The sequence below is a fragment of the Streptomyces sp. ISL-11 genome (assembly GCF_018614525.1).
Lineage (GTDB): Bacteria > Actinomycetota > Actinomycetes > Streptomycetales > Streptomycetaceae > Streptomyces.
The window spans coordinates 1-47,539 of the sequence record NZ_JAGGOL010000023.1 but is presented as its reverse complement, the minus strand read 5'-3'; the positions used below and the strand labels follow the sequence as shown (position 1 = coordinate 47,539).

At 71.7% G+C, this 47,539-nt stretch carries 40 protein-coding genes and 1 pseudogene; 36 read left to right on the top strand and 5 right to left on the bottom strand.

What is annotated here, in order from left to right; genetic code table 11:
• Positions 1–23: 23 nt before the first annotated feature.
• From J7E86_RS06460 to J7E86_RS06425, 8 genes are all read left to right on the top strand, one after another.
• Positions 24–7,547 (top strand): type I polyketide synthase, encoded by a 7,524-nt coding sequence (locus tag J7E86_RS06460; RefSeq protein WP_251018747.1) that lies wholly within the window; start codon positions 24–26, stop codon positions 7,545–7,547.
• Between the two features lie 36 nt (positions 7,548–7,583).
• On the top strand, positions 7,584–8,780 hold the full coding sequence (locus J7E86_RS06455) for a macrolide family glycosyltransferase (protein WP_215080537.1): 1,197 nt from the start codon (positions 7,584–7,586) through the stop codon (positions 8,778–8,780).
• A 48-nt stretch (positions 8,781–8,828) separates the two neighbouring features.
• The gene (locus tag J7E86_RS06450; RefSeq protein ID WP_308312491.1) at positions 8,829–9,803 is read left to right on the top strand and encodes an SDR family NAD(P)-dependent oxidoreductase; all 975 of its coding nucleotides are present in this window, start codon (positions 8,829–8,831) and stop codon (positions 9,801–9,803) included.
• On the top strand, positions 9,800–11,038 hold the full coding sequence (locus J7E86_RS06445) for a glycosyltransferase (protein WP_215080535.1): 1,239 nt from the start codon (positions 9,800–9,802) through the stop codon (positions 11,036–11,038). The genes J7E86_RS06450 and J7E86_RS06445 overlap by 4 nt, the downstream gene beginning before the upstream one ends.
• A gap of 80 nt (positions 11,039–11,118) precedes the next feature.
• Positions 11,119–12,240 carry a DegT/DnrJ/EryC1/StrS aminotransferase family protein gene (locus J7E86_RS06440; protein WP_215080534.1) on the top strand — a complete coding sequence of 374 codons (1,122 nt, stop codon included), beginning with the start codon at positions 11,119–11,121 and terminating at the stop codon, positions 12,238–12,240.
• Between the two features lie 35 nt (positions 12,241–12,275).
• A complete protein-coding gene (locus J7E86_RS06435; protein ID WP_215080533.1) occupies positions 12,276–13,343 on the top strand; it encodes a glucose-1-phosphate thymidylyltransferase in 1,068 nt (355 codons plus the stop codon).
• Positions 13,340–14,320 (top strand): dTDP-glucose 4,6-dehydratase, encoded by a 981-nt coding sequence (gene rfbB / locus J7E86_RS06430; protein ID WP_215080532.1) that lies wholly within the window; start codon positions 13,340–13,342, stop codon positions 14,318–14,320. The genes J7E86_RS06435 and rfbB overlap by 4 nt, the downstream gene beginning before the upstream one ends.
• Positions 14,317–15,738, top strand: coding sequence for an NDP-hexose 2,3-dehydratase family protein (locus J7E86_RS06425; RefSeq protein ID WP_215080531.1), 1,422 nt, complete (start codon positions 14,317–14,319; stop codon positions 15,736–15,738). The genes rfbB and J7E86_RS06425 overlap by 4 nt, the downstream gene beginning before the upstream one ends.
• Positions 15,739–15,766: 28 nt before the next feature.
• Here J7E86_RS06425 and J7E86_RS06420 read toward each other — a convergent pair whose 3' ends face one another.
• Positions 15,767–16,372, bottom strand: a complete 606-nt coding sequence (locus tag J7E86_RS06420; protein ID WP_215080530.1) for an acyltransferase — start codon at positions 16,370–16,372, stop codon at positions 15,767–15,769.
• A 305-nt stretch (positions 16,373–16,677) separates the two neighbouring features.
• Here J7E86_RS06420 and J7E86_RS06415 point away from each other — a divergent pair, with 305 nt between their 5' ends.
• From J7E86_RS06415 to J7E86_RS06300, 24 genes are all read left to right on the top strand, one after another.
• Positions 16,678–17,721, top strand: a complete 1,044-nt coding sequence (locus tag J7E86_RS06415; RefSeq protein WP_215080529.1) for a ketoacyl-ACP synthase III family protein — start codon at positions 16,678–16,680, stop codon at positions 17,719–17,721.
• A complete protein-coding gene (locus J7E86_RS06410) occupies positions 17,718–17,984 on the top strand; it encodes an acyl carrier protein (protein ID WP_215080528.1) in 267 nt (88 codons plus the stop codon). Before J7E86_RS06415 ends, J7E86_RS06410 begins: the two co-directional genes overlap by 4 nt.
• Positions 17,981–19,153: an acyl carrier protein gene (locus J7E86_RS31775; protein ID WP_215080527.1), complete on the top strand. Its 1,173-nt coding sequence runs from the start codon at positions 17,981–17,983 to the stop codon at positions 19,151–19,153. The genes J7E86_RS06410 and J7E86_RS31775 overlap by 4 nt, the downstream gene beginning before the upstream one ends.
• 44 nt (positions 19,154–19,197) lie before the next feature.
• On the top strand, positions 19,198–19,440 hold the full coding sequence (locus tag J7E86_RS30835) for a phosphopantetheine-binding protein (protein ID WP_215080526.1): 243 nt from the start codon (positions 19,198–19,200) through the stop codon (positions 19,438–19,440).
• Entirely contained in the window at positions 19,437–20,618 is a 1,182-nt protein-coding gene (locus J7E86_RS06395; protein ID WP_215080525.1) for an acyl-CoA dehydrogenase family protein, read from the top strand. Before J7E86_RS30835 ends, J7E86_RS06395 begins: the two co-directional genes overlap by 4 nt.
• The gene (locus J7E86_RS06390) at positions 20,611–21,696 is read left to right on the top strand and encodes an acyl-CoA dehydrogenase family protein (RefSeq protein ID WP_215080524.1); all 1,086 of its coding nucleotides are present in this window, start codon (positions 20,611–20,613) and stop codon (positions 21,694–21,696) included. The genes J7E86_RS06395 and J7E86_RS06390 overlap by 8 nt, the downstream gene beginning before the upstream one ends.
• Positions 21,693–22,334 (top strand): 4'-phosphopantetheinyl transferase superfamily protein, encoded by a 642-nt coding sequence (locus J7E86_RS06385; RefSeq protein WP_215080523.1) that lies wholly within the window; start codon positions 21,693–21,695, stop codon positions 22,332–22,334. The genes J7E86_RS06390 and J7E86_RS06385 overlap by 4 nt, the downstream gene beginning before the upstream one ends.
• On the top strand, positions 22,331–23,257 hold the full coding sequence (locus J7E86_RS06380; RefSeq protein ID WP_215080522.1) for a hypothetical protein: 927 nt from the start codon (positions 22,331–22,333) through the stop codon (positions 23,255–23,257). Before J7E86_RS06385 ends, J7E86_RS06380 begins: the two co-directional genes overlap by 4 nt.
• A complete protein-coding gene (locus J7E86_RS06375; protein ID WP_215080521.1) occupies positions 23,247–24,827 on the top strand; it encodes an amino acid adenylation domain-containing protein in 1,581 nt (526 codons plus the stop codon). Before J7E86_RS06380 ends, J7E86_RS06375 begins: the two co-directional genes overlap by 11 nt.
• A 153-nt stretch (positions 24,828–24,980) precedes the next feature.
• A complete protein-coding gene (locus tag J7E86_RS06370) occupies positions 24,981–26,465 on the top strand; it encodes an AMP-binding protein (protein WP_215080540.1) in 1,485 nt (494 codons plus the stop codon).
• Complete coding sequence (locus J7E86_RS06365; RefSeq protein WP_215080520.1) at positions 26,462–27,754, top strand: type III PLP-dependent enzyme; 1,293 nt, start codon at positions 26,462–26,464, stop codon at positions 27,752–27,754. Before J7E86_RS06370 ends, J7E86_RS06365 begins: the two co-directional genes overlap by 4 nt.
• On the top strand, positions 27,747–28,235 hold the full coding sequence (locus tag J7E86_RS06360) for a cobalamin B12-binding domain-containing protein (protein WP_215080519.1): 489 nt from the start codon (positions 27,747–27,749) through the stop codon (positions 28,233–28,235). The genes J7E86_RS06365 and J7E86_RS06360 overlap by 8 nt, the downstream gene beginning before the upstream one ends.
• On the top strand, positions 28,232–29,545 hold the full coding sequence (locus J7E86_RS06355) for a methylaspartate mutase (protein WP_215080518.1): 1,314 nt from the start codon (positions 28,232–28,234) through the stop codon (positions 29,543–29,545). The genes J7E86_RS06360 and J7E86_RS06355 overlap by 4 nt, the downstream gene beginning before the upstream one ends.
• A 40-nt stretch (positions 29,546–29,585) precedes the next feature.
• Complete coding sequence (locus tag J7E86_RS06350; protein WP_215080517.1) at positions 29,586–30,941, top strand: MraY family glycosyltransferase; 1,356 nt, start codon at positions 29,586–29,588, stop codon at positions 30,939–30,941.
• 252 nt (positions 30,942–31,193) lie between these two features.
• Positions 31,194–31,631, top strand: a complete 438-nt coding sequence (locus tag J7E86_RS06345; protein WP_215080516.1) for a hypothetical protein — start codon at positions 31,194–31,196, stop codon at positions 31,629–31,631.
• 279 nt (positions 31,632–31,910) lie between these two features.
• Positions 31,911–32,705: a F0F1 ATP synthase subunit A gene (gene atpB, locus J7E86_RS06340; protein ID WP_215080539.1), complete on the top strand. Its 795-nt coding sequence runs from the start codon at positions 31,911–31,913 to the stop codon at positions 32,703–32,705.
• 77 nt (positions 32,706–32,782) lie between these two features.
• Entirely contained in the window at positions 32,783–33,031 is a 249-nt protein-coding gene (locus tag J7E86_RS06335) for a F0F1 ATP synthase subunit C (protein ID WP_215080515.1), read from the top strand.
• A 40-nt stretch (positions 33,032–33,071) separates the two neighbouring features.
• Positions 33,072–33,638: a F0F1 ATP synthase subunit B gene (locus J7E86_RS06330; RefSeq protein WP_215080514.1), complete on the top strand. Its 567-nt coding sequence runs from the start codon at positions 33,072–33,074 to the stop codon at positions 33,636–33,638.
• Positions 33,635–34,450 (top strand): F0F1 ATP synthase subunit delta, encoded by an 816-nt coding sequence (locus J7E86_RS06325; protein WP_215080513.1) that lies wholly within the window; start codon positions 33,635–33,637, stop codon positions 34,448–34,450. The genes J7E86_RS06330 and J7E86_RS06325 overlap by 4 nt, the downstream gene beginning before the upstream one ends.
• A gap of 140 nt (positions 34,451–34,590) precedes the next feature.
• Positions 34,591–36,183, top strand: coding sequence for a F0F1 ATP synthase subunit alpha (gene atpA, locus J7E86_RS06320; RefSeq protein ID WP_215080512.1), 1,593 nt, complete (start codon positions 34,591–34,593; stop codon positions 36,181–36,183).
• Positions 36,184–36,206: 23 nt separating this feature from the next.
• Complete coding sequence (locus J7E86_RS06315; RefSeq protein ID WP_215080511.1) at positions 36,207–37,121, top strand: F0F1 ATP synthase subunit gamma; 915 nt, start codon at positions 36,207–36,209, stop codon at positions 37,119–37,121.
• A gap of 5 nt (positions 37,122–37,126) precedes the next feature.
• Complete coding sequence (gene atpD / locus J7E86_RS06310) at positions 37,127–38,569, top strand: F0F1 ATP synthase subunit beta (RefSeq protein WP_215080510.1); 1,443 nt, start codon at positions 37,127–37,129, stop codon at positions 38,567–38,569.
• Positions 38,570–38,680: 111 nt separating this feature from the next.
• On the top strand, positions 38,681–39,055 hold the full coding sequence (locus tag J7E86_RS06305) for a F0F1 ATP synthase subunit epsilon (RefSeq protein WP_215080509.1): 375 nt from the start codon (positions 38,681–38,683) through the stop codon (positions 39,053–39,055).
• 119 nt (positions 39,056–39,174) lie between these two features.
• Positions 39,175–39,627, top strand: a complete 453-nt coding sequence (locus J7E86_RS06300; protein WP_215080508.1) for a DUF2550 domain-containing protein — start codon at positions 39,175–39,177, stop codon at positions 39,625–39,627.
• 66 nt (positions 39,628–39,693) lie between these two features.
• Here J7E86_RS06300 and J7E86_RS06295 read toward each other — a convergent pair whose 3' ends face one another.
• From J7E86_RS06295 to J7E86_RS06285, 3 genes are all read right to left on the bottom strand, one after another.
• Positions 39,694–41,967, bottom strand: a complete 2,274-nt coding sequence (locus J7E86_RS06295; RefSeq protein ID WP_308312490.1) for a glycosyl hydrolase family 18 protein — start codon at positions 41,965–41,967, stop codon at positions 39,694–39,696.
• Between the two features lie 148 nt (positions 41,968–42,115).
• Positions 42,116–42,811, bottom strand: coding sequence for a response regulator transcription factor (locus tag J7E86_RS06290; protein ID WP_308312489.1), 696 nt, complete (start codon positions 42,809–42,811; stop codon positions 42,116–42,118).
• Positions 42,808–44,010: a sensor histidine kinase gene (locus tag J7E86_RS06285; protein WP_215080505.1), complete on the bottom strand. Its 1,203-nt coding sequence runs from the start codon at positions 44,008–44,010 to the stop codon at positions 42,808–42,810. Before J7E86_RS06285 ends, J7E86_RS06290 begins: the two co-directional genes overlap by 4 nt.
• A gap of 158 nt (positions 44,011–44,168) precedes the next feature.
• On the opposite strand from J7E86_RS06285, the gene J7E86_RS06280 reads away from it, so the two are divergent.
• Positions 44,169–44,750: a hypothetical protein gene (locus tag J7E86_RS06280; RefSeq protein ID WP_215080504.1), complete on the top strand. Its 582-nt coding sequence runs from the start codon at positions 44,169–44,171 to the stop codon at positions 44,748–44,750.
• Positions 44,751–44,877: 127 nt separating this feature from the next.
• Here the strand turns inward: J7E86_RS06280 and J7E86_RS06275 are convergent, their stop codons facing one another.
• Positions 44,878–45,450: a cob(I)yrinic acid a,c-diamide adenosyltransferase gene (locus tag J7E86_RS06275; RefSeq protein WP_215080503.1), complete on the bottom strand. Its 573-nt coding sequence runs from the start codon at positions 45,448–45,450 to the stop codon at positions 44,878–44,880.
• Positions 45,451–45,648: 198 nt separating this feature from the next.
• Between J7E86_RS06275 and J7E86_RS06270 the strand changes: the two genes are divergently transcribed.
• The 3 genes and pseudogenes from J7E86_RS06270 to J7E86_RS06260 all read left to right on the top strand — a co-directional run.
• On the top strand, positions 45,649–46,497 hold the full coding sequence (locus J7E86_RS06270) for a 3-hydroxyacyl-CoA dehydrogenase family protein (RefSeq protein WP_215080502.1): 849 nt from the start codon (positions 45,649–45,651) through the stop codon (positions 46,495–46,497).
• Between the two features lie 136 nt (positions 46,498–46,633).
• Positions 46,634–46,957: an STAS domain-containing protein gene (locus J7E86_RS06265; RefSeq protein ID WP_215080501.1), complete on the top strand. Its 324-nt coding sequence runs from the start codon at positions 46,634–46,636 to the stop codon at positions 46,955–46,957.
• 309 nt (positions 46,958–47,266) lie between these two features.
• Positions 47,267–47,539: pseudogene (locus tag J7E86_RS06260) on the top strand (ATP-binding protein); the annotation flags it as partial.

Sequence of the window (47,539 nt, the reverse complement as noted above, 5' to 3'; positions counted from 1 at the left end):
GCCCTGACGGTGTCCTCAGCGGTATGGGTGCGGAAACGTTCCCGGACGGTGTTTTCACGCCCGTCCTGCGCTCCGGCCGCCCCGAGGCCCAAGCCTTCCTCGCCGGTCTGGCGAAGGCGTGGACCCATGGTGTCGGTGTGGACTGGGCCGTTGCTTTCGAAGGCGTGGGCGCCTCCCGCGTCGACCTCCCCACCTACGCCTTCCAGCGCGGCCACTACTGGCTCGAAGGCGGGCCCGAGGCTTACGGCGACATGACGTCCGTCGGTCTCCTCGCGCCCGAACACCCCTTGCTCGGGGCGGCAGTCGACATCGCCACGGGTGACGGTGTCGTCTACACCACCCTCCTGTCGCTGAAGACCCACCCGTGGCTCGCCGACCACCGCATCGGCGATGCCGCCGCGCTGCCCGGCGCCGCTCTGCTGGACCTCCTCGCCCACGTCGGCGAGCAGGTGGAGCTCCCCGTGGTGGAGGAGCTGACGATGTCCGCCCCCATCCGCATCACCGACACCGGCGGCACCGCCCTTCAGATCGGTGTGAGCGCCCCCGACGACCGGCAGCGGCGCCAGGTGCGGATCCACGCCCGCACCGGCGACGGCGAGCTGTGGACCGAGCACGCCGTCGGCACGCTGGCAGCGTGGCAGGACAGCAGCGCCCCCACCCCGGCCCCCGCGCCGTGGCCCCCGGCGGACGCCGCCCCGCTGGACCTCGACGGCCTCTACGACGACCTCCAGGCCACCCACGGGACGCCACTTGTCCATGGGCCCTCCTACCAGGGCGTACACGCCGTGTGGACCGCCGAGGAGCGCGTGTACGCCGAGGTGCGCCTCCCCGAGGTGGCTCACGGTGCCGACGCCGACGGGTACGGCGTCCACCCGGCCGTCCTGGAAGCGGCCCTGCAGCCGCTCGCCCTCACCGGCCTCCTCCCGGAATCCGGCACACCGCACCTGGCATTCGCCTGGTCCGGGGCCCGGCTGCACGCGACCGGGGCGACGTCCCTGCGCGTAACGCTGACCCCCGCCGGCCCCGACGCCGTCAACGTCAGCGCCGCCGACGACACCGGCGCCCCCGTCCTCGACATCGAGACGCTGCGCCTGCGCCCCCTCTCGGCGGCCGACCTGGCACAGCAGGACGGCCGGCGGGCACCCGAGCACGACGCCCTGTTCGAGATCGACTGGGTTCCCGCGGCCCAGGGCTCCGCTCCCGCCGACGCGGTGGAGTGGGCCTTCCACGCCGACCTGCCGGGCGACACGACCCTCCCGCTGCCGCCGGTGATCGTGTTCACCCCGGGGGCGGCCGACCCGGCGCGGACCGTTCCCGAGCGCGCGCACGCCATTACGGAGCAGGTGCTCGCCCTGCTCCAGGAGTGGCTGGCCGACCCGAGGACGGCGAAGTCCCGCCTTGTCGTGGCCACTGCCGCGACCGGCGACGACCGGCTGGTCCTCGAACCCGTCCGCGGCCTGGTGCGCTCCGCGCAGAGCGAGAACCCGGGGCGCTTCGTCCTCCTGGAAGCCGACCGCGTCGACGACGCCACCCTCCGCGCGGGCCTCTCGGCCGGCTGGGACGAGCCGCAGATCGCGGTGCGCGACGGCCGCCCCTACGTGGCCCGCCTCAAGCGCGCCCGGGTCGACTCCCCGGCCCCCGACCCGGAACTGGCCGGCGGCACCGTCCTGGTGACCGGTGCGACCGGCGGCCTGGGCCGGCTCGTGACCCGGCACCTGGTGACGGCCCACGGCGTGACCGACCTGCTCCTCGTCTCCCGTTCAGGGCTCGACCAGGCGTGGGCCGACGAGCTCACCGCCCTCGGCGCGTCCGTCCGCATGGTGGCCGCCGACGTCGCCGACCGCGCGGCCATGGCCGAGGTCGTCGGCTCGGCCGGGCCCCGGCTGACCGCCGTCGTCCACACGGCCGGAATCGTCGACGACGGCCTGGTGGCCACGCTCGACCCCGACCGGCTGCACGCGGTCATGCGGCCCAAGGTGGACGCGGCCTGGCACCTGCACGAGCTCACCGCGGACCTCGGCCTGCGCGCCTTCGTCCTCTTCTCCGCCGCCGCCTCGGCCTTCGGCGGCGCCGGCCAGGGCAACTACGCCGCGGCCAATGCCTTCCTCGACGCCCTCGCCACCCACCGCGCCGCCCACGGGCTGCCCGCGGTGTCCCTCGCCTGGGGCCTGTGGGCCGGTGCGAACGGCGGCATGGGGGGACGGCTCGGCGAGACCGACCTGGCCCGCATGGAGCGCGGCGGCATCCGGCCACTCTCCGCCGAACTCGGCCTCGCCCTGTTCGATGCCGGCCTGACCGCCGACCGGCCCACCCTCGTACCCGTCCGGGCGGACTTCACCGCCCTGCGCGGAGCCGACGCCGTCCCCGCCCTGCTGCGCGGCCTCGTCCCCAGGAAGGCCCGCCGGGCAGCCGTTACCAAGGCCGCCGGGAGCAGCGGCTCCCCGCTCGCCCAGCGGCTGGCCGGCCTGCCCGGGGCCGACCAGCACCAGCTGCTGCTGGACCTTGTCCGGGGTACCGCCGCCACTGTTCTGGGCTTCGCCGGGGCCGAGGCCGTCGAGGCGCGGCGAGCCTTCAAGGACGTCGGTTTCGACTCCCTCACCGCGGTCGAACTGCGCAACCAGCTCACCGCGGTCACCGGCCTGCCGCTGCCCGCCACCCTGGTCTTCGACTACGCGACACCGGCCGCCCTCGCCGACCACCTGCGCGCCGAACTTCTCGGCGGCACGGACGACGCCCCCGCCGCCGTGACACCCACGGCGGTCACCGCCACCGACGACGACCCCGTCGTCATCGTCGGCATGGGCTGCCGCTTCCCGGGCGGCGCCGACTCCCCCGAGGAGCTCTGGCAGCTCCTGGCCTCGGGCGGCGACGCCGTCGCCGAGTTCCCGGCGAACCGCGGCTGGGACATCGACAGCTTCTACGACCCCGACCCCGACCGGGTGGGCAAGAGCTACGTGCGCGAGGGCTCGTTCCTGGAGAACGCCGCCGACTTCGACCCCGGCTTCTTCGGGATCGCACCGCGCGAGGCCCTGGCGATGGACCCGCAGCAGCGGCTGCTGCTGGAGACCTCCTGGGAGGCCATCGAGCGCGCGGGCATCGACCCGACGTCGCTGCGCGGCAGCCGGACCGGTGTCTTCGCCGGCACGAACGGCCAGGACTACGGCGCCCTCCTGCAACGCTCGCCGAAGGAGTCGGACGGCTACCTGGCGACGGGCAGCGCGGCCAGCGTCGTCTCCGGGCGCCTCTCCTACACGTTCGGCCTCGAAGGCCCCGCGGTGACCGTGGACACGGCGTGCTCGTCGTCGCTGGTGACCCTGCACCTGGCGGTGCAGGCGCTGCGGGCGGGGGAGTGCTCGCTGGCGCTCGCGGGCGGTGTGACGGTGCTGTCGACCCCGGGCCTGTTCGTGGAGTTCAGCCGCCAGCGCGCCCTGTCCCCGGACGGCCGGTGCCGGGCGTTCTCGGACGCCGCCGACGGCACGGGCTGGGGCGAGGGCGCGGGCATGCTGCTCCTGGAGCGACTGTCGGACGCGCGCAGGAACGGCCACCCGGTACTGGCGGTGGTCCGTGGCAGCGCGGTGAACCAGGACGGTGCGAGCAACGGCCTGACCGCGCCCAACGGCCCCTCACAGCAGCGCGTCATCCGCGCCGCCCTCGCCAGTGCGCGGGTCTCTGCCGCGGACGTCGACGCCGTCGAGGCACACGGCACGGGCACCACGCTGGGTGACCCGATCGAGGCGCAGGCCCTGCTCGCCACCTACGGCCAGGACCGGCCGGAGGACCGGCCGCTGTGGCTCGGCTCGCTGAAGTCCAACATCGGGCACACCCAGGCCGCCGCCGGTGTCGCGGGCGTGCTGAAGATGGTGCTGGCCATGCAGCACGGGGTGCTGCCGGAAACCCTGTACGTGGGGGAGCCGTCGCGCCAGGTGGACTGGTCGGCCGGTGCCGTGGAGCTCCTCACGGAGCAGCGCGCCTGGCCGGAGACCGAAGGCCGGCCGCGGCGCGCGGGAGTGTCGTCGTTCGGCGTGAGCGGCACCAACGCGCACGTCATCCTGGAGCAGGCCCCGGAGCCGGCCGAGGCCGCCCCGGAGGCCGCGGAGCTTCCCGCGGTGCCGTGGGTCCTCTCCGGCCGCGGCGCGGACGCACTGCGAGCCCAGGCCGCCCGCTTGCTGGACCGTGTCGAGGGCGACGCCGAGGTGTCGCCGGTGGACGTGGGCTGGTCGCTCGCGTCCGGCCGCACCGTGTTCGACCACCGCGCCGTGGTGATCGGCACCGCCCGCGACGAGCTCCTCGCCGGTGTCCGGGCGCTGGCCCGGGGCGAGGAGGCTCCGGGGCTGGTGACGGGCCTGCCGGAAGGTGTGACAAGGGCCGGTGGCCGAGTGGTGTTCGTCTTCCCCGGTCAGGGTTCGCAGTGGGTGGGCATGGGCGCCGAGCTGCTGGATGCCTCGCTGGCGTTCGCGGAGCGGATGAGCGAGTGCGCTGCCGCGCTGTCGGCCTACGTGGACTGGTCGCTGCTCGATGTGCTGCGGCAGGTGCCGGGTGCGCCTGGCCTGGACCGGGTCGATGTGGTGCAGCCGGCGTCCTGGGCGGTGATGGTTTCTTTGGCGGAGCTGTGGCGTTCGTACGGTGTCGAGCCGTCGGCTGTCATTGGTCATTCGCAGGGTGAGATCGCCGCTGCCTGTGTCTCCGGGGCGCTGTCTCTGGACGACGCGGCCCGGGTCGTCGCGCTGCGGTCGCAGGCCATCGCCGAGAGCCTGGCCGGGCTCGGTGGCATGGTGTCCGTCGCCCTGCCGCTCACCGACGTGGAAGCCCGTATCGCCCGGTGGTCTGGTCTGATCGAGGTCGCCGCGCTGAACGGTCCGACGTCCGTGGTCGTGGCAGGTGACCCGGGGGCGCTGGACGAGCTGATCGCCGAGTGCGAGGCGGAGGGCGTTCGCGCCCGCCGTGTCCCGGTCGACTACGCCTCCCACACCTCTCACGTGGAGCGCATCTCGTCCAAGCTCGCCGAGGTGCTGGCCGGTGTCAGCCCGCAGCCGTCGAGCGTCCCGTTCTACTCCACCGTCACCGGTCAGCCGGCCGATACGACGTCCCTGGACGCCACGTACTGGTACCGGAACCTGCGGCAGATCGTCCGCTTCGAGGAGACCGTCGCCACCCTCCTGGAAGCGGGCGACGCCACCTTCGTCGAGGTCTCCGCCCACCCCGTCCTGACCATGGCCGTGCAGGAAACCGCGGAGACCCGCGACGCCCGGCAGACCGTCGCGCTCGGGACCCTCCGCCGCGACGAGGACACCCTCGGCCGGTTCCTCACCTCCCTCGCCGCCGCGCACGCCCACGGTGTCCCCGTCGACTGGACCCGCGCCTTCGACGGTGCCGCGGCCTCCCTCGTCGACCTTCCCACCTACGCCTTCCAGCGCCGCCGCTACTGGCTGGAGGTCAGCACCGCCGCCAACGGCGACGTGGCGTCCGTCGGCCTCTTTCCCGCTGAGCACCCCCTCCTCGGCGCGGCCGTCGACCTGCCGGGCTCCGGCGAGATCCTCCTCACCGGGCGCATGTCACGGCGCACCCACGGGTGGCTCGTCGGGCAGACCGCGAGCGACCCCGCCGGGGGTGCCGTGCTGCTCCCCGCCACCGTCCTCGTCGAACTGGCCGTCCGCGCGGGCGACGAGGTCGGCTGTGACGTGCTGGAAGAGCTGACGCTCCAGACCCCCCTCGCCCTGCCCGGGCGAGGCGGGGTGCAGCTGCGGGTGCGGGTCACCGCACCCGACCCGGCGGGGCGCCGCACCCTCAGCGTCCACTCCCGGCCCGAGAGCGACGCCGTGGCCCTCGACGCCGCCGCGTGGACGCACCACGCCACCGGCGTGCTGACCACCGGCGCCGCCACCCCGTCGTGGGACCTCACCGACTGGCCCCCCACCGGCGCCGCCGAGGTGGCGACCGACGAACTGGACGCCGTGTGGCGCCGCGGCGACACCGAGGTGTTCGCCGAGGTGGCCCTCGACGACGACCGGCGGAACGAAGCAGCCCGCTTCGGCCTCCACCCGGCCCTCCTCGACGCCGCCCTGCACGCGGCACATGTCACCGCCGGCGGCACCGCCCCCGGCAAGCCGTGGCTGCCCATCTCCTGGCGCGGTGTCCGTCTCCACGCCGCCGGTGCTTCCGCGCTGCGCGTACGGATCACCGGGACCGGCCCCGACGAGTACACCGTCGCCCTGGCCGACACCACCGGCGCCGTCGTGGCGACGGTCGACGGCCTGACGATGGCCCGCGTCGACCTCGCAGCCCTCGCCGGCGCCCCCGGAGAGGACGCCCCGCGGCAGGCCCCGCGCCTCCCGGCCCGCCGTACCGCCACCGGCCACCGGAGTCCCGCCGGCTCCGCCACGGCCACCGGCCCGGCCCTCGCGCAGCAGTTGGCCGGACTCCCGGCCGCCGAGCAGACGGCCCTGCTCACCGAGCTCGTACGGGCCGAGACCGCCGTGGTCCTCGGCCACCCCTCACCGGAGACCGTGGAACTCCACCGGGGCTTCTTCGAGCTGGGCTTCAACTCCCTGATGTCGGTGGACCTCCGCAACCGCCTCGCCGCGGCCACCGGGCTGCGCCTGCCCACCGCTTTCCTCTTCGAATTCAGCATGCCGGCCGCCGCCGTCGCCCACCTCCAGCGCGAACTGACCCGTCCCGGCGCCACCGGCGCCCCCGAGGCCCCGGCCACCGCGCCGGACGGTCTCGAAGCGATGTTCCGGCAGGCGTTCGAGGACGGCCGGAACGAGGCCGGCAACGACTTGATCATGGCCGCCTCGGCGCTCCGGCCGGCCTTCGACAGCGCGTCCGCCGCCGCCCACGTCCCCGACGCCGTCCCGCTGGCCGTGGGGGAGTCCAGGCCCCGCCTGCTCTGCCTGCCCGCGGTCGTCGCCACCGCCGGGCCGCACCAGTACACGCGCTTCGCCGAGCACTTCCGCGGCCGGCGCGACGTCACGGTGCTGCCCCAGCCGGGCTTCCTCGACGGGGAGAGCGTCCCCGCCGACATCGAGGCCCTCGCCGAACTCCACGCCGAGAGCGTGCGCCGGCACGCCGCCGACGCCCCGTTCGTCCTCGTGGGCCACTCCGCTGGCGGCCAGATCGCCCACGCCGTCACCGCCCGTCTGGAGAGCCTCGGGATGCCCCCGGCGGCCCTGGTCCTCCTGGACGTGCCGTGGCCGGACGACGAGGCCGACGACGATGTCGTCACCGCGATGCTGGGCGTGGTCTTCGACCGGGAGGAGAAGCTCGGCGGACGGATCATCAACGGCACCCGGCTGACCGCCATGGGCGGCTACCACCGCGTCCTGGCCGCCTGGCGGCCCGGGGCCATCAGCACCCCGACGCTCCTCGTCCGGGCGTCGGACCCTATGCCGGCCCCCTCCGGGGATCCGGCCGAGGCCGCGATGCTGCGCGTGACCTGGCACCAGGACCACGACGCGCTCGACGTGCCGGGCAATCACTTCACCATCGTCGAGGAGCACGCCGGCTCCACGGCTCGCGCGGTCGAGGAATGGCTCGCCGAAACCCTCTGACGGGCAAGAACAGCACCACCTAAGGAGTCACCGCTCGTGAACCACCACATCGCCTTCCTCGGCGCCCCCTACCAGGGACACGTGAACCCCACCCTGTCCGTGGTCGCCGGCCTCACCGGCCGCGGCCACCGGGTCAGTTACGTCACCGCCCCCCAGTTCGCCGAGCAGGTCGCCGCCGCCGGCGCGGAGCCCGTCACCTACACGTCGGTCTGGCCCGCCGACCGCAGCGTCCGGGCCGACCTGACCGCCGACGAGCTCGCGGGCGGCCCGCTCCAGCTGCTCCGGGAGAACATCGCGGCCGCCACCGCCGCCGAGTCCGCCCTCGCCGCCGACCGGCCGGATCTCGTCGTCTACGACACGCTCATGAACTTCGCCGGCCGGGCGCTCACCGAGAAGTGGGGCCTGCCCGCCGCGCAGTCCGTGCCCGTGCTCGCGTCGAACGAGCACTTCTCCATGCTCCAGGCCCTCGCCGGGGACTTCCCGCCCCTCGACCCGCAGCACCCGGCACTGGCCGAGTTCGGGGCGAAGCTCGTGGAGTTCCGGGCCGGCCACGGCCTGCCCGCCCCCGAGGCCGCCGACTTCCTCGGCGTCGCCGAGGACCTCAACCTCGTCTTCGTGTCCGAGGACTTCCAGCCCGCCGCGGACACCTTCGATTCCCGCTACGTCTTCGTCGGGCCCGGCCTCGCCGACCCCGCCGCCCAGGGGCCGTGGGCACCGCCCGGGAACGGCGACCCCGTGCTGCTGATCGCGCTGGGCACCCTCTTCAACGAGCGGCCCGACTTCTACCGCGCGTGCCTCGACGCGTTCGCCGGACAGCCCTGGCACGTGGTCATGGCCACCGGCCACACCGACCCCGCCGACCTCGGCCCCCTGCCGCCCAACTTCGAGGTGCACCGGCACGTCCCGCAGCTCGCCGTCCTGGAACACGCCCAGGTCTTCCTCACGCACGCCGGACTGCGCAGCACCATGGAGGCCCTGTACTTCGACACCCCGACCGTGGCCGTCGCCCAGTCCGTGGAGCTGGACTTCAACGCCCGCCGCACCCAGGAACTGGGCCTCGGCGTGCGGATCGCCCGGGACGAGGTCACCCCCGAGGCACTGCGCGCCGCGGTGCGGGCGGCCGGGGACCCGGAGATCCGGCAGCGGGTCGCCGCCGCGGGCGAACGCGCCCGCGCCGCCGGCGGCTCCGCACGCGCCGCCGACGAGATCGAAGCCTTCCTGGAGCGTGTCTGAGTGCGGGGGAACACGCCGCCGGACCCCTGGGCCGGCCGTACGGTACTGGTGACCGGTGGACTCGGATTCATCGGCTCGCATTTCGTCGAAGAGCTCCTGGACCGCGGTGCGGAAGTCATCTGCGCCTATCGCACCGAAAAGTCCGCCGTCATCGATGAACTCCCTACCAGCGATGCGCTGCACTTGCGCCGTTTCGACCTCCTCGACGCGGACGCACTGGCCGCCGCCGTGGATTCCGTAACGGACCGGACCGGCACAGGTGTTGACGCGATCATCAACTGCGCTACGCTGGACGGGAATATGAAGTTCCTGCTCGAGCAATCGGGCAGAATGCTCGACGAAAACGCGCGGATGGTCTCCAACGTGCTGAATTTCGCACGCAGTCGGGCAGTGTCCGACACCGTCCTCGTGAGTTCGGCCGAGATCTACTCGTACGCGGGCTCGCACCCGATGCGCGAAGAGGACGACCACCGGCGGCACATGGAGTATTCGCCGAACGGCTACCGGCTGTCCAAGATGTTCACCGAGGTCATGGCCGACCTCTACCGCGGCCAGTACGGGATGAACATCTACACACCGCGCCCGAGCAACGTCTACGGCCCCCGGGACGACTTCGAGGGCTCCACCAACCACGTCATCCCCAACATGCTGGCGCGGCTGGCCGCCGGCCGGGACATCGAGATCTGGGGGGACGGCAGCCAGACCAGGACCTTCATTCACGTGCAGGACCTGGTCCGGGCCGTCCTGTGCATGGTGGCGGACGGCACGCACCACACCCTGAACATCGGCACCGAGGAAGCGGTCTCCATCCGTGACCTCGCCCACCTGGTGGCGGCCACCGCCGGCCACGCCGAGCGGGTGCGCATGGACCCGGACAAACCCGTCGGCGCGAGCCGGCGGGCGCTCGACCTCGAAAAGCTGCACACCCTCGCCGACTTCACTCCGAGAACGCTGGAGGACGGATTGCTCGACACCGTCCGTTGGTTCCAGAAGCACCAGGCACAGCTGCAAAGGGCACTATGAAGATTTCACTGCTGACATTCGGGACACGCGGCGACGTCCACCCCTTCATCGCGCTGGGGGCCGGTCTCGTCGCCCGCGGTCACGAGGTCGCGCTGGCCACCTCCGCCGACTTCCGGGAGATGGTGGAGAAGGCCGGGCTGAACTTCCGGGAGATTCCCGGTAGCGGTAAGGACTACTTCGCCACCCCCGCGGTCGTCGATTCCATCCGCAAGAGCCCCTCGTCGATCCGCACGGCCCTGAAGATGCCGAAGCCCAGCCTCGACGAGGTCGTCGAGTCCATGGAGCGGATGTACGAGGCCGGGCAGGACGCCGACTTCATGCTGAACGCCCTCATCACCCGCGGGGTCGGATACGCCGGCCCCGGGGTGCCGTGGGGCACCGTCTCCTGGTGGCCGATCACCGCCACCGGCGAATTCCGGGCCTACAACACCCCGGACCTGCCGCTGGGCGCGCCCTGGACCCGCTTCACCCATTTCATGAGCGCCCAGATGGAATGGCAGTGGAACCGGCCCGCCGTCAACAGGTTCCGGAAGCGCCGGGGCCTGCCCGCCCTGGGCATGGCGTCGCCCGCGGCACGGCTGGGCACCGACCAGCCCATCCTCTATCCCTACAGCCCCTCCTTCATGCCGCCGCCGCGCGACTGGCCCCAGCGCGCCCACGTGACCGGCTACTGGACCCTGGACCGCACCACCGAGCCGCCCGCCGACCTGGTGGAATTCCTCGACAGCGGCCCCGCGCCCGTGGTGCTCGCCCTGGGCAGCGCCTGGCCGGTCTACGGCGAGCGCACCCTGGAGCTGGTCCGGGACGCCGTCCGCAAGGCCAAGCGGCGCCTGGTCGTCGTCGGCGGCCCCGAAGGCGACCTGCCCGACGACGAGTTCCGCACCGGGGAGGTCGACTACGGCTGGCTCTTCCCGCGCGCCGCCGCCGTCATCCACGGCGCGTCCTTCGGCACGACCGCCGACGTCCTGCGCGCAGGGGTGCCGCAGGTGACGGTGCCCTGCTGGGCCGACGGCCCGTACTGGGCTGCCCGGCTCGCCGCACTCGGCGTCTCCGCACCGCCCGTGCCGTTCCAGAAGCTGACCGGCGGAGCCCTCACCCAGGCCGTGGCCCAGGCCGTCGACGAGCCGGGCATCGCCGAACGGGCCGCCCGCCTGGGCGAACTCGTCCGCGCCGACCGGGGCGTGGAGACGGCCTGCGACCTCATCGAGCAGTGGGGCGAGGCCCGGCCCGCCTGACGCGGCCGCCCCGCCCCGCCCGGGCGCCACCCGGCCCGGCGCACCCCCATCCCACCCTGAGCTAGGAGACTGATCCCCCCATGACCACGTACGTCTGGGACTACCTGCCGGAATACGAGAACGAGCGCAAGGACATCCTCGACGCGGTCGAGACGGTCTTCAGCTCGGGCCAGCTCGTGCTCGGCGCGAGCGTGCGCGGCTTCGAGGAGGAGTTCGCGGCCTACCACGGGCTCGGGCACTGCACCGGTGTCGACAACGGCACCAACGCCATCAAGCTGGCCCTCCAGGCCCTCGGCGTCGGCCCCGGCGACGAGGTGATCACGGTGTCCAACACCGCGGCCCCCACCGTCCTGGCCATCGACGGCACCGGCGCCACCCCCGTCTTCGTCGACATCAGGGCCGAGGACTACCTGATGGACACCGACCAGGTCGCCGCCGCCATCACCCCCCGTACCAAGGCCCTGCTGCCGGTGCACCTCTACGGCCAGTGCGTCGACATGGCGCCCCTGCGCGAACTCGCCGACCGGCACGGGCTCGTCATCCTCGAGGACTGCGCCCAGTCGCACGGCGCCCGCCACCACGGGCGGATCGCCGGGACCATGGGCGACGCCGCCGCGTTCTCCTTCTACCCCACCAAGGTCCTGGGCGCCTACGGCGACGGCGGCGCGGTCGTCACCGACAGCGAGGCCGTCGACGCCGCCATGCGGCGGCTGCGCTACTACGGCATGGAGAAGGTCTACTACGTCGTCCAGACCCCCGGCCACAACAGCCGGCTGGACGAGGTCCAGGCCGAGATCCTGCGCCGCAAGCTCACCCGCCTCGACACCTACCTCGAGGGCCGCCGCGCCGTCGCCCGCCGCTACGAGGAGGGCCTCGGCGACCTCACCGGCCCCGGCGGCCTGGTGCTGCCGACCGTCAACCCCGGCAACGACCACGTCTACTACGTCTACGTGGTCCGCCACCCCCGCCGCGACGAGATCATCGAGCGCCTCAAGAGCCACGACATCTCGCTGAACATCAGCTACCCCTGGCCCGTCCACACCATGACCGGCTTCGAGCACCTCGGCTACGCCAAGGGATCGCTGCCGGTGACCGAGGCGCTGGCCGAGGAGATCTTCTCGCTGCCCATGTACCCGTCGCTGCCCGAAGCCCTCCAGGACAAGGTGATCGCCGCCCTGCGCGATGTCCTGACAACGCTGTGACGATCTCTCGCCCTGAGACTCCCGGGAGGAGCCCCATGAAAGCACTGGTGTTGTCCGGCGGCATGGGACTGCGGCTGCGGCCGTTCAGCCACTCCATGCCCAAGCAGCTGATCCCGGTCGCCAACAAGCCCGTCCTGGTCCATGTGATCGAGGGCCTGCGGGAACTGGGCGTCCACGAGATCGGGGTGATCGTCGGCGATCGCGCCGAGCAGATCCGGGCGGTCCTCGGCGACGGCTCCGCCTTCGATGTGGAGATCACCTACATTCCGCAGGCGGCCCCCCGCGGCCTCGCCCACTGCGTCTCCATAGCCCGGGACTTCCTCGGCGACGACGACTTCGTGATGTACCTGGGCGACCAGATGCTCACCGAGGGCGTCCAGGAGATCGCCCGCGACTTCCGCGCCGAACGCCCGGACGCCCAGGTCGTCGTTCACCGGGTGGCCGACCCCCGCGCCTTCGGCGTCGCCGAGGTCGACGGGAGCGGCCGCGTCGTCCGGCTCGTCGAGAAGCCGGAACGCCCCGTCAGCGACCTCGCCGTCGTCGGTGTGTACTTCTTCACCCCCGCGATCCACCGGGCCGTGGCCGCCATCGAGGCCAGCGCCCGCGGCGAGCTGGAGATCACCGACGCCATCCAGTGGCTCGTGGACGACGGCGCCGACGTGCGCGCCCGCACCTACACCGGTTTCTGGAAGGACGCCGGGAAGGTCGACGACGTCCTGGAGTGCAACCGCGAACTCCTCGACCGGCAGAAGCCCGCCGTCCTCGGCGACGTCGACGCCGCCAGCGAACTGATCGGCTCCGTCGTCGTCGAGAAGGGCGCCCGCGTCCTGCGCTCCCGCATCGTCGGCCCCGTGATCGTCGGCGCCGGCGCCGTGGTGGCCGACAGCGACATCGGCCCGCACACCGCCATCGGCCGGGAGTGCCTGCTCAGCGGCACCGGCATCGGCTACTCCATCGTCCAGGAGGGCGCCAGCGTGCAGGGCGTCACCGGGGTGCACGCCTCGGTCATCGGCCGGGACGCCAGCGTCACCTCCCCCGCCACCGGCAGCCTCAACCGGCTCGTCGTCGGCGACCACGCCACGGTCGAGGTGGCGGCCGCATGAAGCTCCTGGTGACCGGCGGCGCGGGCTTCATCGGCTCCTGCTACGTCCGTACCCTCCTGGACGGCGGCTACCGCGGCTACGAGGACGCCTCGGTGACCGTCCTCGACAAGCTCACCTACGCGGGCAACCGCGCCAACCTCCCCGCCCACCACGACCGGCTCGACTTCGTCGAGGGCGACATCTGCGACCTGCCCCTGCTGCTGGACCTGCTCCCCGGGCACGACGCCGTCGTCCACTTCGCCGCCGAGTCGCACGTGGACCGCTCCCTGGCGGCCCCCTCCGCGTTCGTCCGCACCAACGTGGCCGGCACCCAGACCCTGCTGGAGGCATGCGTCCGCACCGGCGTCCAGCGGGTCGTGCACGTCTCCACCGACGAGGTGTACGGCTCCATCGAGACCGGTTCGTGGACGGAGGACTGGCCGCTCGCGCCCAACTCCCCCTACGCCGCGTCCAAGGCCGGCAGCGACCTCGTCGCCCACGCCTACTGGCGCACCCACGGCCTCGACCTGTCCATCACCCGCTGCTCCAACAACTACGGGCCCTACCAGCACCCCGAGAAGCTCATCCCGCTGTTCGTCACCAACCTGCTCCGGGGCGAGCCGGTGCCCCTGTACGGCGACGGCGCCAACATCCGCGAATGGCTGCACGTCACCGACCACTGCGCCGCGATCCAGCTGGTCCTGGGCGGCGGCCGGGCCGGCGGGATCTACCACGTCGGCGGCGGCAACGAGCGCACCAACCGCCAGATCACCGACGCCCTGCTGGAGCTGTGCGACGCGCCCCGGGACCTCGTCCGGCACGTCGCCGACCGCAAGGGCCACGACCTGCGCTACTCCCTGGACGACACCAGGATCCGCACCGAGCTCGGCTACGCCCCGGCCGTCCCCTTCGAGGCCGGGCTGCGCGACACCGTGGCCTGGTACCGGGACAACGCGGCCTGGTGGGAGCCCGTCAAGGGTCTGCGGGCCGCGGCATGAGCACACCGACGCTTCCGGGCACCCCGGCGGGCACCGCTTCCGTGCTGAGCCCCGGTGAGGACCCAGGCCTGCCCGCCCGGCTGGCGCTCTCGGCGCGGGCCGTGGACGGGGTGCTGCTGCCCACCGCCGAGTTCGACGACTGGCTGGAGGGGCGCCGGGGGGCCCACCCGTTCCGCGTCGAACGGATCCCCTTCGCCGCGGCCGACGGCTGGAGCTTCGATCCGGCCACCGGCAACCTCGGCCACCGCAGCGGGCGGTTCTTCACCGTCGAGGGCCTGCGGGTCCGCTCCGACCGCGGCCCGTACCGCGCCTGGCACCAGCCCGTCATCAACCAGCCCGAGGTCGGCATCCTCGGCATCCTGATGAAGGACTTCGGCGGGGTGCCGCACTTCCTGATGCAGGCGAAGATGGAGCCCGGCAACACCAACCTGCTCCAGCTCTCGCCCACCGTCCAGGCCACCCGCAGCAACTACACCCGGGTGCACCGGGGGGCGGCCGTCCGCTACATCGAGCACTTCGCCGGGCCGGGCCGCGGCCGGGTCGTCGCCGACGTCCTGCAGTCCGAGCACGGCGCGTGGTTCTACCGCAAGCACAACCGCAACATGCTCGTGGAAACGGACGCCGACGTGCCCGTCGGCGACGACTTCTGCTGGCTGACGCTCGGGCAGATCAACACGCTGCTGGGCCGGGACAACGTCGTCAACATGGACTCCCGCACGGTGCTGTCGTGCCTGGCGCCGTTCCTGTCCCACGGGCGGGACCACGAGCCCGGCGCGGGCGGGGCGCTCACTCCCACGCCCGAGCTGCTGAGCTGGATCACCGGGCAGCGCAGCGACCGCGAGGTCGAGACGGACCGCGTCCCGCTGCGGGAGACCGAGGGCGCCGGCTGGCACCGGGGTGCCGACGAGATCGCCCGTGAGGACGGGCGGTTCTTCAGCGTCCAGGCGGTGTCGGTCGAGGCCGGCAGCCGGGAGGTGACCGGCTGGAGCCAGCCGCTGTTCGCCCCCCGCGGCCCGGGCGTCGTCGCCTTCGTCGTCCGGGAGTTCGGCGGGGTCCTCCACCTGCTGATGCGGGCCCGGGCCGAGCCCGGCTTCCGCGAGACCGTGGAGCTGGGTCCCACCGTGCAGTGCGTCCCGGAGAACTACGACCCGGCGCACCGGCCGCACCTGCTGGACCACGTCCTGGCCGCCGACCCGTCCCGCGTCCTGTACGACGTGGTGCACTCGGAGGAGGGCGGGCGCTTCCTGAACGCGGTCGGCCGCCACCTGATCGTCCGCGCGGACGACTCGTTCCCCGCCGAGATCCCCGACGACTGCGCGTGGTTCACCCTGCCGCAGCTGAGCGGGCTGCTGCGGCACGGCCACTACGTCAGCGTCCAGGCGCGGACCTTGTTGGCCTGCCTGCACAGCCTGGGCTGACGGGGCGGGCGTGGGGCCGGTGCGGGGGTCAGGCGGCGGCTTCGCCGTCGAGACGGAGGACGCCGTCCCGCTCGGTGTACCGCTCACCGGTGGACGGGCAGACGAAGTCGCCGTCGTCGTTCTCGCGCAGCGGTACGCCGGCCCGGCCCACCCACCGGATCCGGCGGGCCGGGGCACCGGCGACCAGGGCGAAGTCGGGTACGTCACGGGTGACCACCGAGCCGGCCGCGACCGTCGCCCAGCGGCCCACGGTCACCGGGGCCACACAGACCGCGCGGGCGCCGATGGAGGCGCCGTCGCGGACCGTCACCCCGACCGGAGTCCAGTCCCCGGCCCCCTTCGGCACCCCTTCCGGGGTGACCGCACGGGGGTAGGAGTCATTGGTGAGGACGGCGGCGGGGCCGATGAAGACGCCGTCGCCCACCCGGGCCGGCTCGTAGACGAGGGCGAAGTTCTGGACTTTGCAGTTGTCCCCGAGGGTCGCCCCGGGGCCTATGTACGCGCCGCGTCCGATGCTGCAGTCACGGCCGACCTCCGCGTCCTCCCGGATATGCGCCAGGCCCCAGACGACCGTCCCGGCGCCCACTCCGGCCCGCTTGTCGACCTCGGCGCCGGGATCGATTTGTGCATCCATCGCTTCTCCTCACCGGAAATTTTCGCGAGCATACCGGAAACGGCTCCCGAATGTGAATGAGTGAACGTAGTTCGATCTTGCGGGTGTGAGGTGTTGAGTGCGATACTCGCCGGGTCTGGTCCAAACACCGGACGAAGCTGTGACGGGGGAAGTTGTAGCAGTTAGCGGGGGGTTCGTCGCCGACCCTTCCGCAGGCCATTGGCGTGTGCCGAGTCCGGTGGATTCCCGGTGCCGGCCGCCGTGCGCCTCCTCTTATCCCGCGAAGCAAGTCCTGCTGTGTGTAGTGAACGTGAGGGGAATCCGTAATGCGGGTCGAGGACGTGTACATCAGCTCTGTCGGCGTGCACCTGCCGGACTGGGTGAGCGTGGACGACGCGGAGGGGATCGGCGACTACCAGCGGGGCGAGTTCAAGGCCGCCGGGCTGACCGGCACCTACCTCGCTGGTGACACCCCGGCCGTCGACATGGCTGTTTCCGCAGCTCGCAGCGCTATCGAGCGGTCCTCCGCGAACACCGCCGACATCGACTCGCACATCCACGGCAGCGTCTACTACCAGGTGCCCGAGGGTGCCTACGCGCCCGGCTACATCCTCCGCGAGCTCGGCACCGGGAACATCAACTCCTTTGACATCCAGCAGGGCTGCAATGGCATGCTGGGTGCCCTGGAGGTCGCCATCGGCCAGCTGACCGGCGCTGCCAAGATGCAGAACGTGCTGCTCACCACGGCCTCCAACTTCACCACCCCGCTGTTCAACCGGTGGATGGACTTCGGCACCAACTCCGTCTACTCCGACGGTGCCGCCGCGGCCGTGGTCAACAGTGCCGGCGGATTCGCCAAGGTCCGGTCCATGAATTCCGGAACGCTGCATGAGCTGGAGAAGTGGCATCGCGGTGAGGAATCGCTTCTGCCGCCTCGCGGAGAATCCTCCAAGCACTTCAACATGGGCGAGCGCTCGCAGCATTTCATCGACAATGAAATGCCGCTCCCGCAGCTCTTCGAGAGCTTTTTCAAATTCGATCTGGGCGTTATCAACGATTCCCTGGTCGATGCCGGCATGACCGCCGAGGACATCACCAAGGTCATCACGATCAACGTCGACAGCCGGATGATCGACCAGGCCCTCATGCGACCCCTGGGCATTCCCGCGGACCGGCTGTGCGCGGAGTTCGGGAAGTCGGTCGGCCACTCGGGCGGCGCCGACATCTTCATCACCCTCGACCACCTCGCCCGCACCGGTCAGCTGCAGCCGGGCGACAACGTCCTGATGACGTCCCAGGGCCCCGGGTGGATCTGCTCCTCCTGCATCCTGACGATCACCGAGGTCCCCTCGTGGGGTGAGCCGAAGTGACCGCGCGCCACGACACGGTCGCCGAGACCGTCAAGCGCATCGTCCTCGACGAGGCACGGTGCCCCGCCGCAGTGGCCGACGTGCCCGACGACGAGCCGCTCGACGGCGGCCTGCTCAAGGTCAGCTCCATGGCGCTGCTCGGCATCCTCACCCGGCTGGAGGACGAGTTCGGGGACGCCGTCCCCGACGACGTGTTCGCCGGCCGCAGCCTCAAGAGCGTCCAGGACCTCATCGACCTGGTGACCGCCCCGGAGGCGCCGTGACCGCGCCGACGACCGAGCCGGCGCCGGAGCCGGCCGTACGAGCCGAGCTGCTCGACTGCCTCCAGGCCAACCTCGGCCTCCTCGCGGACCGGCTCCACGGGCCCGGCACCCACCTCCGCCTCGGGGCGCGCCTGGGCTTCGCCCCCCGCCCCGGGCAGCACGGCCTGCCCACCGTCGAGCCCTCCCTGGACGACCACTTGGCGGACGCTCGGGATCTGCTGGGCCTGGTGGTGGAGAGCCGCGAGCAAGGGGTGCCCGGTACGAAGGTGGCCGCCACGGACGAGCTCCTCTACGTCGTCGCCGACGCCTACCACCTGCCGTGGGGACCGTACTTCGGGAACAAGCACGTCGAACACAGCTTCCTGGTGGAGCCGGAGGACGACGGCACCGGCATCACCGTCAGCGACGCTTACCACAACGACACCCAGTGGGGCCGCGCCAGGCCCGTCCAACTCCGCTACGAGCGCGCCGAACTGGCCGCCGCCCTCGACGCGATACCCGAGGGTGCCGAGGTGGTCCGGCTCACCGCCGGACCCCTCGGTGACGCCCCCGCCCCGGAGCGCACGCTCGACGCGCGGTGCGTGACGGACTACCTGCGGGCCTTCACCGAACACACTGACCGGCCGCAGGCGTTGGAGCAGTTCACGCTGGAGACCTGGCTGCTCGCCCGCACCCGGCGGCTGCACGCCGCCTACGCCGCCGGCGCGGCCGGTGCCGAGCCCCGGCTCGTGCGGGAGCACCTCGCCCGCTGGGACGGCCTCGTCGAGCACGCCTACCTGGCCTTCCGCCGCGTCGCCCGCGGCCGGGCGGAGCCGCCCGAGCTGCTCGACCGGGCCGGCGAGGTGCTCCACGCCGATGCCACCGCCCTCGGCGGCACCCCATCGGAAGCACGGACGGAAGGCGAACACGCCGCTGTCGACGACCGGCTCCGCGCCACGGTGCGCGAGGTCGTCGCCTCCGTTCTCGGCCTCGACGAGGACCAGTTGCCGGAGACGGAGCTGACCGGCCTCCCGGCATTCAGCTCCCTGCGCATGGTCGAGATCGTGGAGTGCCTGGAAACGGAGTTCCAGGTGGAATTCGAGGCCGCCGACCTGGTGCCCGAGAAGCTGCACCGCATCAGCGATCTGTGCGCCCTGGTGGGCCGCGCACTCGACGGCCCCCGGCCGTAGACCGAACTTCAGGACATAGGACTCAGAAAGGCGCAGGATTCACCGTGGACGCCCGCTTTACCGAGATACTCACGCCCTTCCTCCCCTACCTCAACGATCACCCCCTCACGGACGAGACGCCGCTGCGTGAGTTCGGCCTCGACTCCATGCAGGCCATCGAGCTGATGTTCGCCGTCGAGGACACCTTCGGCGTCGAACTCCCCGACGAGCTGCTCACCGAGGAGACCTTCAGCACCGCGGGCAAGCTGTGGGGCGCGGTGTCCGGCGCGATGCCCGAGGCGATATGAGCGCCCGGCAGGACGTCCGCCCGGACCTCGCGGACGCGGTCGCCGAGGTCCGCGCCCTGGCGGAGAAGAACGCCCGGACCACCGACGAGGCGGCCGAGTTCCCCGCCGACGTCCTCGACGCGCTCCGCGGCACCGGCCTGCTCGGCCTGCTGGTCCCCACCGGACACGGCGGCCTCGGCGGCAGCGTCGACGACATGCTGGACGTCAGCATCGCCCTCGGCCGCGCCGACATGTCCGTCGCGATGATCTACTCGATGCACTGCCAGCAGGTCGCCGGCGTCGTCCGGCACGCCGGCGAGCGGCTCGCCGGGGAACTGCTCCCCGAGATCGCCGCCGGCCGGATGTACCTCGCCTCGGTGACCACCGAAGCCGGCAAGGGCGGCCACCTCCTCACCTCGGAGGCCGAACTCGCCGCCGGGGACGGCCACCTGGACATCGACCGGTTCGCGCCGATCGTCACCGGCGGCAGCCACGCCGACGGCTTCCTGATCACCATGCTCAGCCCCGAGGCCCGCTCGCCCGGCGAGGTCTCCCTGGTGTACGCGCACCGCGACCAGCTGACCGTCACGCCCTCCGGCGAGTGGAACCCGCTCGGCATGCGCGCGAGCCACAGCACCGCGCTCCAGCTCACCGGCCGCGTCCCCGGACACCAGGTCGTCGGCGAGCACGGCCAGTTCCGGAAGATCGTCCTGGAGACGTTCAGCCCGATGGCCCACCTCGGCTGGTCCGCCTCCTGGCTGGGCACCGCCGCCGGCGCCCTCTCCCGGGTGCTGCGCATGCTCCGCACCCCCGCCGGGCGCAGGAACGGCCTCGACTCCGAGCTGCTGCTCTCCCGCCTCTCCCGGTCCCGGCAGCGGCTGGAGAGCGTGCACGCCCTGATGCGGCACACCGCCGACGTCCTCGCCCAGGTGCGGGCCGACGGCGACGACGTGTCCCGCCCCCGGTACCAGCTGCTGATCAACTCGCTGAAGATCACCGCGTCCGAGGAGTGCCACCGGGCGGTCGAGGACCTCATCGACGCCGTCGGCCTGCGCCACGGCTACCTCAAGGACTCCCCGACCGGGCTGGAGCGGGCCCTGCGCGACCTGCGCTCGGCCGCCCTGAACTACGGCAACGACCGGCTCCACCTGGCCGACGGCAGGCTCGCCCTGCTCGACCCGGAGGTGCGTTTTGCCTGAGGCGCCCACCGGGCCGCCCGCCGGCGCCGAGGCGAAGGACATCGTCTCGGCGCTTGCCCGGGCGGGGGAGCTCGCCGCGCTCTACAGTCGGCGGCCGGCCGGCCGGCTCGACCCGCTGGTCCTCCGGCGGATCCTCGCCGAAGCCGACGCGCGCGGCCCCCAGGGCACCGTCCTGGCCCTGCTCGTCCAGCTCGCCACGGCCGTACCCCTGCTGACGGAGACCGCCACCTCGCCCCTGGCGCAGCGGATCCTGCGGGAGGCCCTGGACGGCACGGCCCTGCTCGCCCTCGCCGCCACGGACGAGACGGCCGGCTCCGACCTCACCGCCCTCGGCACCACCGTGGACCTCGGGGAGGACGGCGGCGACCTCGTCGTCCACGGCACCAAGCGCTGGGTGACCTCCGCCCTGACCGCCGACCACGCCCTCGTCCTGGCACGCCACCGGCCCGGCCGGCACTTCACCAGCTTCAGCTGGGTGCTCGTCCCGCTGTCCGCGCCGGGGGTCACCGCCCGCCCCGCGGACACCGCCATGTTCGAGGGCTCCGGCGTCGGCCACCTGGAGCTCGACCACGTCACGCTCTCCCGTGAGCACCTCCTGGGCCGCCCCGGCCGCGCGCTCGCCCTCTTCGCCCGGCACATCGCCGTCGAACGGCTCGCCTCGGCCGCCTGGGCGATCGCCCTGTGCCGGAGAGTGATCACCGACACCGAACGCCTGCTGCGGGAGCGGCTCGTGGCGGACGTCCCGCTGAGCCGATCCGCGAGCGTCCGGCAGCGCCTGGCCGGCTGCGCCGTCCAGGCCGCCTCCCTCGACGCTCTGTGGACGCACTCCCGTGAGAGCATCGCCACCGACCGGGACAGCACCGCCGCCGCGGTACTCAAGGCCGCCTCCGGCACCACCGTCGAGAGCGTGCTCACCACCTGCGCGCAGCTCCAGGGCGCCGACGGGTTCGCCACCGGCGGCATCCAGCAACTCCGCGCCGAAGCGGCTGTGTTCGGCATCGGCGGCGGCACCACCGAAGTGGTCCTCGACACCGTCGCCGACCGCCTCGACGCCGTCCTGAACGGGCTCGCGCCATGACCCCGCGGACCGTCGAGGCGGCCCCCGGCATCTGGGTGGCCACCCACCAGGGACCCCCGGCCCGGCACCTCCTCACCGACGAGGACCTCGCCGGCGCCGGACGGCTGCCCGGCTGGCAGGCCGCCCAGCACCTCGCCGGGCGGTCCGCCCTGCGCCACCTGCTCACCGCCCGCTTCCCCGAGGCCGCCCGGGCCCGCGTGGTCTACGGCCCGCACGGCCGCCCGGAACTGGCCGGCCTGCCCCGGATCGACATCAGCGTCTCCCACGACGGCGAGCTGGGCGCCGCCTGCGCCGCCCGGGACCGCGCGGTCGGCGTCGACATCCAGCACGCCCCCGAGGTCCTCCGGCCCGGCCTGCTGCGCCGCTGCCTCAAACAGCACGCCCCCGTCCTCGACCGCCTGCCGCCCGCCCGCCGCAACCTGGAGTTCGCCTGGGTGTGGACCGTCCAGGAAGCGTGCGTCAAAGCCGCCGGCACCGGCCTCTCCGGCCGCCCCTGGGCCATCGACGTAACCCCCCTGACCCGCCTGGGCAGCTGGGGCGCCTACCGGTGGGTGAGCCTGCGTGAGCATTCCCCCGTACCACTGAGCTGCGCGTTCGCCGAGCCGCCCGCAGCGAGCACCTTTCAGGAGGCCGCGTGAACGAGCCATGGGAACTGAGCTGCTACACCGCGAACCTGGTGGCGTACCTCGCCCCTGAGGCCCCGGCCGTCATCGAGGACTTCGCGGACGCCGTCCGGCTGTCGGTCCGCACCGACCCCCCGGAGGGCGGCACGGCGTTCGCCCACCACACCCGCGTCGACATCGGCGCCGACGGCCACGGCCTGGCCTACCGCGGCGCCACCGGCTGGACGGACACCCGCACCGCCCTCGAAGCCGAACTCCGGCGACACGGACGGGTCCTCGCCATCGGCAACACCCGCCACATCCCCTGGTCGCCGTCCCACGAACAGGGCGAGACGCCCCACTGGCTGCTGATCCACGGCCACGCCGACGGCAAGTGGTCCGTCCGCGACGACTTCGAGGCCCTCACCCCGCACGGCGAACAGACCCCCTGGGCCGGGCTGCTCGACGACGAGGAGCTCCGCCGCCTGCTGACGCCCCTCAGCCTCCTCACCCCCGAGGCCGCCAACCGCGACCGCTACGCCCTGGGCCGGCCCGTCGACCTGCCCGACCCCGCCGGCCACCGCTGGCTGGAGCGGGCCGCCCTGCCCCCGCAGCCGGACGACGGCGCCCTCGAAGGAATCTGGGTGCACGGCACCGTCCCCGTGCTGCGCCACGTCGCCGACCGCATCTGCCCGGACCCCGCCGCCCTGGACCGGCACGCCGACGACCTCTGGACGGCCGCCCGCCACCAGCGGTTCCTGCTGGCCGCCCGCCCGCAGGAACCCGAGGCCACCGCCGAGGCCGTCGCCGCGTGGGGGGAACTCCCGCGCGCGATCCGCTTCGCCCTCGCCTCCGCCGAACGGGGCCGGCCCCGGCCCGCCCTGGTGGAGAAGGCCCTGGCCCGGGTCATCGACGCCGCCGGACGCCTGGAGCCCCAGGGGGAGCACCATGACGCCTGACCCCGCCCCGCAGACCGCGGACGGCCGCGGCCTGTACGAGTGGTTCGCCGCCTCGGCACGCCGCCACCCCACCGCCGTGGCCCTCGAAGTGGCGGGCGACAGCCGCACCTACGCCGAGCTGGAGACCCTCGCCGGGCACCTGGCCGCCCAGGCCGTCGCGGCGGCCGACGGCCGGCCGCCCCGCCGGGCCGGGCTCCTCGCCGCCCGCACCCTGACCGCCTACGCGGGCTACCTGGCCCTCCAGCGCCTGGGCGCCACCGTCGTGCCCCTCAACCCCGGTTTCCCGCCGGCCCGCAACGCCGCCGTCGCGGCGGCCGCCGGCCTCGACTTGGTGCTCGCCCAGCCCGGCGCCGACACCACCGGACTGCCCGCGCCGGTGCTCACCGCCGATGCGGCCGCGCTCCCGGCGAACGGCGCCGCCGACGTGCCCCCGGCCCACCGGCCGGACCCGGCCGACACCTGCTACATCCTCTTCACCTCCGGCTCCACCGGCACCCCCAAGGGCGTGCCGATCCTCCACCGCAACGTGGCCGCCTACCTCGGCCACGTCATCGGCCGGTACGAACTGGGCGTCGGCGCCCGGGTCTCGCAGACCTTCGACCTCACCTTCGACCTGTCGGTCTTCGACCTCTTCGCCACCTGGGGCTCCGGCGCCACGCTCGTCGTGCCGGACGCCAACGACGTCCTCGCACCCGTTCGCTTCGTCACCCGCGAGCGCATCACCCACTGGTTCTCCGTGCCCTCGGTGGTCTCCTTCGCCATGCGGCTGCGCGGGCTGACTCCGGACAGCATGCCGACCCTGCGGTGGAGCCTGTTCTGCGGCGAACCCCTCACCGCGGCCCAGGCCGCCGCCTGGCGGGCCGCCGCGCCCGGCAGCGTCCTGGAGAACCTCTACGGGCCCACCGAACTCACCCTCAGCTGCACCCAGTACCGGCTGCCGCCGGCCGGCACCCCCAGCGGGGCCCCGGCCGGCGACACCGTGCCCATCGGTCACCTCTACCCCGGCCTGGAACAGCTCGTCGTCGACGAGGACGGCCACCCGGCCACCGAGGGCGAGCTGTGCGTCCGGGGCGTCCAGCGGTTCCCCGGCTACCTCGACCCCCGGGACAACGCCGGCCGGTTCCTCCGCTTCGACGGCGGCCGGGCCACCGTCGTCCAGGAGGCACAGCCCCCGGCCGACGGCCTCTGGTACCGCACCGGTGACCGGGTCCGCCAGGACCCCCGCACCGGTCTCGTCCACCTCGGCCGGCTGGACCAGCAGGTGAAGGTGCGCGGCTACCGCGTCGAGCTCGGCGAGATCGAGACCGCCCTGCGCGCCCTCCCCGGCGTCCGGGACGCGGCCGTGGTCACCGTCCAGGGGCCCCGCGGCGACACCCGCCTCGCCGCCGCCTGCACCGGCGACGACCCGGACCCCGGCCGGCTGCTCACTGAGCTGGGCGCCCTTCTGCCTCCGTACATGGTCCCCGAGACCCTCACCCCGTACGACGTCTTCCCGCTCAACGCCAACGGGAAGACCGACCGTCTCGCCCTGCGCGAGGCCCTCGCACCGCGGCGCAGGCCGGCCCGGTGACCCCGCCGGCGCGCGGCCCCACGGGGCGCGCGACGGCCAGAGCGGGGGCCCAGGCCCCCTCCGCACCAGCTCAGAAATGAGAGATCAGCGTTGGACAGCCACTCCGATCCGATACGTGTTGACGCCGGGGAAGCGCCCGCCGGGGGTCAGCTCATCCACAGCCTGCTCGACGACGCCGTGTCCGAGGCACCCGGCGCCCCCGCGGTCCGCGACGCGGCCGGAATGTGGACGTACAGGGAACTGGCGGACCACAGCCACGCGTTCGCCGCCTGGCTGCGCGCCCGGGGCGTCCGGCGCGGCGACCGCGTCGTGCTCCAGCTCCCCAGCAGCCGCGAGATGGTCGCCATGTTCCATGGCACGGCACGCGTCGGCGCGGTCTTCGTCCCGCTGAACCCGGCCATGAAGCAGTTCCACCTCCGCTCGGTCGTGGACAACGCCGAGCCCGTCCTCGGCATCACCGACGCCGCCGGCACCGAGCGCCTGCGCGGCGTCACCGACGCCCCCGTCCACGACCTCGCCGGACTGTGGACCGAGGTCGCGGAGCTGCACGCGGCAGGGGCCCGCCACAGTGCCGGTCCCGTGCACGAGGACGACGTGGCGGCCCTGATCTACACCTCCGGCAGCACCGCCGCCCCCAAGGCCGTCATCAGCCCGCACCGCCAGGTGGCGTTCGCGTCGCGGGCGCTGACCGAGGCACTGGGCTACCGCGCCGACGACGTCGTCTTCTGCCGCTTCCCGATGTCCTGGGACTACGGCCTGTACAAGGTCCTGATGACCTGCGTCGCACGCTGCGAGATCGTGCTGGCCGACGGCGAGTCCGACTTCGTGCTGCTCAAGCGGATGCACGAGACGGGGGTGACGGTCGTCCCCATCGTCCCGTCCCTCGCCACCATGATCACCGGCCTGGCCCGCCGGGCCGCCGGCGCCCTGCCGCCCGTGCGGATGTTCACCAACACCGGGGCCGCGCTCCCGCAGACCACCATCGACGCCCTCCGCAAGCACTTCCCCGGCGCGACCGTCGTCCGCCAGTACGGCCAGACCGAGGCCAAGCGCATCACCGTCATGCCGCCGCACGAGGAGCTGGAGCGGCCCGACTCCGTCGGCCTGCCCCTGCCCGGCACCCGGGTGCTGATCCTGGACGACGCCGGCGAGCCCGTGCCCACCGGTGAAGTGGGCGAGATCGTCGCCGCCGGCCCCCATGTGATGGGCGGCTACTGGCGCAACCCCGAGGTGACCGAGCGGACCTTCCGCCGCGACCCGCACACCGGCGAGGCCCGCCTGCACACCGGCGACTACGGCAGCCTCGACGACGACGGCTACCTCTACTTCGAGGGCCGCCGCGACGACATGTTCAAGCGCAAGGGCTTCCGCATGAGCACGCTCGAGATCGAGAGCGCGGCCATGGACATCCCGGGCGTCCGGGCCGCCGCGGCGCTGCCGCCCGGCGACCGGCACGACCTCACCCTGTTCGTGGCGACCGACCTGGACGCGAACACCGTCGTCGACGAGCTCCGCGCCCGCCTGGAGCTCGCGAAGATGCCCGCGATCTGCCGGGTCCTCACCGACTTCCCGTTCACGTTGCACGGCAAGAACGCGCGCCAGGAACTCCAGGCGCTGCTCGACGGAGGCGACAAGTGAGCCGGTACACCACCCACGCAGAGCTGGCCGAGCGCTTCGGCACCCCCCTGTACGTCTACGACGCCGAGCGCCTCGACGCGGCCCGCGAGGACCTCTTCCGCTGGCTGCCGGAGGGCACCGAGGTCTTCTACGCCTTCAAGGCCAACCCGCACACCGGCGTCGTCCGGGCGCTGCGCGAGGGCGACGGCCCCGCCTGCCGGCCCGAGATCAGCTCCACCGGTGAGCTGGCGGCGGCCCTGGAGGCCGGGTACGAGCCCGCGAGCGTCCTTTACACCGGCCCGGGCAAGACGCCCGGCGAGCTGCGCGAGGCCGTCGCCGCCGGGGTGCGGCTGTTCTCCGCCGAGTCGCTCACCGACCTGGAGCACATCGGCGAGGCCGCCCTCGCCCAGGGCGTGGTCGCCGACTGCCTGCTGCGCATCAACAGCGCCACCGGGAGCGCCACCACCGGCATCAGGATGACCGGCAAGCCCACCCAGTTCGGCATCGACAGCGAGACCGTCGCCGACCTGGCACCGAGCTTCCTGGCCGTGCCCGGCACCACCGTCGTGGGCCTGCACCTGTTCTCGCAGAGCAACGCCCGCGACGAGGAGGCCCTGACCGGCGAGCTCCTGCACAGCATCGAACTGGCGGCACGGATCCAGGACGAGCTGGGCGTACCGCTGCGGCTCCTGGACATCGGCGGCGGCTTCGCGGCCCCCTACGGGCAGCACGGCGAGCGAGCCGCGTACCCGAATCTGCGCGCCGCGCTGGAGCCCGCCCTCGACGAGCGCTTTCCGCGGTGGCGCGAGGGCTTCCCCCAGCTGGCCGTCGAGTCGGGCCGCTACCTGGTGGGCGACTCCGGCACGCTGCTGACGACGGTGAGCAACGTCAAGGTCAGCCGCGGCAAGACCTTCGTCGTCGTCGACGCCGGCATCAACACCTTCGGCGGGATGTCCGGCCTCGGCCGCATCTTCCCGGTCTCGGTGCACGTCGAGCCCGACGGCGCGCCCACGCACAAGGCCAGCCTGGTGGGGCCACTGTGCACGCCCGGCGACATGCTGGGCCGCGAGATCGACCTGCCGGGGCTGCGCCCGGGCGACGTGGTGGCCGTCCCCAACACGGGGGCGTACGGGCCCACCGCCAGCCTCCTGATGTTCCTCGGCCGCCCCGCGCCGGCCGAGGCCCTGGTGCGCGGCGGCGAGGTGCTCTCCGTCTCCCGGATCACGCACGTGCGCGTCCACGAGGAGCTGGGGGCCGCCGGGGGCTCTGCGGACGGCTCGGACGGCGCGGACACGGACGCGCATGGGTGACGCGCTCGACCGCTGGGAGACGGCGCCCGAGCCCCGTGGCGGCTGCGTCGTCGTGACGTCGATGGCCTCGGACGCCCACACCTGGAACCTGGTGTTCCTGCAACTGCTGATCGAGGAGCTCGGGTACCGCGTGGTGAACCTCGGCCCGTGCGTCCCCGACGAGCTGCTGGTCTCCCGCTGCGCGGACCTCGACCCGGCGCTGATCGTCTTCAGCAGCGTCAACGGCCATGGCTACCAGGACGGCCTGCGCGTCATCGAGCGGCTGCGGGGCGTGGCCGGGCTGCGCTCCACCCCGGCCGTCATCGGGGGCAAGCTCGGCGTCACCGACGAGGGTGACGCCTCCCGGGCCGGGGAGCTGATGGCGGCGGGGTTCGACGCCGTCTTCGACGACGGCTCGGACCCCGTCGCCGCCCTGCAGCACTTCATCGCCGCACTGCCGGGGCCCGCCCCCGTCCTGACGGGGGAGGCGCGAGCCGTATGAGCGTGGACTTCGGCGCCTTCGTCCGGGCCAGGGCGGGTGAGGGACACCTGGTGGTCCAGCCGCGTATGGGCTTCAGCGACCCGCGGCGGATGCGGGACGGCCTGGCCGCCACCCGGGCCGCCCGGGCCACCACCGTCGGCACCATCACCCTGGACGCCCACACCCGGGTCGGTCACCTCGCGGCGGTCGAGAGCGCGCTGCGCGACGGCATCGACCTCAACGGCTACCCCGTCGTGAGCCACGACGCGGACACCACACGGTGGGTGCTTGCCGGCATCCGCGACGCAGGCTTCCCCGTCCAGGTCCGGCACGGGTCCGCGACCCCCGCCGACATCTTCCGCGCCCTGAACCGGCTGTGGCTCGACGCCAGCGAGGGCGGGCCGGTCTCCTACTGCCTGCCCTACGGGCGCACCCCGCTGCGCGACTCCGTGCGCAACTGGGAGGAGAGCTGCGAGCTCTTCCTCGGGCTGCGGGAGCACGGCGCCGAGCCGCACCTGGAGACCTTCGGCGGCTGCATGCTCGGGCAGCTGTGCCCACCGAGCCAGCTGGTCGCCATCAGCGTCCTGGAGGCGCTGTTCTTCGTCCGGCACGGCCTGCGGAGCGTCTCCGTCAGCTACGCCCAACAAACCCACGCCGGACAGGACCGCGAGGCCGTCGCCGCCCTGCGGCGGCTGTGCGCGGAACTGCTGCCCACCGACAACTGGCACGTCGTCGTCTACGCGTACATGGGCCTGTACCCGCAGACCTCGCACGGCGCCCTGCGGCTGCTGGGGGAGGCCGCCGAGCTGGCGGTGGCCACCGGGTCCGAGCGACTGATCGTCAAGACCGAGGCGGAGTCCCGCCGCATCCCCACCGTCGCCGAGAACGTCCGCGCGCTGGAGCACGCCTCCAGCACCGCCCGGGCGGCCCGGCCCCGTGCCGCGGAGGGGGCCGACAGCCAGACCTATCAGGAGGCGGCGGCCCTCGTGCACGCCGTCCTCGGTCTCCACGCGGACGTCGGGCAGGCACTGCTGCTGGCTTTCCGGGCCGGATATCTCGACATTCCCTACTGCCTGCACCCGGACAACCGGGGCGAGACCAGAAGCTATATAGACGACAGCGGACGGCTTCGCTGGGACCGGATCGGGCGCCTGCCGATCGGCGGCCTCGTGGCCCGCGACCGCCCCCGCCGGGTCACCTCGGCCGGACTGCTCGACGACCTGTCCTACGTGCGCAGACGGTTCGACGAGGCACCCCTGGGACAAGGGGTGCCGGCCCGCGCCCTCTCTCCGGCGCCCGGGGCATCCGCGTACCGTGGGCCGGTGCCCTAAGGTATGGGTCTCATACTCCCGCGAGCCATCTGGGGAATAGGTGCGTGAATATCTGCTGACGCTCTGCGTCACCGCGGCGGTCACCTATCTGCTGACGGGACCGGTGCGGAAGTTCGCGATCGTGGCCGGTGCGATGCCGGAGATCCGCGCGCGCGACGTCCACCGCGAACCCACCCCACGCCTCGGCGGCATCGCGATGTTCGGCGGGCTCTGTGCGGGACTGCTGGTGGCCGCCCACCTGTCGAACCTGGGCAAGGTCTTCGAGCTGGGCAACGAGCCCAGAGCGCTGCTCTCGGGCGCCGGGCTGATCTGGATCCTCGGCGTGCTGGACGACAAGTGGGGCGTGGACGCCCTGGTGAAGCTCGGCGGGCAGATGATCGCCGCCGGCGTGATGGTCTTGCAGGGCCTGACCATCCTGTGGATCCCGGTGCCCGGCGTCGGCACCGTCTCGCTGACGTCCATGCAGGGCACGTTGCTCACCGTCGCGCTGGTCGTGATCACCATCAACGCGGTCAACTTCGTCGACGGCCTCGACGGCCTGGCCTCCGGCATGGTGTGCATCGCCGCCGCCGCGTTCTTCCTCTACGCCTACCGGCTCTGGTTCGGCCACAACGTGGAGGCGGCCGCGCCCGCGACGCTGTTCGCCGCGGTCCTGATGGGCATGTGCCTGGGCTTCCTGCCGCACAACATGCACCCGGCGCGCATCTTCATGGGTGACTCCGGCTCGATGCTGATCGGCCTGGTGCTGGCCGCGGGCGCGATCTCCATCACCGGCCAGGTCGACCCGGACCTGCTCTACCAGCAGGTCGGCGGCGAGCGGAACGCCGTGCAGACGATGGTGCCGGTCTACATCCCGCTGCTGCTGCCGCTCACGGTGATCGCGGTGCCGGTCGCCGACCTGCTGCTGGCGATCGTGCGGCGCACCTGGAACGGTCAGTCGCCCTTCGCCGCGGACCGCGGACACCTGCACCACCGGCTGCTGGAGCTCGGCCACTCGCACAGCCGGGCCGTGCTGATCATGTACTTCTGGTCGGCGCTCATCGGCTTCGGCACGGTGGCCTACTCGGTGCACTCGGCGAGCGTGTGGATCCTGCTGCTGATCGTCGCGCTGAGCGCGGTCGGCCTGGTGCTCCTACTGCTGCCGCGCGTCAAGCCGCGGGCGCCCCGCTGGGCCGAGGCGTTCGTACCGCCGCGCTACCGCCGTCGCCGTGCGGTGCCGGCGGCCGCCACCGGGGAGAGCACGGCCGGCCTGCACGGCGCCACCGCGGTGAGCGAGGAGGAAGCGGCCGACGAGGAGCCCGGGCGCGAGCCCGTGCCCGCCGGCCTGCACGGTGCGACGGCCATCGGCGACCGCTCCCGCTTCAGCCACCCCAGGAAGATCAGCAGCCCCCGCTGAGGGCGCGACCTACCAGAGATCCGCAGGCTGCGTCAGTGCTATGACCAGCCACTTAACCCTTCCGTGTGACGTCGAGCACACGATGTAGGTAAAGGCCTCATCAAATAGTTTGTGATACCGTTCACGAAACCCGGTGCTGAAGCCGAAGGACCGTAGTGCGCGGCCCTTCGTCGCGAGTCACGTCTCACTTCCCGGGGATACGCTCGTTCACGACGAATCGTTGCTTCCGACCGATCGCCGGAGAATCCCTTCATGCAGTCCAACGACGCCCGAACGCTTCTGCAGTGCGCCGTCCCGACCGCCATCACCGGTGTTGTCGCTGTCGCTCTCGGCTTTGTGTTCGTCGGCGGCGAAGGGGGAATCGGCGCCGCAGTCGGTACGACCGTCGCCGCCGCGAACATGGGCCTGGGACTCTTCGTGCTGCAACGCACCGCGAAGTCCTATCCGGGCATCTTCCAGTCGATGGGGCTCGCGCTCTTCGTGACGCAGTTCCTGCTGCTCGCGATCCTGCTCGCCGTCCTCAAGGACACGACGCTCTTCAACACCCGCGCCTTCGCCTTCGCGCTGCTCGCCGCCACCCTTGTCTGGGTCGCGGCGCAGACCCGTGCGCACATGAAGGAAAAGATCTTGTACGTGAATCCCGAGTCCGCCGACGCGGAAAAGTCGGCGTCGGCCGGGTCCCCGTCATGAGCGGTAGGGGCGGGATAAGTCGCCGTGCGCTCACCTGCTATCGTCCGGTGCCATCTGAGGTGCAGCGAACGCAGGTAGCCGGATCCCCGATTCGTACGGGAGAGAACCGGCCGCCGGCGCGGCTGACGCCCTCGATGCCTTCCGGCCACTGGCCGACCTGCCACACCCCCATTCGCAAGACCAGTCCAGTGCCGTTCCGTGGCTGCGTGCCGCGCCGACACAACGAGGTTGCCGTACCTATGCGCCACGCTGAAGGAGCTCGCGGTGAGTGCTGACCAGATGCTCGCCTTCGAGACCGATTGCCACATCTTCGATGGGTGCGGCTTCCCGACCCCAGGGCTCCACTCTTTCGTCTTCGAACCACTGTTCAAGGTGGCCGGATACGAGATCAACAAGCCGATGCTGCTGGCCGTGCTGAGCACCGTCGTCATCATCGGTTTCTTCTGGGCGGCCTTCGGCAAGGCCAAGGTGGTGCCCGGCAAACTCCAGATGGTGGGCGAGGCCGGTTACGACTTCGTCCGTCGCGGGATCGTCTACGAGGCGCTCGGGAAGAAGGAGGGCGACAAGTACGTCCCCCTCATGGTCTCCCTGTTCTTCTTCGTGTGGATCATGAACCTCTGGTCGGTCATCCCGGTGGCCCAGTTCCCGGTGACGTCGATCATCGCGTTCCCGGTGGCGCTGGCCGTGATCGTCTACGTCCTGTGGATGTTCCTGACGTTCAAGAAGCACGGCTTCGTCGGCGGCCTCAAGAACATCACCGGTTATGACAAGTCCCTGGGCTGGGTCCTGCCGCTGGTCATGCTGCTGGAGTTCTTCTCCAACGTGATCGTGCGGCCGTTCACCCACGCGGTCCGGCTCTTCGCCAACATGTTCGCCGGTCACGTCCTGCTGCTCATCTTCACGATCGCCAGCTGGTACCTGCTGAACGGAATCGGCATCGCCTATGCCGGCGTCTCGTTCGTGATGGTCATCCTGCTGACTGCCTTCGAGCTGTTCATCCAGGCCCTTCAGGCTTACGTCTTCGTGCTCCTGGCCTGCAGCTACATTCAGGGCGCTCTCGCTAAGCACCACTGAGCAGTCCCTCCCCCAAGAACCCATAGACGTCCGGTGGCCAACCCCCACCGGTCCGTGAAAGAGAAGGAAGAAACGGCATGTCTGCTGCTCTCCAGACCCTCGCCGAAGGCGTCTCCATCCAGGGCAACCTCGGTGCCATCGGCTACGGCCTCGCGGCCATCGGCCCCGGCGTCGGCGTCGGCATCATCTTCGGTAACGGCACCCAGGCGCTGGCCCGTCAGCCCGAGGCTGCCGGCCTGATCCGCGCCAACCAGATCCTGGGCTTCGTCTTCTGTGAGGCGCTCGCCCTCATCGGCCTCGTCATGGGCTTCGTCTACCCGAGCTAATCGGTAGACGGCCACCACCTAAGCGACGAAAGGCACTGATGTGATCGCCCTGGCAGCAACGCTGGCGGCCGAGGACGGGGAACCCCCGATCCTTCCGCCGATTCCGGAGCTTGTCATCGGCCTTCTCGCCTTCTTCATCGTCCTCATCTTCCTGGGCAAGAAGCTCCTCCCGAACATCAACAAGGTTCTGGACGAGCGCCGGGAGGCCATCGAGGGCGGCATGGAGAAGGCCGAGGCCGCCCAGGCCGAGGCCCAGCAGGTACTCGAGGACTACCGGGCGCAGCTCGCCGACGCCCGCCACGAGGCTGCGCGGATGCGCCAGGAGGCGCAGGAGCAGGGTGTCGCGGTGATCGCCGAGATGCGGTCCGAGGGACAGCGTCAGCGCGAGGAGATCATCGCCGCCGGCCACACCCAGGTCGAGGCCGACCGCAAGTCCGCCGCGGCCACGCTGCGCCAGGACGTGGGCAAGCTCGCCTCCGACCTGGCCGGCCGCATCGTCCGGGAGTCCCTCACGGACGGCGCCCGGCAGAGCCGCACCATCGACCGCTTCCTCGACGAGCTCGAGGTCAAGACGGCCGACGCGACGAAGGCTGAGGTCACCCGATGAGTGGAGCGAGCCGGGAGGCCCTGGCCTCCGCACGTGAGAGTCTCGACGCGCTGGCGGACAACACGTCCGTGGACGCGGCGAAGCTCGCCGACGAGCTCGCCGCGGTCACCGCGCTGCTCGACCGCGAGGTGTCGCTGCGTCGGGTCCTGACCGACCCGGCGCAGCCCGGCGAGGCCAAGGCCGAGCTGGCCCAGCGCCTGTTCGCCGGCCAGGTGGGCGGCGAGACCGCCGACCTGGTGGCCGGGATGGTCCGCTCCCGCTGGTCGCGCTCGCGCGACCTGGTGGACGCGACCGAGGAGCTGGCCGCCGGTGCCGATCTCGTCGCCGCGGAGCGCGGCGGTGACCTGGACGACGTCGAGGACGAGCTGTTCCGCTTCGGCCGGATCGTCACCTCGGACGCCGCCCTGCGCGCCGCGCTGACCGACAAGGTCGCCGACCGCACGGCCAAGGCCGCGCTGGTGCGCGAGCTGCTGAACGGCCGGGCCAACCCGGTCACCGAGCGGCTCGTGGTCCGTCTGGTGTCCGCGCCGCGGGGACGTAGCCTGGAAGCAGGGCTGAACGCCCTGTCCAAGCAGGCTGCCGACCGCCGGAACCGGATGGTCGCGGTGGTCACGTCCGCGGTGCCGATGAGCGACGCTCAGCGGCAGCGGCTCGGTGACGCGCTCGCCAAGCTGTACGGGCGGCGTGTCCACCTCAACCTGGACGTGGACCCCGAGATCCTCGGTGGTGTCCAGGTGCGGATCGGCGACGAGGTCATCAACGGCAGCATCGCGGACCGCCTCGCCGAGGCGGACCGGCGGATGGCCGGCTGACCAGCCACCAACTCAAGAGCATGACTGACGGCCCGAGTTGGGCCGACGGTGTCCTCCGGGGACCCGCAGCCGATCCGCTGCGGGAACCACACCCCGGAGAAGAAATACTTCGGGCCCAACAAGGAGAGCAGGGAACCCAGATGGCGGAGCTCACGATCCGGCCGGAGGAGATCCGGGACGCGCTGGAGAACTTTGTCCAGGCGTACAAGCCGGACGCGGCCTCGCGCGAGGAGGTCGGTACGGTCAGCGTTGCCGGCGACGGCATCGCGAAGGTCGAGGGTCTTCCCTCGGCCATGGCGAACGAGCTGCTGAAGTTCGAGGACGGAACCCTCGGTCTCGCCCTCAACCTTGAGGAGCGCGAGATCGGTGCGGTCGTCCTCGGCGAGTTCAGCGGCATCGAGGAGGGCCAGCCGGTGCACCGCACCGGTGAGGTGCTCTCCGTCGCGGTCGGCGAGGGCTACCTCGGCCGCGTCGTCGACCCGCTGGGCAACCCGATCGACGGCCTCGGCGAGATCGCGACCGAAGGTCGCCGCGCGCTGGAGCTGCAGGCTCCGGGCGTCATGGTCCGCAAGTCGGTGCACGAGCCGATGCAGACCGGCCTCAAGGCCGTCGACGCGATGGTGCCGATCGGCCGTGGCCAGCGACAGCTGATCATCGGCGACCGTCAGACCGGCAAGACCGCGCTGGCCGTCGACACGATCATCAACCAGCGTGACAACTGGCGCTCCGGCGACCCGAAGAAGCAGGTCCGCTGCATCTACGTCGCCATCGGCCAGAAGGGCTCCACCATCGCGTCCGTGCGCGGCGCGCTGGAGGAGGCGGGCGCCCTGGAGTACACGACGATCGTCGCCGCTCCCGCGTCCGACCCGGCCGGCTTCAAGTACCTCGCCCCCTACACCGGCTCGGCCATCGGCCAGCACTGGATGTACCAGGGCAAGCACGTCCTGATCGTCTTCGATGACCTGTCGAAGCAGGCCGACGCCTACCGCGCCGTGTCGCTGCTGCTGCGCCGTCCGCCGGGCCGCGAGGCCTACCCGGGCGACGTCTTCTACCTGCACTCGCGTCTGCTGGAGCGCTGCGCCAAGCTCTCCGACGAGATGGGTGCCGGTTCGATGACCGGTCTGCCGATCGTCGAGACCAAGGCCAACGACGTCTCGGCGTTCATCCCGACCAACGTCATCTCCATCACCGACGGCCAGTGCTTCCTGGAGTCCGACCTGTTCAACGCGGGCCAGCGCCCGGCGCTGAACGTCGGTATCTCGGTCTCCCGCGTCGGTGGCTCCGCCCAGCACAAGGCCATGAAGCAGGTCTCCGGCCGCCTTCGTGTCGACCTCGCCCAGTACCGCGAGCTGGAGGCGTTCGCCGCCTTCGGTTCCGACCTGGACGCGGCCTCGAAGTCGCAGCTGGAGCGCGGCAAGCGCATGGTCGAGCTGCTCAAGCAGGGTCAGTACGCCCCGTACTCCACCGAGAACCAGGTCGTCTCCGTCTGGGCCGGCACCACCGGCAAGATGGACGACGTGCCGGTCGAGGACATCCAGCGCTTCGAGCGCGAGATGCTCGACTACCTGGGCCGCGAGCACAAGGGCCTGATGGACAGCATTGTCGAGGGCGGCAAGATGTCCGACGACACCCTCCAGGCGCTCGCCGACGCCATCGCCACCTTCAAGAAGCAGTTCGAGACCTCGGACGGCAAGCTTCTCGGTGACGACGCCACGGCCGGCTCCGCGAAGTGACGACGACGGAAGGGACCTGATCCATGGGAGCCCAGCTCCGGGTCTACAAGCGTCGCATCCGCTCCGTCACCGCGACCAAGAAGATCACCAAGGCGATGGAGATGATCGCCGCCTCGCGCATCGTCAAGGCGCAGCGCCAGGTGGCGGCATCGACGCCGTACGCGAGTGAGCTCACTCGCGCGGTGACGGCGGTTGCGACCGGCTCGACCACCAAGCACGCCCTGACCACCGAGGTCGACAGCCCCGTACGGGCCGCGGTCCTGCTCGTCACGAGCGACCGCGGTCTGGCCGGCGGCTACTCCTCCAACGCCATCAAGGCCGCGGACCGCCTCTCCGAGCGCCTGCGCGCGGAGGGCAAGGAGGTCGTGACGTACATCATCGGCCGCAAGGGCGTGGCGTACTACGGCTTCCGGGAGCGCCCGGTGGCGGAGTCGTGGACCGGCTTCACCGACAGCCCGACCTACGCGGACGCCAAGCGGGTCGCCGGCCCGCTGATCGAGGCGGTCCAGCGGGAGACGGCCGAGGGCGGCGTCGACGAGCTGCACATCGTCTTCACCGAGTTCGTCTCGATGATGACGCAGTCGCCGGTCGAGAAGCGGCTGCTGCCGCTCAGCCTCGAGAAGGCGGAGGAGGCCGAGGAGACGAAGGGCAAGATCCTTCCCCTCTTCGACTTCGAGCCGTCGGCGGAGGACGTCCTCGACGCGCTGCTGCCGCGGTACGTCGAGAGCCGGATCTACAACGCTCTGCTGCAGTCGGCCGCTTCCGAGCACGCCGCCCGCCGCCGTGCGATGAAGTCGGCGACCGACAACGCCGGCGAACTCATCAAGTCGCTGTCGCGGCTTGCCAATGCGGCCCGCCAGGCCGAAATCACCCAGGAAATCAGCGAGATCGTCGGTGGCTCCAGTGCCCTGGCCGACGCTAACGCGGGGAGTGACTGACCACTATGACCACGACTGTTGAAACCGCCACGGCCACCGGCCGCGTCGCGCGGGTCATCGGCCCGGTCGTCGACGTGGAGTTCCCCGTCGACGCGATGCCGGAGATCTACAACGCGCTCCACGTCCAGGTCGCCGACCCGGCCGAGGACGGCAAGCTCAAGACGCTGACCCTCGAGGTCGCGCAGCACCTGGGCGAGGGCCTGGTCCGCGCCATCTCCATGCAGCCCACCGACGGTCTGGTCCGCCAGGCCGCGGTGACCGACACGGGCGCGGGCATCACCGTCCCCGTCGGTGACGTCACCAAGGGCAAGGTGTTCAACACCCTCGGTGAGATCCTCAACAAGCCCGAGGCGGCCGCCGAGGTCACCGAGCGCTGGCCGATCCACCGCAAGGCGCCCAGCTTCGACCAGCTCGAGTCCAAGACCGAGATGTTCGAGACCGGTGTCAAGGTCATCGACCTGCTGACCCCGTACGTCAAGGGCGGCAAGATCGGTCTGTTCGGTGGTGCCGGTGTCGGCAAGACCGTGCTGATCCAGGAAATGATCTACCGCGTGGCCAACAACCACGACGGTGTGTCGGTGTTCGCCGGTGTCGGTGAGCGCACCCGTGAGGGCAATGACCTCATCGAGGAAATGACCGACTCGGGCGTCATCGACAAGACGGCGCTCGTCTTCGGCCAGATGGACGAGCCGCCGGGCACCCGCCTGCGCGTCGCCCTCGCCGGTCTGACCATGGCGGAGTACTTCCGCGATGTGCAGAAGCAGGACGTGCTCTTCTTCATCGACAACATCTTCCGGTACACCCAGGCCGGTTCCGAGGTGTCCACCCTGCTCGGCCGTATGCCGTCCGCGGTGGGTTACCAGCCGAACCTGGCGGACGAGATGGGTCTGCTCCAGGAGCGCATCACGTCGACCCGCGGTCACTCGATCACCTCCATGCAGGCGATCTACGTCCCCGCGGACGACCTGACCGACCCGGCGCCGGCGACCACCTTCGCCCACCTGGACGCGACGACCGTTCTGTCGCGTCCGATCTCGGAGAAGGGCATCTACCCGGCGGTCGACCCGCTGGACTCGACGTCCCGCATCCTGGACCCGCGCTACATCGCGCAGGAGCACTACGACTGCGCCATGCGCGTCAAGACGATCCTGCAGAAGTACAAGGACCTCCAGGACATCATCGCGATCCTCGGTATCGACGAGCTGGGCGAGGAGGACAAGCTCGTTGTCCACCGTGCCCGTCGCGTCGAGCGCTTCCTGTCGCAGAACACCCACGTGGCGAAGCAGTTCACCGGCGTGGACGGTTCGGACGTGCCGCTGGACGAGTCGATCACCGCGTTCAACGCGATCTGCGACGGCGACTACGACCACTTCCCCGAGCAGGCGTTCTTCATGTGTGGTGGCCTCGAGGACCTCAAGGCCAACGCCAAGGAGCTCGGCGTCTCCTGAGCCCCGTGCTCTTCGACCGGGGGCGGGGCGCTCCCGCCCCCGGTCGTCACGTCCCCTATTCTTTGACCCAACACCCGCCGCACCCGGCGGGTGGAGACCCGAGGAGCCACGTTGGCTGCTGAGCTGCACGTCGAGCTGGTCGCGGCGGACCGAAGCGTCTGGTCCGGCGAGGCCACTCTGGTCATCGCGCGGACCACATCGGGCGACATCGGCGTCATGCCCGGCCACCAGCCGCTGCTCGGTGTGCTGGAGTCCGGCCCGGTGACCATCAAGACCGCCGCCGGGACTGTCGTCGCCGCGGTACACGGTGGGTTCATCTCGTTCGCGGACGACAAGCTCTCGCTGCTCGCCGAGATCGCGGAGCTTGCCGACGAGATCGATGTCCAGCGCGCCGAGCGTGCGCTGGAGCGCGCGAAGTCGGAGGCCGACGCGGCCGCCGAGCGTCGCGCGGATGTCCGGCTGCGTGCGGTCACGGGCGTTCACTAGCCCGCGACCCACAGAGATCGTCCCTCAGCCGCGGACCGTACTGGAGCCACTCCAGGGCGGTTCGCGGCTGAGGCAATACAGGTGCGGTTGCTCTAGATGATGCGAGGAGGTCGGTGGAGATGGTCGTCCTCGCTCTGCTCGTGAGCGGCATCCTCGTCCTGCTGGTGCTGGTGGGACTCTTCGTCTTCGGGCTGCGCAGGCGGCTCATCCAGCGGTCCGGCGGGACGTTCGACTGCAGCCTGCGGTGGGACGTGCCCGAGCGGGGCCCCGCGCCGGACGGCAAGGGGTGGGTGTACGGCGTCGCCCGCTACAACAGTGACCGGATCGAGTGGTTCCGGGTCTTCTCCTACGCGTATCGGCCCCGCCGGTTGCTGGAGCGCGCCTCCATCGAGGTGCTGGAGCGGCGTCCGCCGCTGGGGGACGAGGAGCTGGCGTTGCTGTCCGACGCGGTGGTGCTCATCTGTTCGCACCGGGGGACGCGGTTGGAACTGGCGATGAGTGAGGACGCGCTGACGGGGTTCCTGGCGTGGCTGGAGGCGGCGCCTCCAGGGCAGCGTGTGAACGTGGCCTAGCTTCCTGTGGCCTCGATCGCCGGCCGGGCTTGATGGATCAGCCCGGCCGGTTTTTTCGTGCGGGTGTTATCGGAGACCGTTGTCGACCGCCGTCATCAGCGTGCCGCTGTCGCCCGACATCTCCCAGATCATCACGCCGCCCAGCTTCTTGCCCTTCAGCCAGGCCGTCTTCTTGTTGATCGACCAGACGTCGTCGAAGGTCCACCACTGCCCACCGGCACCGGTGTACCCGTACGTGGCCACCGACTGCTCGTCGTGGTGGACGATGAGATTCGCCACGGATGCGATCAGGTTGTCGTAGCCGCGCGTACCGGACTCCTCCGGGAACTGGCCCGGTGCCGCGCCGCCCGCGCTCTGCCACTCGCCGTGCGCCCCGCCGTCCGCGACCTGCTGCCAGCCCCGCCCGTAGAAGGCGAGACCCAGGACGACCTTGCGCGGGTCGACGCCCGCGTCGAGGTACGCCTGGACGGTCGACTCGACGCTGAACTTCGTGGTGTACGGGTCCTGCGCGTCGGTGTAGAGGTTGCCCTGGTGGCCCGTGCGGTGGGGCTCCCAGCTGTTGTCGCTGCCGGAGCCGTGGAAGTCGTAGCCCTGGACGTTGGCGAAGTCCATGGAGTCGAACACGCTGGGCGTGCCGTCCTTGGTGGTGATGTCCCAGCCCGCCTCGATCTTGCCGGGGTCGGCCGGGGTGAAGGCGGTGAGCAGGTACTTCCTGCCCGTGGTGGAGCTCAGGGCGTCCAGCTGCCGTCGGAACTCCGCGAAGAGCAGGGTGTTGTTGGCCTTGTCGTCCTTGGAGACGTGGTTGCCGGCGTGGCCCTCGGAGCCCGGCCACTCCCAGTCGATGTCGAATCCGTCGAAGATCCCGGCCGCGGCGCCGGTCCCGCCCCTGCCGTTCGTCACGGGCAGGTTGCCCTTGAGGTACATGTCGACGCAGGACTTCACGAACTTCTGCCGGGAGGCGTCCGTCTTGGCGACGTCCGAGAAGTACTTGCTGTAGGTCCAGCCGCCGATGGACATATTGATCTTGAGGTTGGGGTGCTTGGCCTTGAGCTTCTTCAGCTGGTTGAAGTTGCCGGCGAGCGGCTGGTCCCAGGTGTCGCCCACGCCGTCGACGGACTCACCGGCGCCGAAGCCCTTCTCGTAGTCGGCCCAGGAGTCGCCCGCGCCGTCGCCCTGACTAGGGTCCTGCGGGTTGGGTGTGGTGGCCTTGGTGACGCCATTGAGACAGGTGAGGTTCGTGGGGTCGATGTTGGAGAACGAGTAGTTGATGTGGGTGAGCTTGGCGGCGGCGCCGGTGTTCTCCAGGGACTTCACGGTGTAGCCGCGCCCGTAGATGCCCCACTGGACGAAGTAGCCGGCCTTGACCCGGTCGGCGGGCGGCTCGCCGCCGCCCCCGGTGGTCCGTACGGTCAGCGGCGGGCTCGCCTTGCCGGTCTGGTCGGCGGTGTCGCGGGCGACGACGGTGTACGTGTAGTCGGTGCCCGGCGTCAGCCCGGTGTCGGTGTAGGAGAGCTTGGTGACCGTGGCGGCCTTCACGGTGCCGCGGTAGACGTCGTAGTTCTTGATGCCCTTGTCGTCGGTGGCGGCGGCCCACTTCAGGGCGACGGAGGTGTCGGTGGTCGCCGTCGCCTGGGGCGTGCCGGGGGCGGACGGCGGCTTGTCGGTGCCGCCGCCGGTGCCCGTACGGACGGTGGTGGCCGGACTCGCGGGGCCGGTCTGGCCGGCGGAGTCGCGCGCCACGACCTTGTAGGTGTAGTCGGTGTCGGGGGTCAGCCCGGTGTCGGTGAACGTGGTGGTGGAGACCGTGCCGACGACGGTCTCACCGCGGTGGACGTCGTAGTTCTTGACGGCCTTGTCGTCCGTGGCGGCCGCCCAGCTCAGGGAGACGCTGTTCGCGGTCACACCGGTGGAGGCCGGTGTCCCGGGCGCGCTGGGCGGGGTGTCGGCGGGGGAGCCGTCGCAGGGCCCGCCGTCCAGCTTGCAGCCCTCGGGGTCGCCGTTGCCCGAGGCGACGAAGCCGAAGGTGACGGCGGCGCCCGGCGCGATCGTGCCGTTGTACTCCCGGTTCTTCGCCGTGTGGTGCGCGCCCGAGCTGGTGATCAGGGCGTCCCAGTAGGCGCCGACGGTGGTCGTGGAGGGGAAGTCCCACTCGACGGTCCAGGAGTTGATCGTGGTGGTGCCGGTGTTCCTGACCGTCCACTCGGCCTGGAAGCCGGTGCCCCAGTCGGAGGTTTTGGCGAAGGTGGCGGTGGCGGCGGACGCCTGGGGCGCGGCCGGTGCGGGGGAGGCCAGGCCGATCAGCGCGGCGGCCGGAAGCAGCAGCGCGGAAAGGGTGGCCACGGTTCTGCGTAAGTGACGTCCGGTGCCCGGTGCGGTTCCTGCGCTCAAGGCGAGCTCCTCAGGGTGGGGGGTGCCCGGTGCGGTGTGCGCTGTCCGGACACCCGCACCGGGGGTGTGCTGGGGAGAGTAAAAAGGTCCGTACCAATGGTCAAGAGGTCTGGACCAGACCCAACTCCCGGGCCAGTACGGCCGCTTGCACCCTGCTGCGCAGCTCCAGCTTGTTCAGCAAGCGGCTGACATGCGTCTTCACCGTCGCCTCCGCCATGCGCAGCCGCCCGGCGACCTCCGCGTTCGACAGGCCCTCGCCCAGAGCGGCCAGCACCTCGCGCTCCCGGCGGGTGAGCACCTCCAGGATCGCGGGGCCGGGGCCGTTCGCCTGCCGTACGGGCCGGGCGAACTCCGCGATCAGCCGGCGGGTCACCGCCGGGGAGATCAGGCCCTCGCCGCGCGCGACGGTCCGTACCGCCGCGATCAGCTCGCCCGCGTCGCTGTCCTTGAGCAGAAAACCGGCCGCCCCCGCGCGCAGCGCCCCGAAGACGTACTCGTCGAGGTCGAACGTGGTCAGCACCAGCACGTCGGCCAGCCGCTCGCCGACCACCTGCCGGGTGGCGGAAACGCCGTCCAGACGCGGCATCTGCACATCCATCAGCACCAGGTCGGGCCGCAGCTCCCGCGCCAGCCGCACGGCTTCCTCACCGTCGGCGGCCTCGCCGACCACCTCGATGCCGGGCGCCGAGCGCAGGATGAGCACCAGCCCGGAACGTACGGCCGCCTGATCCTCGGCGACCACGACCCGGATGCCTTCCGGTACACCGGGGCCGGACGCGGGCGTTGACGTGCTCACAGTGATCCTCTGCCTTCCTCCGGCACGGGCAGTTCCGCCCGTACGCGCCATCGCTTGCCGTCCGGGCCGTCCACCGGCCCCGCCTCGAACTCCCCGTCGAGCAGGGCGACCCGCTCGCTCATCCCCACCAGCCCGGCCCCCGACCCGGGGGCGCGCGGCGTCGGCCCCGAGCCGAACGCGCTGGTCACCTCGGCCACCAGCGGCCGTCCCGCGGCGCTCGTCAGCCGCACGGTGACCGGACCGGGCGCCGCGTGCTTGACGGCGTTCGTCAACGACTCCTGCACGATGCGGTACGCCGCCAGCTCGACCGGCGCGGGCAGCGGCCCCGGCCCCCGCTCGTCGCACAGCGCGAAGCGGAACCGCTCGTCGCGCACGGCGGTACGGGCGTGGGCGAGCAGCGCGTCCACCCCGTCGAGCCGGGGCGTGGCAGCCGGCTCCGCCTCGGCGCCCGCGTGCCGCAGCAGCCCGATCAGGCGGCGCATCTCGGCCAGCCCCTGCACGCTGTTCTCGCGGATGACACCCAGGGCCTCCTCGGACGCCCTGGGGTCGCCTATCGACAGGGCAGCGGTGGAGTGGATCGCGATGGCCGACAGATGGTTCGCCACCATGTCGTGCAGCTCCCGTGCCATCCGGGCGCGCTCGGCGCCGACGGCCTGGCGGCGGTCCATTTCGGCCAGCAGCGCGGTGCGCTCCGCCTCCAGCCGGGCGGCGTGCGCGGCGTCGCGGTGCCGGCGGATGCCCACCCCGGTCCAGGCCGGCGCCACCAGCAGCACCGCGAAGGCGAAGCCGATGAGCAGCCCCTCCGGCTCCCGGATGATCACCAGGGCCAGCAGTGTCGCCAGCACGGTCAGCACCTCGCACACGCGCGGAATGCGCCAGGCGACGGACGGCCGGCCGTACAGCACCGCCGCGTACACCAGGTCCGTGTACATGGCGATCGTCGCGATGAGCGAGCCCGTGCAGATGTCGAGGCAGATCGTGAGCGTGCCGATCGCGACCGCCGTCAGCGGGGCGCTGCGCCGCAGGAGTTCGGCGCCGCACATCACGACCAGCGCGACGAGGGTCAGCCACTTGGGCAGCCCGAGCAGCGGAGGGTTGTTGCGCAGGCCGAGGAACCACAGGGTGAGGCCGCCGATCAGGCCGGCAGCCGCGATGAGGACGGCCTCGCGGTCGGGGCGGCGGGGCAGGCGGGCGGGCATGGGTCCATCACAGCACGTGGCAGGCGGTGCGGTCGTCCGCTCCGGGGAGCTTCGCGACGGCGTGCACTACATCGAAGGATGCAGTCGTGGATCGTCACCGGCGACGAAGAAACGGCCGGTCCGCGCCGGGAGGCTGGAGGTGAGGGAAGGAGAGATCCGTGATCATCACGCTGATCGTCATCTGCGAGGTGGGCTTCTGGGTGCTGCTGGCCGGTGGCCTGAGCCTGCGCTATCTGGCCCGGATGCCGCGCGCCGGGGCCGCGGTGCTCCTGATGGAACCCGTGCTGGAGCTCGTCCTGCTGATCGCCACGGCGATCGACCTGAAGAACGGCGCGCAGGCCGGCATGAAGCACGGCATCGCCGCCGTCTACATCGGCTACTCGGTGGGTCTCGGCCACTCCACGATCACCTGGGTCGACCAGCGCTTCGCCCACCGCTTCGCCGGCGGGCCGCCGCCCGTGAAGCCGCCGAAGTACGGCATGGCCCGTGCGGTCCACGAGTGGAAGGTGGCCGCCCGCTGGGTGCTGGCCGCCGCCGTGGCGATGGGCCTGCTCCAGGCGGCCGTCTGGTACGTCGGCGACTCCGGCGACACCGGCTCGCTGCGCGCCTGGCAGACGAAGATGCTCATCGTGATCGGCATCAACGTCGTCATCGCGCTGAGCTACACGCTGTGGCCGAAGCAGCCGAAGCCGGGGACCGCCGAGGAGCCCGACCGCCCCCGGGCCTTCGAGAAGCGCTGACTCAGCGGTCCCCGCCCGGCACCCAGAGCACGTCGCCCAGCTCCTTGTTGGCCGTCCTCGCCAGAATGCTGCGTCTGTCCGGGGGCAACCCCCGGGCCCCCGGCCGGGCCGACGGTGCCGCGCCCTCTCAGCGGTCCCCGCCCGGCACCCAGAGCACGTCGCCCAGCTCCTTGTTGGCCGTCCTGGCCAAAATGAACAGCAGGTCCGACAGGCGGTTCAGGTACGTCGCCGTGAGCGGGTTCATGATGTCGGCGTGCAGCTCCAGCGCCGCCCACGTGGAGCGCTCCGCGCGGCGTACGACCGTGCACGCCTGGTGCAGCAGGGCCGCGCCGGGAGTGCCGCCCGGGAGGATGAAGCTGCGGAGCTTGTCCAGACCCTCCAGGAAGTGGTCGCAGTCGGCCTCCAGCTTGTCGACGTAGGACTGCTCGACGCGCAGCGGCGGGTACTTGGGGTCCTCGACGACGGGGGTCGCCAGGTCGGCGCCCACGTCGAAGAGGTCGTTCTGGATGCGGACGAGCACCTTGACGATGTCCTCCGGCAACTGCCCGAGGGCGATGGCCACCCCGATCGCCGCGTTCGCCTCGTTGGCGTCGGCGTAGGCGGCGATGCGGGTGTCGGTCTTCACGGTGCGGCTCATGTCGCCGAGGGCGGTGGTGCCGGTGTCACCGGTGCGGGTGTAGATGCGCGTCAGTTTGACCATGGGTACGAGCGTAGCCACGTACACGGCAGGAACGGGTCAACTGTGGCGCGTGAGGCGTGTGGTGACTGTCCGGTGTGATGTCCGTCATTTGGGACGTGACGCGCATCTCTTCCTGCCCAACGGCCGGTCGGCGGGCGCTAAGGTCCGGCCGAGAGCCGTAGCTGAACAGGCATGTGCACAGGGAGTAAGGGGACAGCAGTGGCCAAGAAGCTCGCCGTCATCGGGGCCGGTCTGATGGGCTCGGGGATCGCCCAGGTCTCCGCTCAGGCCGGGTGGGACGTCGTCCTGCGGGACGTCACCGACGCGGCGCTGCGGCGTGGCACGGACGGCATCAAGAGCTCGTACGACAAGTTCGTCTCCAAGGGCAAGCTCGACGCCGACGCGGCCGAGCGGGCACTCGCCCGGATCACCACGACCACCGACCTCGACGGCGCGGCCGACGCCGACATCGTGGTCGAGGCCGTCTTCGAGGACATCGACACCAAGCGGGACATCTTCCGCACCCTGGACGGACTGGTGAAGGACGAGACCGTCCTGGCCTCCAACACCTCCGCCATCCCGATCACGAAGATCGCGGCCGCCACGCAGCGCCCGGAGCGCGTCGTGGGCACGCACTTCTTCTCGCCCGTGCCGATGATGCAGCTCTGCGAGCTGGTCCGCGGGTACAAGACGAGTGACGAAACCCTCGCCGCCGCCCGCGAGTTCGCCGAGGGCGTGGGCAAGACCTGCATCGTCGTCAACCGCGACGTCGCCGGCTTCGTGACCACCCGGCTGATCTCGGCGCTCGTCGTCGAGGCCGCCAAGCTGTACGAGTCCGGCGTGGCTTCCGCCGAGGACATCGACATCGCCTGCAAGCTGGGCTTCGGCCACGCGATGGGTCCGCTGGCCACGGCCGACCTGACCGGTGTCGACATCCTGATGCACGCCACGGGCAACATCTACACGGAGTGCCAGGACGAGAAGTTCGCGCCGCCGGAGATCATGCGCCGCATGGTCGACGCCGGGGACCTCGGCCGCAAGAGCGGGCAGGGCTTTTACCAGCACTGACGGTGTGGCCGCCAGACCATTCACCCACTGGGGTGAATTAGGTATCGGTTCGCCAACAAGCGGCAACCTTGTCGTGTGAGAGGCAGTCAGTTCTTTAGGACCTCACCCACATCACGCACCACTCCGGGGAGCGCATATGCACATCAGGGGCGACCACGCCGAACTGGTCGTCGGGGGGCGCCTCGACGTCCGCAGCGCGGCGGACGCCCGTACGGTGCTGCACTCGGCTCTCGACGCGGGCAGAGGTGACCTCGTCCTCGACCTCTCCGAGCTCGACTCCTGGGACGCGACGGGCCTGGGCGTCATCATGGGCGCCCACCGCCGAGCGGGACGCACCGGCCGGCGGCTGGTCCTGCGCGGCGTGCCCGACCGGATGCAGCGGCTGCTGGTCGCCACCCGGCTGCACCGCATCCTCGCCATCGAAGGCGGCATCGAGGCCGAGTCCCTGCCGCGGGTGTGACGCCGGGGCCGGTGGGGTACGGGAGGTCCTGGTCGATTCCTTCCCGTTCTGTCCCCCGGCTCGCTCGGGAGCCCCTCCGCTTTCTCATGAGACCGTGACATGCCCCGGGCGGCGAGCCGCCCGGGTATTCATGGATACTGTCCGCAGGTCTGAGGTTCGGTTTTCCCGCCGCATAAGGCCGCATCAGCACGCCCACGGCGGGCACCGGACACGAAGCGCCGGCCGGGTACGTCCCGGCTGAGGGTGAGGGAGTGCGGACAGGCCGGGAGGGCACGACGGCACGCCACGCATTGGGGGGCTTTGACCACCATGGACCCGACGAACCGATCCGATGAGTTCGACGACCACGGCCAGGAGCCTGTCGCCGACGCCGTCCCGGAGCAGCCGGCACCGGACCGGGAGACGGCCGGCCGGAACACCGGGCCCGTGCGCGTCGTCCAGCTCGTGGCCGGCGACTACGTCCTGACCGTCAACCCGGTCGACGGCAGCGAGATCGAGCCCTGCCTGCCCGGCCGACGGCCCGGCCGCCCCGGGCGGCTCGGCGCCGCCGAGCGCGCCGAGCTGGCCCGTGCCGCCGTGCCG

What these genes read in the sequence shown, in the direction of transcription:
- J7E86_RS06315 (WP_215080511.1), top strand. Translation starts at nt 36,207, where the DNA reads ATGGGAGCCCAGCTCCGGGTCTACAAGCGTCGCATCCGCTCCGTCACC.
- J7E86_RS06300 (WP_215080508.1), top strand. Translation starts at nt 39,175, where the DNA reads ATGGTCGTCCTCGCTCTGCTCGTGAGCGGCATCCTCGTCCTGCTGGTG.
- J7E86_RS06435 (WP_215080533.1), top strand. Translation starts at nt 12,276, where the DNA reads ATGAAAGCACTGGTGTTGTCCGGCGGCATGGGACTGCGGCTGCGGCCG.
- rfbB (WP_215080532.1), top strand. Translation starts at nt 13,340, where the DNA reads ATGAAGCTCCTGGTGACCGGCGGCGCGGGCTTCATCGGCTCCTGCTAC.
- J7E86_RS06265 (WP_215080501.1), top strand. Translation starts at nt 46,634, where the DNA reads ATGCACATCAGGGGCGACCACGCCGAACTGGTCGTCGGGGGGCGCCTC.
- atpB (WP_215080539.1), top strand. Translation starts at nt 31,911, where the DNA reads ATGCTCGCCTTCGAGACCGATTGCCACATCTTCGATGGGTGCGGCTTC.
- J7E86_RS06335 (WP_215080515.1), top strand. Translation starts at nt 32,783, where the DNA reads ATGTCTGCTGCTCTCCAGACCCTCGCCGAAGGCGTCTCCATCCAGGGC.
- atpA (WP_215080512.1), top strand. Translation starts at nt 34,591, where the DNA reads ATGGCGGAGCTCACGATCCGGCCGGAGGAGATCCGGGACGCGCTGGAG.
- J7E86_RS06385 (WP_215080523.1), top strand. Translation starts at nt 21,693, where the DNA reads ATGACCCCGCGGACCGTCGAGGCGGCCCCCGGCATCTGGGTGGCCACC.
- atpD (WP_215080510.1), top strand. Translation starts at nt 37,127, where the DNA reads ATGACCACGACTGTTGAAACCGCCACGGCCACCGGCCGCGTCGCGCGG.
- J7E86_RS06375 (WP_215080521.1), top strand. Translation starts at nt 23,247, where the DNA reads ATGACGCCTGACCCCGCCCCGCAGACCGCGGACGGCCGCGGCCTGTAC.
- J7E86_RS06415 (WP_215080529.1), top strand. Translation starts at nt 16,678, where the DNA reads ATGCGGGTCGAGGACGTGTACATCAGCTCTGTCGGCGTGCACCTGCCG.
- J7E86_RS06460 (WP_251018747.1), top strand. Translation starts at nt 24, where the DNA reads ATGGGTGCGGAAACGTTCCCGGACGGTGTTTTCACGCCCGTCCTGCGC.
- J7E86_RS06285 (WP_215080505.1), bottom strand. Translation starts at nt 44,010, where the DNA reads ATGCCCGCCCGCCTGCCCCGCCGCCCCGACCGCGAGGCCGTCCTCATC.
- J7E86_RS06360 (WP_215080519.1), top strand. Translation starts at nt 27,747, where the DNA reads ATGGGTGACGCGCTCGACCGCTGGGAGACGGCGCCCGAGCCCCGTGGC.
- J7E86_RS06345 (WP_215080516.1), top strand. Translation starts at nt 31,194, where the DNA reads ATGCAGTCCAACGACGCCCGAACGCTTCTGCAGTGCGCCGTCCCGACC.
- J7E86_RS06440 (WP_215080534.1), top strand. Translation starts at nt 11,119, where the DNA reads ATGACCACGTACGTCTGGGACTACCTGCCGGAATACGAGAACGAGCGC.
- J7E86_RS06420 (WP_215080530.1), bottom strand. Translation starts at nt 16,372, where the DNA reads ATGGATGCACAAATCGATCCCGGCGCCGAGGTCGACAAGCGGGCCGGA.
- J7E86_RS06355 (WP_215080518.1), top strand. Translation starts at nt 28,232, where the DNA reads ATGAGCGTGGACTTCGGCGCCTTCGTCCGGGCCAGGGCGGGTGAGGGA.
- J7E86_RS06325 (WP_215080513.1), top strand. Translation starts at nt 33,635, where the DNA reads ATGAGTGGAGCGAGCCGGGAGGCCCTGGCCTCCGCACGTGAGAGTCTC.
- J7E86_RS06275 (WP_215080503.1), bottom strand. Translation starts at nt 45,450, where the DNA reads ATGGTCAAACTGACGCGCATCTACACCCGCACCGGTGACACCGGCACC.
- J7E86_RS06425 (WP_215080531.1), top strand. Translation starts at nt 14,317, where the DNA reads ATGAGCACACCGACGCTTCCGGGCACCCCGGCGGGCACCGCTTCCGTG.
- J7E86_RS06395 (WP_215080525.1), top strand. Translation starts at nt 19,437, where the DNA reads ATGAGCGCCCGGCAGGACGTCCGCCCGGACCTCGCGGACGCGGTCGCC.
- J7E86_RS06445 (WP_215080535.1), top strand. Translation starts at nt 9,800, where the DNA reads ATGAAGATTTCACTGCTGACATTCGGGACACGCGGCGACGTCCACCCC.